This window comes from Halobacillus sp. BAB-2008 (assembly GCF_000328325.1).
GTDB lineage: Bacteria > Bacillota > Bacilli > Bacillales > Halobacillaceae > Halobacillus.
Map to the genome: position 1 here is coordinate 1 of NZ_ANPF01000062.1, position 43,083 is coordinate 43,083.

The 43,083-nt window shown below is 49.0% G+C and carries 53 protein-coding genes; 31 read left to right on the forward strand and 22 right to left on the reverse strand.

Translation table 11 applies throughout. The features are described 5' to 3' along the window. Nucleotides 1-422: 422 nt before the first annotated feature. Both D479_RS13485 and D479_RS13490 read left to right on the forward strand, forming a co-directional pair. Complete coding sequence (locus D479_RS13485; protein WP_008637986.1) at nucleotides 423-1,034, forward strand: DedA family protein; 612 nt, start codon at nucleotides 423-425, stop codon at nucleotides 1,032-1,034. Between the two features lie 13 nt (nucleotides 1,035-1,047). Continuing rightward, nucleotides 1,048-1,872, forward strand: coding sequence for an undecaprenyl-diphosphate phosphatase (locus tag D479_RS13490; RefSeq protein WP_008637988.1), 825 nt, complete (start codon nucleotides 1,048-1,050; stop codon nucleotides 1,870-1,872). A 154-nt stretch (nucleotides 1,873-2,026) separates the two neighbouring features. Here D479_RS13490 and D479_RS13495 read toward each other — a convergent pair whose 3' ends face one another. After that, on the reverse strand, nucleotides 2,027-2,221 hold the full coding sequence (locus tag D479_RS13495; RefSeq protein ID WP_008637989.1) for a DUF4177 domain-containing protein: 195 nt from the start codon (nucleotides 2,219-2,221) through the stop codon (nucleotides 2,027-2,029). A gap of 92 nt (nucleotides 2,222-2,313) precedes the next feature. Between D479_RS13495 and D479_RS20780 the strand changes: the two genes are divergently transcribed. From D479_RS20780 to D479_RS13505, 3 genes are read left to right on the forward strand one after another with little or no spacing between them, the layout of a single operon-like run. Continuing rightward, on the forward strand, nucleotides 2,314-2,469 hold the full coding sequence (locus tag D479_RS20780; protein WP_161484892.1) for a hypothetical protein: 156 nt from the start codon (nucleotides 2,314-2,316) through the stop codon (nucleotides 2,467-2,469). Nucleotides 2,470-2,494: 25 nt separating this feature from the next. Continuing rightward, a complete protein-coding gene (locus tag D479_RS13500) occupies nucleotides 2,495-2,710 on the forward strand; it encodes a hypothetical protein (protein ID WP_008637990.1) in 216 nt (71 codons plus the stop codon). Between the two features lie 21 nt (nucleotides 2,711-2,731). After that, a complete protein-coding gene (locus D479_RS13505) occupies nucleotides 2,732-3,331 on the forward strand; it encodes a hypothetical protein (RefSeq protein WP_008637991.1) in 600 nt (199 codons plus the stop codon). 36 nt (nucleotides 3,332-3,367) lie between these two features. Here D479_RS13505 and D479_RS13510 read toward each other — a convergent pair whose 3' ends face one another. Genes D479_RS13510 through D479_RS13525 form a run of 4 tightly spaced genes read right to left on the reverse strand, consistent with a single transcriptional unit; the run spans nucleotide 3,368 to nucleotide 7,914 of the window. Continuing rightward, nucleotides 3,368-4,837, reverse strand: a complete 1,470-nt coding sequence (locus tag D479_RS13510; RefSeq protein ID WP_008637992.1) for a sodium:solute symporter family protein — start codon at nucleotides 4,835-4,837, stop codon at nucleotides 3,368-3,370. A gap of 1 nt (nucleotide 4,838) precedes the next feature. Further along, nucleotides 4,839-5,060 (reverse strand): DUF3311 domain-containing protein, encoded by a 222-nt coding sequence (locus D479_RS13515; RefSeq protein WP_008637993.1) that lies wholly within the window; start codon nucleotides 5,058-5,060, stop codon nucleotides 4,839-4,841. After that, nucleotides 5,057-6,664, reverse strand: a complete 1,608-nt coding sequence (locus D479_RS13520; protein ID WP_008637994.1) for an amidohydrolase — start codon at nucleotides 6,662-6,664, stop codon at nucleotides 5,057-5,059. The genes D479_RS13515 and D479_RS13520 overlap by 4 nt, the downstream gene beginning before the upstream one ends. Nucleotides 6,665-6,675: 11 nt before the next feature. Further along, nucleotides 6,676-7,914, reverse strand: coding sequence for a M20 family metallo-hydrolase (locus tag D479_RS13525; RefSeq protein WP_008637996.1), 1,239 nt, complete (start codon nucleotides 7,912-7,914; stop codon nucleotides 6,676-6,678). 326 nt (nucleotides 7,915-8,240) lie between these two features. On the opposite strand from D479_RS13525, the gene D479_RS13530 reads away from it, so the two are divergent. The 3 genes from D479_RS13530 to D479_RS13540 are packed head-to-tail and all read left to right on the forward strand — an operon-like array spanning nucleotide 8,241 to nucleotide 10,191. After that, nucleotides 8,241-9,041 (forward strand): class I SAM-dependent methyltransferase, encoded by an 801-nt coding sequence (locus D479_RS13530; RefSeq protein ID WP_008637999.1) that lies wholly within the window; start codon nucleotides 8,241-8,243, stop codon nucleotides 9,039-9,041. Beyond that, entirely contained in the window at nucleotides 9,038-9,694 is a 657-nt protein-coding gene (locus tag D479_RS13535; RefSeq protein ID WP_008638001.1) for a class I SAM-dependent methyltransferase, read from the forward strand. The genes D479_RS13530 and D479_RS13535 overlap by 4 nt, the downstream gene beginning before the upstream one ends. Then, nucleotides 9,694-10,191 (forward strand): GNAT family N-acetyltransferase, encoded by a 498-nt coding sequence (locus D479_RS13540; protein ID WP_008638003.1) that lies wholly within the window; start codon nucleotides 9,694-9,696, stop codon nucleotides 10,189-10,191. Before D479_RS13535 ends, D479_RS13540 begins: the two co-directional genes overlap by 1 nt. 15 nt (nucleotides 10,192-10,206) lie before the next feature. Here the strand turns inward: D479_RS13540 and D479_RS13545 are convergent, their stop codons facing one another. The 3 genes from D479_RS13545 to D479_RS13555 form a co-directional block, all read right to left on the reverse strand. Then, complete coding sequence (locus D479_RS13545; RefSeq protein WP_008638005.1) at nucleotides 10,207-10,668, reverse strand: DMT family transporter; 462 nt, start codon at nucleotides 10,666-10,668, stop codon at nucleotides 10,207-10,209. 12 nt (nucleotides 10,669-10,680) lie between these two features. Continuing rightward, on the reverse strand, nucleotides 10,681-11,109 hold the full coding sequence (locus D479_RS13550) for a DMT family transporter (RefSeq protein ID WP_008638006.1): 429 nt from the start codon (nucleotides 11,107-11,109) through the stop codon (nucleotides 10,681-10,683). A gap of 65 nt (nucleotides 11,110-11,174) precedes the next feature. Continuing rightward, nucleotides 11,175-11,492, reverse strand: coding sequence for a metalloregulator ArsR/SmtB family transcription factor (locus D479_RS13555; protein ID WP_008638008.1), 318 nt, complete (start codon nucleotides 11,490-11,492; stop codon nucleotides 11,175-11,177). 137 nt (nucleotides 11,493-11,629) lie between these two features. Between D479_RS13555 and D479_RS13560 the strand changes: the two genes are divergently transcribed. Both D479_RS13560 and D479_RS13565 read left to right on the forward strand, forming a co-directional pair. Continuing rightward, on the forward strand, nucleotides 11,630-11,968 hold the full coding sequence (locus tag D479_RS13560) for a hypothetical protein (RefSeq protein WP_008638010.1): 339 nt from the start codon (nucleotides 11,630-11,632) through the stop codon (nucleotides 11,966-11,968). A 75-nt stretch (nucleotides 11,969-12,043) separates the two neighbouring features. Continuing rightward, the gene (locus D479_RS13565; RefSeq protein WP_008638012.1) at nucleotides 12,044-12,265 is read left to right on the forward strand and encodes a hypothetical protein; all 222 of its coding nucleotides are present in this window, start codon (nucleotides 12,044-12,046) and stop codon (nucleotides 12,263-12,265) included. A 59-nt stretch (nucleotides 12,266-12,324) separates the two neighbouring features. Here D479_RS13565 and D479_RS13570 read toward each other — a convergent pair whose 3' ends face one another. Beyond that, nucleotides 12,325-12,507 carry a YjzC family protein gene (locus D479_RS13570; RefSeq protein WP_008638014.1) on the reverse strand — a complete coding sequence of 61 codons (183 nt, stop codon included), beginning with the start codon at nucleotides 12,505-12,507 and terminating at the stop codon, nucleotides 12,325-12,327. Between the two features lie 167 nt (nucleotides 12,508-12,674). Continuing rightward, entirely contained in the window at nucleotides 12,675-13,421 is a 747-nt protein-coding gene (locus tag D479_RS13575; protein ID WP_008638016.1) for an IucA/IucC family C-terminal-domain containing protein, read from the reverse strand. Nucleotides 13,422-13,627: 206 nt separating this feature from the next. Between D479_RS13575 and D479_RS13580 the strand changes: the two genes are divergently transcribed. Genes D479_RS13580 through D479_RS13590 form a run of 3 tightly spaced genes read left to right on the forward strand, consistent with a single transcriptional unit; the run spans nucleotide 13,628 to nucleotide 18,523 of the window. Continuing rightward, nucleotides 13,628-15,397, forward strand: coding sequence for an IucA/IucC family protein (locus D479_RS13580; RefSeq protein WP_008638017.1), 1,770 nt, complete (start codon nucleotides 13,628-13,630; stop codon nucleotides 15,395-15,397). Beyond that, nucleotides 15,394-17,298, forward strand: a complete 1,905-nt coding sequence (locus tag D479_RS13585) for an IucA/IucC family protein (RefSeq protein WP_008638018.1) — start codon at nucleotides 15,394-15,396, stop codon at nucleotides 17,296-17,298. The genes D479_RS13580 and D479_RS13585 overlap by 4 nt, the downstream gene beginning before the upstream one ends. A 7-nt stretch (nucleotides 17,299-17,305) precedes the next feature. Beyond that, on the forward strand, nucleotides 17,306-18,523 hold the full coding sequence (locus D479_RS13590) for a type III PLP-dependent enzyme (RefSeq protein WP_008638019.1): 1,218 nt from the start codon (nucleotides 17,306-17,308) through the stop codon (nucleotides 18,521-18,523). Here D479_RS13590 and D479_RS13595 read toward each other — a convergent pair. After that, nucleotides 18,435-19,214: a MerR family transcriptional regulator gene (locus D479_RS13595; RefSeq protein ID WP_008638020.1), complete on the reverse strand. Its 780-nt coding sequence runs from the start codon at nucleotides 19,212-19,214 to the stop codon at nucleotides 18,435-18,437. The two genes, D479_RS13590 and D479_RS13595, sit on opposite strands and share 89 nt — an antisense overlap. Before the next feature lie 92 nt (nucleotides 19,215-19,306). Between D479_RS13595 and D479_RS13600 the strand changes: the two genes are divergently transcribed. The 4 genes from D479_RS13600 to D479_RS13620 all read left to right on the forward strand — a co-directional run bounded on the left by D479_RS13600 (nucleotide 19,307) and on the right by D479_RS13620 (nucleotide 22,453). Then, entirely contained in the window at nucleotides 19,307-19,837 is a 531-nt protein-coding gene (locus D479_RS13600; protein WP_008638021.1) for a hypothetical protein, read from the forward strand. Between the two features lie 330 nt (nucleotides 19,838-20,167). Further along, entirely contained in the window at nucleotides 20,168-20,617 is a 450-nt protein-coding gene (locus tag D479_RS13605) for a GNAT family N-acetyltransferase (RefSeq protein ID WP_008638025.1), read from the forward strand. A 98-nt stretch (nucleotides 20,618-20,715) separates the two neighbouring features. Next, nucleotides 20,716-21,489 carry a class I SAM-dependent methyltransferase gene (locus D479_RS13610; RefSeq protein ID WP_008638027.1) on the forward strand — a complete coding sequence of 258 codons (774 nt, stop codon included), beginning with the start codon at nucleotides 20,716-20,718 and terminating at the stop codon, nucleotides 21,487-21,489. Nucleotides 21,490-21,943: 454 nt separating this feature from the next. After that, nucleotides 21,944-22,453 (forward strand): GNAT family N-acetyltransferase, encoded by a 510-nt coding sequence (locus D479_RS13620; protein ID WP_008638031.1) that lies wholly within the window; start codon nucleotides 21,944-21,946, stop codon nucleotides 22,451-22,453. 38 nt (nucleotides 22,454-22,491) lie between these two features. Here the strand turns inward: D479_RS13620 and D479_RS19970 are convergent, their stop codons facing one another. From D479_RS19970 to D479_RS13645, 5 genes are all read right to left on the reverse strand, one after another. Then, nucleotides 22,492-23,022 carry a DUF2812 domain-containing protein gene (locus D479_RS19970; RefSeq protein ID WP_008638032.1) on the reverse strand — a complete coding sequence of 177 codons (531 nt, stop codon included), beginning with the start codon at nucleotides 23,020-23,022 and terminating at the stop codon, nucleotides 22,492-22,494. After that, nucleotides 23,015-23,575, reverse strand: coding sequence for a DUF2812 domain-containing protein (locus tag D479_RS13630; RefSeq protein WP_008638042.1), 561 nt, complete (start codon nucleotides 23,573-23,575; stop codon nucleotides 23,015-23,017). Before D479_RS13630 ends, D479_RS19970 begins: the two co-directional genes overlap by 8 nt. Then, nucleotides 23,565-23,909, reverse strand: coding sequence for a PadR family transcriptional regulator (locus D479_RS13635; protein WP_008638044.1), 345 nt, complete (start codon nucleotides 23,907-23,909; stop codon nucleotides 23,565-23,567). The genes D479_RS13630 and D479_RS13635 overlap by 11 nt, the downstream gene beginning before the upstream one ends. A 189-nt stretch (nucleotides 23,910-24,098) precedes the next feature. Further along, complete coding sequence (locus tag D479_RS13640) at nucleotides 24,099-24,512, reverse strand: DUF3021 domain-containing protein (RefSeq protein WP_008638046.1); 414 nt, start codon at nucleotides 24,510-24,512, stop codon at nucleotides 24,099-24,101. Beyond that, nucleotides 24,509-24,967: a LytTR family DNA-binding domain-containing protein gene (locus D479_RS13645; RefSeq protein WP_008638047.1), complete on the reverse strand. Its 459-nt coding sequence runs from the start codon at nucleotides 24,965-24,967 to the stop codon at nucleotides 24,509-24,511. The genes D479_RS13640 and D479_RS13645 overlap by 4 nt, the downstream gene beginning before the upstream one ends. A 189-nt stretch (nucleotides 24,968-25,156) precedes the next feature. Between D479_RS13645 and D479_RS13650 the strand changes: the two genes are divergently transcribed. Then, complete coding sequence (locus D479_RS13650; protein WP_008638048.1) at nucleotides 25,157-25,384, forward strand: hypothetical protein; 228 nt, start codon at nucleotides 25,157-25,159, stop codon at nucleotides 25,382-25,384. A 120-nt stretch (nucleotides 25,385-25,504) separates the two neighbouring features. Beyond that, nucleotides 25,505-26,761 carry a hypothetical protein gene (locus tag D479_RS13655; RefSeq protein ID WP_008638055.1) on the forward strand — a complete coding sequence of 419 codons (1,257 nt, stop codon included), beginning with the start codon at nucleotides 25,505-25,507 and terminating at the stop codon, nucleotides 26,759-26,761. A 63-nt stretch (nucleotides 26,762-26,824) separates the two neighbouring features. Here D479_RS13655 and D479_RS13660 read toward each other — a convergent pair whose 3' ends face one another. From D479_RS13660 to D479_RS13670, 3 genes are read right to left on the reverse strand one after another with little or no spacing between them, the layout of a single operon-like run. Then, on the reverse strand, nucleotides 26,825-28,003 hold the full coding sequence (locus tag D479_RS13660) for a transglutaminase-like domain-containing protein (RefSeq protein ID WP_008638057.1): 1,179 nt from the start codon (nucleotides 28,001-28,003) through the stop codon (nucleotides 26,825-26,827). Continuing rightward, a complete protein-coding gene (locus tag D479_RS13665; protein WP_008638058.1) occupies nucleotides 28,000-28,935 on the reverse strand; it encodes a hypothetical protein in 936 nt (311 codons plus the stop codon). The genes D479_RS13660 and D479_RS13665 overlap by 4 nt, the downstream gene beginning before the upstream one ends. Before the next feature lie 14 nt (nucleotides 28,936-28,949). Then, on the reverse strand, nucleotides 28,950-29,600 hold the full coding sequence (locus D479_RS13670; protein WP_008638061.1) for a DUF5819 family protein: 651 nt from the start codon (nucleotides 29,598-29,600) through the stop codon (nucleotides 28,950-28,952). Between the two features lie 50 nt (nucleotides 29,601-29,650). On the opposite strand from D479_RS13670, the gene D479_RS13675 reads away from it, so the two are divergent. Next, nucleotides 29,651-30,004, forward strand: coding sequence for a hypothetical protein (locus tag D479_RS13675; protein WP_008638063.1), 354 nt, complete (start codon nucleotides 29,651-29,653; stop codon nucleotides 30,002-30,004). 128 nt (nucleotides 30,005-30,132) lie between these two features. Further along, a complete protein-coding gene (locus tag D479_RS13680) occupies nucleotides 30,133-30,453 on the forward strand; it encodes a hypothetical protein (protein WP_008638064.1) in 321 nt (106 codons plus the stop codon). A 110-nt stretch (nucleotides 30,454-30,563) separates the two neighbouring features. Here D479_RS13680 and D479_RS13685 read toward each other — a convergent pair whose 3' ends face one another. Further along, nucleotides 30,564-30,746 carry a hypothetical protein gene (locus tag D479_RS13685; protein ID WP_026578449.1) on the reverse strand — a complete coding sequence of 61 codons (183 nt, stop codon included), beginning with the start codon at nucleotides 30,744-30,746 and terminating at the stop codon, nucleotides 30,564-30,566. A gap of 213 nt (nucleotides 30,747-30,959) precedes the next feature. On the opposite strand from D479_RS13685, the gene D479_RS13690 reads away from it, so the two are divergent. The 6 genes from D479_RS13690 (at nucleotide 30,960) to D479_RS13715 (ending at nucleotide 35,613) form a co-directional block, all read left to right on the forward strand. After that, entirely contained in the window at nucleotides 30,960-32,891 is a 1,932-nt protein-coding gene (locus D479_RS13690) for a fructose-bisphosphatase class III (RefSeq protein WP_008638069.1), read from the forward strand. 155 nt (nucleotides 32,892-33,046) lie between these two features. Further along, nucleotides 33,047-33,832 (forward strand): ion transporter, encoded by a 786-nt coding sequence (locus D479_RS13695; RefSeq protein WP_008638070.1) that lies wholly within the window; start codon nucleotides 33,047-33,049, stop codon nucleotides 33,830-33,832. A gap of 167 nt (nucleotides 33,833-33,999) precedes the next feature. Next, nucleotides 34,000-34,182, forward strand: coding sequence for a hypothetical protein (locus tag D479_RS13700; RefSeq protein ID WP_008638071.1), 183 nt, complete (start codon nucleotides 34,000-34,002; stop codon nucleotides 34,180-34,182). Between the two features lie 13 nt (nucleotides 34,183-34,195). Further along, on the forward strand, nucleotides 34,196-34,660 hold the full coding sequence (locus D479_RS13705) for a GNAT family N-acetyltransferase (RefSeq protein ID WP_008638072.1): 465 nt from the start codon (nucleotides 34,196-34,198) through the stop codon (nucleotides 34,658-34,660). Between the two features lie 60 nt (nucleotides 34,661-34,720). Further along, nucleotides 34,721-34,942: a hypothetical protein gene (locus D479_RS13710; RefSeq protein ID WP_008638073.1), complete on the forward strand. Its 222-nt coding sequence runs from the start codon at nucleotides 34,721-34,723 to the stop codon at nucleotides 34,940-34,942. Nucleotides 34,943-34,962: 20 nt separating this feature from the next. Then, complete coding sequence (locus D479_RS13715) at nucleotides 34,963-35,613, forward strand: MOSC domain-containing protein (protein ID WP_008638074.1); 651 nt, start codon at nucleotides 34,963-34,965, stop codon at nucleotides 35,611-35,613. Between the two features lie 189 nt (nucleotides 35,614-35,802). On the opposite strand, the gene D479_RS13720 is transcribed toward D479_RS13715, so the two are convergent. Then, complete coding sequence (locus tag D479_RS13720; protein ID WP_008638075.1) at nucleotides 35,803-36,369, reverse strand: glycerol-3-phosphate responsive antiterminator; 567 nt, start codon at nucleotides 36,367-36,369, stop codon at nucleotides 35,803-35,805. Nucleotides 36,370-36,606: 237 nt separating this feature from the next. On the opposite strand from D479_RS13720, the gene D479_RS13725 reads away from it, so the two are divergent. From D479_RS13725 to D479_RS13740, 4 genes are all read left to right on the forward strand, one after another. After that, complete coding sequence (locus D479_RS13725) at nucleotides 36,607-37,383, forward strand: SDR family oxidoreductase (RefSeq protein WP_008638076.1); 777 nt, start codon at nucleotides 36,607-36,609, stop codon at nucleotides 37,381-37,383. A 26-nt stretch (nucleotides 37,384-37,409) separates the two neighbouring features. Then, nucleotides 37,410-38,852, forward strand: coding sequence for an FGGY-family carbohydrate kinase (locus D479_RS13730; protein ID WP_008638078.1), 1,443 nt, complete (start codon nucleotides 37,410-37,412; stop codon nucleotides 38,850-38,852). A 51-nt stretch (nucleotides 38,853-38,903) separates the two neighbouring features. Then, entirely contained in the window at nucleotides 38,904-40,349 is a 1,446-nt protein-coding gene (locus tag D479_RS13735; RefSeq protein WP_008638080.1) for an FAD-binding oxidoreductase, read from the forward strand. Nucleotides 40,350-40,488: 139 nt separating this feature from the next. Next, the gene (locus D479_RS13740) at nucleotides 40,489-42,033 is read left to right on the forward strand and encodes a BCCT family transporter (RefSeq protein ID WP_008638082.1); all 1,545 of its coding nucleotides are present in this window, start codon (nucleotides 40,489-40,491) and stop codon (nucleotides 42,031-42,033) included. 497 nt (nucleotides 42,034-42,530) lie between these two features. Here the strand turns inward: D479_RS13740 and D479_RS13745 are convergent, their stop codons facing one another. Beyond that, nucleotides 42,531-43,028, reverse strand: coding sequence for a hypothetical protein (locus D479_RS13745; RefSeq protein ID WP_008638084.1), 498 nt, complete (start codon nucleotides 43,026-43,028; stop codon nucleotides 42,531-42,533). Between the last annotated feature and the right edge of the window lie 55 nt (nucleotides 43,029-43,083).

Here is a 43,083-nt window from a genome sequence, read left to right on the forward strand (position 1 = left end):
GCTTTCCACGGGGCGGCCGGTGAGCCTCCTCATCGCGTTGCTCTTCCGGGGTCTCACCTGTTCCGCTAATCCCGCTGGAGTCTGCCCATTTCCCTCCGCCCCTGCTACATTTATCCTCTAATAATCAGTTGAAGAAAGCCGCTAGTGTGTTTGTCAGGGCAGAAAATTCCGTTTTTATATGGAGTGAAGAAATATTTAAGGGTGAGCTCCTGTACTTTTTCTAATACTCGTTCTGTGGAATGTCTTCCTGAGTCGTCGGTCAGACATTTTTACCAGGATTGTAAATTATATGGGAAGTGGTATTGTAAATATTGTGTAAAGACAGTGGACGAATACTTCTGCTTGTCTTCTAATAGCTTTATTATAGAAAGAAATGTTTGTTCATAAGCCTTCACTAAATAGAAAAAAGAGTGGGGAATGACATGGAGAACTGGCTGTTGGATATGATGAACAATTATGGGTACATAGGGATTTTACTGCTGATCGCTTTGGAAAATGTGTTTCCACCGATCCCGTCAGAGGTCATCCTTACGTTCGGTGGATTTCTTACGACTTCGACCTATATGAGCGTGGCCGGTGTCGTTGCGGCATCGACGGCAGGTTCTGTGATCGGGGCGCTCGTGTTGTACGGTATTGGCCTGCAGCTCGATGTGGAGCGGATGGAGAAGCTCATCGACCGCTACGGACGTGTGTTGAGATTGACGAAGGAGGATGTCAGGAAAGCAGACCGCTGGTTCGATAAGTACGGGCCGTGGACGGTATTCTTCTGCCGGTTCGTGCCGCTGATCCGCAGTTTGATTTCGATTCCGGCGGGGATGTCGAACATGCCGCTCGGTATTTTTCTGCTGTTGACGACGCTCGGGACATTGATATGGAATGTCGTACTCGTCAACGTCGGTGCTTCTGTAGGCGAGTCCTGGACGGAAGTCGTCCGCTATATGGACGTGTATTCTACCATTATCTATATCCTTTTGGGGATAGCCTTCCTTCTCTTCGTTCTGCTGTACTTAAAGAAGAAAAGAAGGAAGCATTAGAGGAGAGAAGTCAATGGTATTGTGGGTATTCCTTGTTGCTGTCGTGCTCGGCTTTGTAGAAGGATTGACCGAGTTTGCACCTGTATCATCGACCGGGCATATGATCATCGTCGATGAGCTTTGGCTGCACTCCAGGGAGCTTTTCAGCGAACCGGTCGCCAACACGTTCAAGGTGGTCATCCAATTAGGTTCGATTCTTGCTGTTGTCGTCATTTTCAAAGACAAATTCAAACAGATGCTTCACGTAGGGAAGCCCGTGGATAGGAGCGGACCGAAGCTGAAGCTTTCACAGGTCATCGTCGGCATCATTCCGGCGGGGATTCTCGGATTCCTGTTCGAAGATTATATCGATACGTATCTTTTTTCCGTTCAGACGGTCATTATCGGCCTTGCTGCCGGAGCCGTCCTTATGATCTTTGCCGATTATTATCAGAAAGGACAGAGACACACGACGATGACGGTCGACCGCATCACATACCGGCAGGCGTTCGGAATGGGGCTGTTTCAATGTATCGGCCTGTGGCCGGGGTTCTCAAGATCCGGATCGACGATTTCAGGAGGGGTGCTTCTCGGGATGAGCCACCGGGCGTCCTCGGATTTCACGTTCATCATGGCTGTCCCGATCATGCTCGGTGCGAGTGGGCTGTCTTTGATGAAGAACCTGGAATACTTCACGGTTGATGCGTTTCCGTTCATTGCCGTCGGTTTCATCAGTGCATTCGTGTTTTCGCTTATTTCGATCCGCTTCTTCCTGAAGCTGATCAACCGGATCAAGCTCGTTCCGTTCGCCATCTACCGAATCCTGCTTGCCGGCTTGTTATATGTGCTGTATTTTTGAAGGAAGCTGCCGCCCCTTTGAGGATGGCAGCTTTTTTGTTGTTCATAAGAGGAGGGGTTGCGGAAAAAGCGGTGTTTTCCATGGGCATCCGGTTCGTGTCCTCTTTCTTTACATACATCAACACCGGGCGTGCTTCTGCAACGAACGGCTTTAGTCAGGAGGTTTCTTTTTGGCGTTTGAATATCAGTTCATAGTAGGAAGGAATGCCGTAGCTGCTTGATCCTGGTGCAAAGATCTGGACCAGTTCCCATCCGTCCTTTGCCTGTTCGTGAACGACTTCGTGGTAGTCATTTTCCGGCTTCCTGCGTAACGAAGATAGTTCCAACTTGATGAATTTATGTTCATACATGTGCGACACCTCCAGATTATATTCTTCTATACGTATCAACTACACGTTTGTTTCAAAAATCTGGTAGGATATAATCGGGAGGAGGGAGACGGTTGGTATCTTTCATTTTCATCGTTATCATATTCTTCATATGTATGAGCATCAGCTCTGTAATGAATGTGCTGCTAAAAACGACGGGGAAGCGGGACTGGTTCCTTTCATTCGTGCTGAGTCTTGCCATTGCTCTCTTCGCTTCCGGTGTACTTTGAAGAGATGGAAAGGGAGGAAATGGGGATGGATTTTTTCGGATGGAATGTGGTTCTTGATAAGAGCTTGAAACCATACATAGATAAGGACCATCAACGGATGGCGGTGCTTACCGCAGAAGATGACGACATCCATATAGCACTCGAGATGGATGAGGACGGAAGCCTCGTCATGCATCCGAGGTGGAACGTCAAAATCGTTCTAAGGGAAGAGAAGCTGGTCGAGCTTACAACGAACAGCTGAGAGGAGAGGTTTGAAACCATCATGAAGAAAACACGATGGATGTTGGGCGTTCTGTTTGTACTTGCCGCCTGTCAAAACAGCCAGGCTTCCAGTGGGCTTACCGTGAAGCCGGCGGAGCTTTCGGAAGAAGGAGAAGTATTGGCAAAACAGATCTATGCGGATTTCAAAATGTTCTACACGCTTGATGGAAGCATTGGAGAGGATGAGGTGGTCGTCGCTTCCATGACGACCTATGAGAATGGAAAAGAAACGGCAGAGGCGCTGTCTACTTTTGAATCCTGGGAAGGGGGGGACTTTGAGGATGCACTTCATTCGTTCCAGCTGTTGAGGTCTGAGGAAGGAGTGGACTTCATCATAGGTTCCCCGGAAGGGTATGTGGCTTCCAGTCACAGTGGTCAAGGGGAGAAGGAGGAGATGGGATATATCTTTCAATCTCTTGAACAGGAAGAAACTCTCGAAAAAGGCCGCCCCCTTTATGTGGGCTATGTGAAAGGTTCCACCGGTAATTCCTTAGAAGCACCAGGGATAGGGGACGCTCACACTTTTCCTGAAGATCTGAAACAGGCGGAAGAAGCGATTGTCCTTGAGCTTCAAATCAAAAACAAACACGATATAGAATGAACAATCCCCGGCTGCGAGGCAAGCCGGGGATTGTTATCATGATCCTATCTTTCTGTATTCTTCGGCCATTTCCAGCTCCTTCGTCTGCGTGAAGGCACTGACGATGACGACGAGTGCAATATTTGTAAGCAATCCGAGAATCCCCGGGTTGATATCAAGCGGCTGGCTGTCTGCGACAAGTTGGTAGTAGTAGTTGACGATTGTTCCGACGATCATGCCGGTTACGACAGCGGGTGCAGTGACACGTTTAGAATAAAGGGCGGCATACACGCCCGGGGCAAATTGAACGATGGAGCCATAAGCTCCGAGCAGCAGGGCGATAAGCCCCTGTCCTCCGAAAACGGTGATGAAGTAGGCGAGTCCACCGATTACGAAGACGCCGATCCGCATAATGAGAAGCGTCTGTTTCGATGACAGGTCCTTTTTGACATTTTTGATGAAGCCGTCCGTCAGCTCAAGAGAGGCGCTGTGGGTGATGGCGTCGGCCGTACTCATTGCGGCGGCAAGCGCTCCGGCACCGACAAGGCCGTATACCCATCCAGGGAGGTTCATCACGGTTGTGATCAAGTAAGGAAGGATCTCATCCGGTGACCCGATCTGGGAGGGATCGATGACGTTTACGGAGGCGAAACCGACAAATAAAAGTGGAATCAGAAACAGGGCGAAGACCGGATAGACAAGCACTGTCTTCTTGATCGTCCGTGCTTTCGTCGCGTAGGATTTAGAGAATAAGTGCGGCCACATCAGGAACCCGATGGTCGATACGAGAATCATTGTCGTATAGGCCATGGCTGACATGGTCGATCCTTCTGCTCCGATCTGGAGGAAGCCTGAATTCGATTCCGTAAGATTTCGGAACATGTTCGGGATGCTGTCATGCAGCTGGTTGACGATTGTGATTCCGACGGTCCATGAAATGACGATCATGAGAATTCCCTGAAAGACATCCGACCAGGCTGCTGCCCGGAGCCCGCCGGTCGCGACATAAACGACAACGATGCCGTAGGAAAGAAGGGCGCCCAGCCAAATCGGGATTCTTCCTTCGGTCATGATGTTGAAGATGTAGGCCATTCCTTTCATCTGCGTCGCTAAATATTGAATGGAAGCAAGTAGTGTAATGATACCGATCAGCATCGCGAGTCCGCGGCTGGAATAGCGCTTCTGCAGGAAGCCGGAGACGGTATACAAGTTGTGCTTGCGGCCGATCTTACCGATTTTCGGACCAATTATGTACCACGGAAGAATGGCGAAAGCGGTGTAGGTGATGATGTACAGGGCGGGTGCTCCGCGGGAGAACGCCCATCCTGGAGCGCCGAGGAAGGAGAAAGCGCTGAAGACGGCTCCTCCCATGAGGAACCACATGACGAAGAGTCCCAGATTTCCGCCTGCAACGGTGAATTCCTCCAACGACTCTTTGTCCTGTTTGCGCCCGGCCAGGACACCGATAATTAAGGCGACGACTAAATAACCGATCATCATGATCATTGCGATCTGCCATTGTGTCATATCATTGTACCTCCTCTTCGTCCTTGTCCGGATCGAGACGATACAGGAATAGGACGATAATGAATGTGATGATGATCCAGAAGATCACCCAGAAAACGGAGAAGGGGAGCCCGATGATGAAGGGCGTCTCCCTGTTTCCGATGGCGAATAATGGAAACACCATCAATAAGAAAGGGGCAAGCAGTGATAGACAGTAGAGTTTAACGAATTGTTGTTTGCTCAATAGACATCCTCCTTTAGTTTGTGAAAGACGGTTTTTCCATCCAGGATCGTCTCATCGACGGTCACCTCAGGAAGTTGCTGGATAGGAGTATTCAGGACAGGGCGATCGAGGATGATCAAGTCTGCAAGCATCCCGGGCTTAAGGCTTCCTTTCACATCCTCTTCACCGCTTGCATAGGCCCCTCCCCACGTATAGGCACGAAGCGCTTCTTCCAGTGTGATTCCCTGCTCCGCGCCGATAGACCGTCCGGACTTCGATTGTCTGGTAATGGCTGCATGAATGCCGACGAACGGATCGGCGGTCGTAATCGGACTGTCCGAACCGATTGCAAATGGGATATCGTTTTGAGCGAAGGCGTGCATGGGGAACATCGCTTCTACGCGATTCCCGTAGTCTTTCCGGTAACCGTCACCGAATTCGTGCAGGAAAGCGGGATTCGGGATCGGTATCGCCCGGACTGCTTTCATGCGCTGGACGAGATCAGCCGGTGTGAACCCACTGTGCTCGATGCGGTGACGTGTTCCGGGACGTCCAGACCGGGCTCTTTCAAGCGTGGTCAAAAGCATGTCCACTGCTTGATCACCCATTGCGTGGGCCGTAAGCTGCCAGCCATGTTCATAAGCGGAGAGAAGGCTTCTGTCGAGGGCATGCTGATCCATGTAGAGCATACCGGAACCTGCGGGGTTGCTTGTGTACCCTTCCCGCATTTTGCACGTCGGACCGCTGCTGCTGCCGTCAATGAACACTTTGGCAGGGCCGATCCGGAAAGAGTCATCCCCGATACCTGTAGCCATCCCGCTCCGGATGCCGGCCTCCACCATGGAAACGGAGTCCGAAAGCGAACCGTAAAGAGCGTATATGCGCTGCTTCAGCGTCTTTTCCTGTACCGCTTTTTGGAGATAGCGGATATGCTTCGTTCCATATCCGCCGGCATCGTGGACGCTTGTAATTCCTAATTCAAGAAAATCAGCGGAAGCGATCGCCAGACCCTTTTGGACCTCTTCTTCGGAGTAGTCCGCGTGTTGGAACATGGCCATATGGGCGGATTCCATTAAAAGTCCGGTCAAACGGCCGCTGGTGTCACGGTGGTACTTACCTCCTGGAGGATCGACGACTGAATCGGTGATACCCGTCAGTTCCAGAGCTTTCGTGTTGACGCAGGAGATGTGCCCGCACGTTCGAACGACGATGATCGGGTGCGAGGTGGACACTTTGTCCAAATCATCTCTCGTCAGGTGTCTCTGTTCTGCCAGATGATTCTGGTTATACCCCCAGCCCCGGATCCATTGTCCCTTCGGTATATCCTCTGCTGCCAGTAAGAGCTGGTCCAGCAGTTCCGGAATCGAATGGACCGCTTTGGCGTTTACGCCGAGCTGATTCGTTCCGTAAAGTTCGAGGTGGGCGTGCGCGTCGATGAACCCCGGCATCAACGTCCGTCCTTCCAGGTCTGTCACCTCCGTACCGCTTTCTACGAAAGCTTGTATCTCCTGATTTGTACCGACTCCAAGAATCCGGTTTCCGCCAATGGCGACCGCTTCGTGAACCGAGAAGCGATGATCGGATGTGAACACTTCCCCGTTGATAAATACTCGTGTCGCTTGCATCGTTGTCCCTCCTAGTCGATGTTGGCAATGCGTGATGCTGTTTGGTAGAGCAGTTCGACCCCTTTAGTCAAATCGTCCATTTCTGCGAATTCCAGCGGGTTGTGGCTGATCCCTTTTTCGCAGCGGACGAAAATCATTCCGTAATCACTGATGTACGACATGAACAACGCATCGTGGAACGGACCGCTCATCAAGACGGGAGAGTCATAGCCGAGTTTATCGTCCTCTTCCTTCATGATGTCTTTGATCCAGTCTGCGCAGTACCTCGGTTCACTCTTCGTATCTTCCGTGACGGAGAACTCCAGGTTATATTCCGTGGCAGCTGTTTCGATGATGGCATGCGTCTTTTTCTCTAAATTCGAACGCGCTTCGACATCGATATCGCGGAGGTCGATCGTGAAGGAGACCTTCTCGGAAATGATGTTCCTTGAGTTCGGGAAGTTCTCGATGCTTCCGACGGTCCCGACCGTGTTCGGCGTTCCTTCCTCTTGGATAAGTGCGTTGAAATTCTTAATGATGGATGCCGCCCCGAGAAGAGCGTCCTGGCGCATGTTCATTGGTACGGACCCTGCATGTCCGGCGAATCCTTCCAAGGTAACAGTCAGCCAGATCGGTCCGGAAATAGCAGACACAATACCAATGGGTTTGTCCTTCGATTCCAGCACAGGTCCTTGTTCGATGTGCATTTCCAGGAAAGCTTCAATATCACCTGGTTTATATACCGGGCTTTGGGAAAGGTCCGGTTCGACGCCGAACTCCCGCAGCGCTTCCAAGCGTGTGACGCCCTCTTTGTCCTTCCGTTGAAGTTCGCCTTCCTCCAGCTGACCGATCAATCCTCGAACACCGAATACCCCTTTGTTGAAGCGGGAACCTTCTTCATCCGAAAAGCAGACCACTTCCATCGTTCGCTCCGCCTGCATGCCTTTGTCTTTCATCGTATGTACCACTTCAATAGCAGCCAGTGCGCCGGCCGTTCCGTCATACCTGCCGCCGTAGGGTTGGGAATCGATGTGCGAGCCCATCATCAAAATCGGAAGGTCGGGATTTTTTCCTTCTTTCCGGCCGATCAGATTACCGAATGTATCGATCTTCGTTTCAAGGCCGGCTTCCTCCATCCAGCCTTTGACGATATCCACCGCTTCCCGGTCTTTTTTTGAATGGGCGAGGCGGCAGACGCCGGTTTCTCCGATTCTTCCTATCTCCGCAAGCGTATTGATATGATTCTCGTATCTCGTATCATTGATTTCCATCGCTGCTCTCCTCCTTATTTGTACTCACTATATCAAGTTCGGAATTATCCGACAATTAACAAAATGTCAAAAGATGTTTGATTATTCTGTATAATAGAGGAGAGAGATTGTCTTTACATACTGCTTAAAGCTTGGATTCAAAGGGTTTAGGAGGCTGCTGTCTTTAAATGACAAAATGTCGGTTTTGGATAATATGTAATAATTTCCAAGAAGGTGACCAGACAGTGGAAATGTTTATGCACCCTGACTATGATGCTGATCATGCGCTGGTGTCCACTTTTTCGTTTCAGGTATCTGTACAATGGTGAAAGGACTGGAGAAGAAAATTGAAAGATTACGGGAAAGATTTATTCAGAGGTACAGCTGTTTATTATGCCGCTTATCGTCCGGTATACCCGGAAACGCTCCTTCACTTGCTCCATGACCGTTTCTTCCTTGACGGGTCACAGACGGTGATCGACCTCGGATGTGGACCGGGTGACCTTGCTCTCCGACTCGCTGATCACTGCAGGGAGGTCATCGGTGTCGATCAAGAACAAGAAATGCTCGATGTGGCGCGAATGCTTCAAAGAAAGAAGAGAAAAGAGAATGTTTCGTGGGTTCACGGAACCGTAGAAGAGTACCTGAATCAGTTCCATAGAATGAATGTCGTAACGATAGCGAAGGCTTTTCATTGGATGGATCGTGCCGGGACGCTCGATTCCCTGTATGAGTTCGTCGTGCCGGGCGGAGGAGTAGCCGTCATCGATGATTATGAACCGGATAAAGCAGCCACCGAATGGCAGGAGACATTCAACGAAGTCGTCCGCCGCTGGTATGGACCGACAAGACGGGCGGGAAACACGACGTACAGCCATCCGGAAATAACGCACGAACAAATAATAGAGCAGTCCGCTTTCGATCTTGAAGTATATGAACTTCCCGAAGTTACGATCCGGTGGGATATCCCATCCATCATCGGGAACCATTATTCTACGTCTTTCGGAAAAAAGCAGTACCTTGGAGAAGATGCTCATTTGTTTGAAGAAGAAGTGAAGGCAGCACTCGGATCTTGTGGAATGTATGAAGAAAGAAGGCGGGTATCTGTGAAGATCGGCCGCAAACAAGGAAAGAGGGGAAGCAGATGAATACGGTAAAAAGCTATTGGGATAAACGTTATGAAGCAGGCAAACTATGGGGCGATCAGCCGTGTCCTTCCGTGGCACTCGCTCTGCCTTTTCTCGTCGTGAATGGCGCTGGGTCGATCCTCGTACCGGGCTGCGGGTACGGCCGGAACAGTCGCGCTTTTGCTGAGAGAGGTTTCCATGTGCTCGGAACAGATGTATCGTCCGAGGCACTCAGACAGGCAACGGCAGATAAACCGGAGGTAATGGAACAGCTGCGGTATGAGCGGATGGATATACGGGAAATGGCTGCCGGGGAATCTTTTGATGCCGTCTTCCTGTCGAACGTCCTGCATCTTTTTCTGGAGAAAGATCGGAAGAAGGTGCTCGCAGCGTGCGATAAGCATTTACATAAGGGAGGCCTGCTGTTGTTTACGTGCCTTTCCACAGCAGATAAGAAAAATTATGGAACAGGGGTGGAAGTAGAGCCGCATACGTTCCACCATAACGGGAAGACCCTGCGCTTCTATGATAAACGGGCCGTGATGGACGAGCTTCCGGACGGGTACACACTGCTTGAATGCAGGGAGCATATTCAGACGGAAATGAATCCCTCGGGACAGCGGGAAGATCTTGTCCTATGGTTCGTTGCTGCCAGAAAAAAGGGGGCAGAATGATGGAATGGAATGGAGACGGGACCATGCGCCCCTGCACCTCCTCCGATCATGCCGTCGTCACAAGAAAGATGAAAGCGTGGTGGGGAGGCAGGGAGCTGTCCCTGCCGAAACTTTTCTTTGATCACTTTCAGGACACCAGCTTTATCGTGGAAGTAGATGGGGAAATCGTCGGCTTTCTAATCGGCTTTTTATCCCAATCACGGGAGGAGGAAGCGTATATTCATTTTGTGGGGGTCGACCCGGCTTATCGAAAGCTGGGAATAGCGGCCGCGCTTTACGACAGGTTCTTTGAAAAAGCGGTGGAGCACGGCAGGTTAAGGGTACGGGCGATTACGTCTCCAGTCAATCGTTTATCAATCGCTTATCATACACGGATGGGATTTACCGTCGTTCCTGGAGATAAAGTAGTGGATGGCGTAAAGGTGCATACGGATTATGACGGGAAAGGGGTGGAGCGGGTTTTGTTCGTAAAGGATCTAAAGGGAAGGAGCGGATAACATCCGCTCCTGTTCTTACATTGCTTCTTGGACTGTCTTTTTATCCGCGACATAGATCAGTCGGAGTGCGATCAGCATCAGTACGATCGCTGTGCCCCGCTGCCAGTCGAAAGAAATTTGGAGACCGCCGAACAAACCGAAGTGATCGATGATGATCCCTCCGACAAGCTGTCCGATGACGGTCGCAATATTCGTTGCGATGACACCGATCTTCGGCACGGCGAGAATGGTGAGGAACAAGTATCCGACACCGAACCAGACGGCCGTCAACTGCCACTTCGGCGCATCAAGGACGGCGAGGAAATCCCCCTGTCCGAAGAATAATACGACGATGGCCAGCATCAACGCTCCGGTGAAAAAAGTCATAAAGGTACTCTCATACGTACCTGCGTGTTTACTGAATGCTCCGTTGATCGAGGATTGGGAGCTGAGAAGCACTCCACCGATCACAGAAGCTGCTACTAAAAGAATCCCCATTTTTTCTCCTCCTTAATAAATCAGAATCAGTGCGGCCGCCATCAATAGGACGGCAATGATTTTTTCTTTTTTGACTTTCCGTGCTTTACTGCCGAGCCATCCCTTATGCTCGATGACCATGCTCATCGCCATTTGACCGACGATGACGCTGATCATGGCTGCACCGACGCCGACAAGTGGTACGGCGATGACCAAGATCGTTAAGTAGGTCATTCCCAGCAGTCCTCCGGTCAGCTGCCATTTAGGTGCTTGGAAGGTGTAGGACAAGGAGCCTTTTCCTAAAAATAAGAGAACGATTCCAAGGATAATGGAACCGACCAGAAAGTTATAAAAGCTTGCTTCGAGCTTCCCGATGGATTGACCAAGTTCTCCATAGATCGCCCCTTCGATGCTCAAAGACAAACCTGCAATCAGTGCGACGATATACATCCATAGTTTCATGATTTTTCCCCTCCTGTTATATCTACAATTCGAATAATGTCGATATGAAAAACAAAAAAAAGAGCTCACAGCTCTTCTTTCATGTAGGCAGCCACTTGCTGGATGACCGCTTCATTTCTCCGGTAGTAGGTCCACTTCCCGTGACGTTCGGATTCCAGCAGCCCTGCTTTCTGCATCATCGCCAAATAATGCGAGACCGTCGATTGGGACATGTCGGACTGTTCCTGGATATCTCCAACACAGATGCCGCCTTTGTGATGAATCGTTTCCGAAAGGTGATCGGCCGGCTTGTCGATGTAAGTCATAGGATCCTTCAACCACCGGAGCATTTCCAAACGTTTTTCGTTGGCCAACACTTTGAAAATTTCTACGTAGTTTTCCATGGGGACTATACTAATCGATGATGTTCGATCTGTCAAAAAGACGGCATCGGGAAAAATAAGAAAGAAAGGGGCGAGACAGAGGGGATGCCTCCGGAATGTCGAATGAAATAGAATCGTAACCAAAGGAGGAAGCACACATGATTGATGTACATAACAAAACATTTGTATCCGTCCAAAATACGGAGGACGGGGAAGTATCCGCAGAAACGACGTTCCATTATTATCAGGAAGAAAGCATCATTTACGCGGATTACAGCGGAGGCGACATTGTGAAAGGGAGTCTGGTGGGAATCGTCAAGGAGGACGATACGCTGGAATTCCGCTACAACCATGTTAATAACCAGAAGGAAATCCGCGGCGGATCATGCGTCTCGACACCAGTCTTAACGAAGGAAGGGAAATTGGAACTTTGGGAAAGCTGGCAGTGGAATGATAAGGCACAGACAAGAGGGGAATCATTGATCCGGGAAGTTTAAGTGAAATGGAGGTATGTCCCGGACGCCTGTCACATATCCTATAGTCAATGACTTACTTCAAGGGAGTGGATGGGCATGGGATTCACTTATGGGAAGGACGAGCTGATCGGTGATATACAGGAGCTGTTCGCCAAACACAATGTCCAGGCGATTCATGTGAAAGAGGAAGGGACGCTGTTCTCCATAGACCCGGACGGATCATTTCGGATCGGAGTCGGAGCTACGATCGTCGCTTTCGACCGGCATCCGGATGATAAGACGACCTTCCAGGTGATTGATGGCGGACGGAAGAAATGAAGGCATAGGAAAGGTCCTGAGCTTCGATTTGAGCTCAGACCTTTTATGTGTTCATTCGGTCAGGCTTTTTTCCAATATGCAGCTTCTTTGTTGGAACGAAGCGGAGGGAATGTATCCCCGTTGCTCAGTTCGATATGTTTTTCATCTTCCGTCACATCTCCACTGCCACCATCTACTAATCCGTCAAATTGGTATGTTCCTGCTTCAGGTGCCTGTTCTCCAGTCTTGTAACGGTCTGCCATTTGTAAAAACATCCTTTCCGATTTTGGTTATATTTTGTGTGCGCACATAGGCTATATATCCAGATAAAACCAATCGAAAACATATTTTTACCAAAATGTTACATTTGTAGGAGGGGTGAGCAGAAGGGACTATGGGAAAGAGCCTTTGTATCTTTTCTCTGCTTTATCTACAGTCTGTCCGCCCGCTCCTCATCGGAAATGAGTGGGCAGGTCGGGCAGCAGTTCTTCTTGTTTCCCTGGTGCAGCATGTACTTCATGCAGCAGTGTCTGCGCACGTAGGTCCCTTTACCGTTCTCCTTTTCGAAAAAGCGGAATTCGAAGTGAAGCGGGTTGACCGTGCCGTCCTCAAACAGCTCTTCGGAAGTGAACCAGTGCAGGACTTTTTCCGCGAAGTCTTTCTTCTCCGGGTGCTCTTCAGCGAAAGCGAGACTCCGTTGGTGCAGGTTGTGACTGACGATCGAGCGCATGTGCGTCGATTTGCAGTTCGATGCTTTCGCAATCGTTTGGAACAACGGCTGAAGATTCTCCGTAATGAACCGGCGGATACGATCCTTCACTTCTTCTTCGGTCAAGTCTTCGATGGAAGCCACCGCTTCTTCACGGATGACGTAGTTCATTTTATTTTTTTCCAAGCATTCGATGCCGATATTCTCAGGGGAAGCATCGATGACGAGCCCGTATTTCACGATCGTTTCGTACATGCCCATCGTCATGACCGAATACATCTTCCCGAACAACAGCCCGGTGATCGATAGGTCGGGGGCTGCCAACCCTTCGTTCTGAGCTTCCAATAAAGCGCGGCATGCCGGTTTATGGTCGATGAGGCTTTCCAGCTCATGTGTAATTTTATGTTCATGGTCCGTACCGATATAGAACCGGTGGTCCTGTTTTAATTGCTCCCATGCAGTATTCATGAAAATGACTCCTACATTTTGGATTTTTCCAGGCAGAACGCTGGAAATGAGAACTACTTTCAATTATAAAAGAAGATGGCGTTCCTCTCAACTATCCGAACAGGCATAATGTGCCCGTCTCGTCGTAAGCTAAGCCTATGATGATTAACCCGGCTGGAAACAGGGAATAGGGTAGTCCGTATCAAGATGGAAAGGAAAGAACCCCAATGCATAACGAAACGAATCGTACCACCTACATACAAAATCAAGCCGACCGGATCATTCTTCACCTTTTGGTGCAGGCGATGATCAGGGAAGAGGCCTATCCATACGATCTCCTTCCAAACGGGGCCGCATTTCCAATCGGCAAAGCGGCACTTGAGGTAGAGATCACCCATACATACAGGCTTGGGCAGCTCGATATCGCCCGCGTTCAGTATGTGGAAGGAGAAGATGTGCACGAAATAACGGACCCGCTGCAGGTCCTGGGTCTCTTCCTGCCGACGGATGATCCTTTCTATATAGAAGTGAAGAACAGTGTCCGGAATCTCGCACTTGCACTCACCGCGTCAGAAGAACGGAACCAGAAAGTGGAACAAGAAGCCGAAGCGCTCGGTGTATCGGATGTTTTTTCTTATGTTCTCCAAAAAAAATCAAAAGCGTTCAGTCCTCTGACATTTTTCGAACAGCTGGTCATTCAGGGCCACACGATTCATCCATGTGCCCGGACGAGAATCGGCCTGTCGGAAAAAGAAGCGAGGCAGTATGCTCCGGAGTGGGGTGGGACGCCGGCAGTTATTCCCGTCGCCGTTCATAAGCAGTTATTCCGGGAGACCCTCATGGAGGGGAAAACGGTGAAAGAAATTCTTTTTGCGGAATATCCAGAAGTGGAAAAAGCCTTCCTGTCTGAGATAAACCATCCTGATGATTATGGTTTAATTCCCGTCCATCCATGGCAGTGGAAGCATACGATCGTTAAGGATTACCAAGCGGATATAGAAGCCGGCAGAATCAAGCGTGTAAAAGGCGCGGACATTGCGACAGCTGCGCTCATCTCCTTCCGCTCCCTTGCACCGTTAAATAATCAATGGAAGCACCATATTAAAACAGCCGTCAACATCCAAATGACGAGTGCGGTGCGGACGGTGTCTGCCGCATCCACTTACAACGGGCCGATGCTTTCCCGGTTTTTCAAGGATTTGCTTGAGTCCGATGAAGCATTACGCTCCCATTTGAGCACCATGAAAGAACCGGCAGCGATCCATTATCAACCGTCCACAGGAGTGGAAGATGCCCATTTCTTTCAGAAAAATCTGGCGGCTATTGTAAGGGAAAATCCGGAGTATGCATTAGGTGATGAGGAAGTAGCGATTCCGGGGGCGTCCCTGCTCGCGCCTTCTCCCGTGTCCGGAAAAACGATTGCGGAGGAAGCATCGGAACGGGCAGGATCTCCGCGTGCCTTCATCCGCCGCTATGCCGAAGCGCTTCTGCCTGGAGTGCTGCATCTGTTAGGAGAATACGGGATCGCTATGGAAGCGCACCTCCAGAATGCAGTGGTCGTCTTCAAAGGCGGGCATCCGCTGCGGACGATCCTTCGTGATCACGGCGGCATCCGCGTGCTGGAGAAGCGGCTCGCTGAACATTTCGGTGATGTACCGATCGATGCAAGCACCAATTTGCTGACTGATGATACCGAAGAGCTGCTTGATATCTTTACCCATTCGGTGCTGCATAACCATCTCGGTGAAATTATCGTACAATTGGCAAGAAAGACCGGATGTGCGGAAGACGGTCTGTGGGCGGAAGTGGAGATGGTAGTCAAGGAAACGGCCGTCCGCCTGTCGGAAGAAGCAAGGGAAGATATCCAGCGAATCCTGCACCGGCCGGCTCGGATGAAGGCGCTCGTGCAGATGCGGTTGAAGAATGAAGTGACGGAGAATCGCTATGTAGATATGCCGAATCCGTTTACAAAGGAAAGCGAGGTGCGTGGACGATGACCGTGACAGAACGATCGTTGTTGAAGGAAGAAGCGGATTGTCTGCAGTTTTTACAGAAGCAGCATCCCGAAGAGGTGGATAGATTTCTCGAATACCTTCCGGAAGGCAGAAGAGGAATAATGAAAAAGCTGTCCGATGCCTATTTCCGTGAGAATATCGACGGGGCGTATGAGAAGGCCGCTGCGATTCCGGTAAAAACGGAGGGAGGACAGTTGAACCGTGCCGTCCTTCCCTCTATGTACAACGGACTGCAAGGCTATGACTTCCAACCCGAGCTTACTTATCGAGCGGTAACATTCGGAACTTACGGCGTAATGTTCGCCATCGATGGTGAATCTGCTTTCCAGCGTGTCCACACGACCGGAGAAGTCGTCTATTTCGATGCTGGAAGTTATCGCCCTGTCGAAACGGCGTCGGAGCTTTCCCGACTGCTTTTCAGCAGGGAAAAGTATCCGAATGTGGATACGTTCCTAAGGGAACTTAATAACGGAGCGGCGAATCTGACACTTGCGTTGATGAATCAGGAGCAGTGGGCGACGAGCGTGAGAGAAGAGGCTGCAGGCAGAACTTCGACAATCGAATATGCCCTCTCCCATTTCAGGGAACCGAGTCTTTTCTTTGAACAGCTTGTCACAGACGGTCATCATCTTCATCCTGGGGCGAAGACGAAGCTGGGACTGAGCTATGCGGATTTGCTGCGCTATTCCCCTGAGTTCCGACAGTCTTTCGCTCTCCGGTTTGTTGCCGTCCGGCAGCACCGGGTGATCAAGACGACCCAGGCATCCCTGCTTGCTGATTGCTATCCAGAGTGTTTACAGGAGGCGGGGAAGGAACTGGCGGCGAGAGGGCTTCCGGCTCAGGATTATGAAATTCTGCCTGTCCATCCGTGGCAGTTCGAGCATGCCATCCCTGACATTTATAAGGAAGAATGTGCCTCCGGGGACGTCGTTCTTCTTCCTGGAACGGTTCTGCCGGTCGATGCCACTTCCTCTTTCCGGACGGTCACTTCCAAAAAGAAGGGTGCCCCGGTGTTGAAGCTTGCCGTCAACAGCCAGATGACTTCCACAGTCCGGTCAATCTCTACACAAACCGCGCTCAATACGACCGTCTTTTCGGAAATGCTGGCGGCAATCCTTGAGCGGGAGCCGCAGCTTGACGGTTTTCTTCCCCTGTATGAACTTGGCGGAGCCGCTTTTCATACGGATGACCGGCTGAAAAGCAGGAACTTGACGATGCTGATCCGGGAAAGCATCGATGACAAACTGGAACAGGGAGAGGCGGCCGTTGCCGGGATGGCGCTGTATGCGAAGTCTCCGATGTACAACGGAACGATCATTCAGGAAATCGTGGAGAACTCACCATTATCCCGGCTCGAATTCTTTATCGACTATGTAGAAAAAGTGCTTCCCGGTTATTTGACGCTGATGGTCAAATATGGAGTCGCCCTGGAAGGCCATCTTCAGAACAGCATTCCTGTTTTCAAGGACGGCCGGCTCACCAGGTTTTTCTTCCGGGACTGGGGCGGGGCCAGGATTTATACAGAACGACTCCGGTTTCACGGAATGAAGCCCGCCTTCGCACCGGATTCCGTCTCGATCACCAACGACATCTCTGATATGCACAACAAGCTGTATTACACCGTATTCCAAAACCATTTCGGAGAGATCATCAAGCAGCTCGTCACCTCTTCTGAAGAAGAAGCGCAGTATTGGAAGGCTGTGAGAGAGGTGTGTGATCGTGTCTTGACGTCGCTTATGGAAGATGCACCGGAAGCGGTGGAGACGGACCGTGCGTTTTTATACCAGCCTGCCGTCATGCATAAATCGCTCGCGACGATGCGTCTGACAGCAAGTAAAGGGTACGGCTATAATGCTGTGCCGAATCCATTAGCTAAAGGATGACAGAAAGATGAAAGCCATCGAAAGATATATAGAAGAAAGACAGGATCATTCGAATCCTGTCTGTGCCTATGTGTATGATCTTACCCGGCTCGAAAAGCATGCCGGGATGATCAAGGAGACGCTCCCGGATTTTTGTTCCTTCTTTTACGCGATGAAGGCGAATCCGGACCGACACCTTCTGAAGACGCTCGCACCGATCATCGACGGGTTTGATGTCGCATCAGGGGGAGAGATCGCCAAAGCGGCTGCCTATGGAAAACCGATGGTCTTCGGTGCCCCAGGTAAGAAGCAGAGCGAAATCGAGATTGCGTTGGAGGAAGGTGTCCGTTATATCAACGTCGAAAGCACCCATGATTGGGACCGCATTGCCCATTTAGCTGAGGAAAAAGGTATATCCATTCCCGTCCTGCTCCGTGTCAACTTAAGCAGCGACGTACCGGAAAGCCACCACATGATGTCCGGTGTTCCAAGTCAGTTCGGAATGTCGGAGGAAGATGTGGCGGCCTGCATCAAGCAGTCGGAGAAAGAAAGCAGAGTGTCAATTGCAGGCTTTCATTTCCATGCCATGTCCAACAATCTCGATGCAGAAGCACACGTGCGATTTGTCCAGCTCTGCGTAGAGAAAGCAGACGATTGGCGCCGGCGCTACGGGTTGAAAGCCTCGATCATCGATATCGGCGGAGGGATCGGTATCAACTATTGGAACCCGGAAGAACCGTTTGACTGGAAAGCATTCGCCGCCGGTATGCACCGGCTGGATCCGGAGGGATGGACGCTTATCCTGGAAATCGGACGTTACTTGACGGCAGCGAGTGGTTATTATGTGACGGAAGTGCTGGATGTGAAAGAAAACCACGGCCAATGGTTTGCCGTCGTGAGGGGCGGTACCCATCATTTACGGCTGCCGGCCGCCTGGAAGATGAGCCATCCTTTCCGCATTCATCCGGTCGAATCATGGCCGTATCCCTTCAAGCGTCCTGGTGTAGAGAAGGGAAATGTCACGATCGCCGGGGAACTCTGTACGCCGAACGATGTGCTCGTTCGCGGTGATTACGTGGACAACCTGCGGGCCGGCGATATCGTTATTTTCGAATACGCGGGAGCTTACGCATGGACGATTTCCCATCACGATTTTCTCAGTCATCCCCACCCGGAACACGTGTATGTTCGGGATGGGGAAGTGCTTGCTCAGGAAGATGCTGGAACGCTTCCTCGAGAAAAGTGAGAATATCCAGAGACACGGGATAGAGTCCGAGCTCCGCGGACGTCTCCTCGGATTTACGCGCCTGCCAGAATTTATCGATGAGAACAGGGTCATCTCCCAGCATGCCTGCAGACAAGGCGAGGCAGTCTTCGGCAATCAAGCGGCCGTCGATTGAATCGGGACCGATGCCCCGCTCGATACATATCCGGGTCCGCTCAACAAGGCGGATCCATTTTTTCGTTTCCGCTTCTTCCATTTTCGGAAGGTCCTGCTTCAAGAGCATCTGCTCCTCTTCATTGAAATGATGGTTCCAGCGGTTTTGATCCGTCCGCTGCTTGTTGTCCCGTACGAGCGGAAGCAGCGCGTCCCATCGGATCGTCCCTTCGAGGCGAAGCGAGTTCTTCAATGCTTCGTTCTGCCCCAAAGACTGCTCCAGATCGGCGATCGATGCCCGAAGCTTTGCCTCGTTAAGGGTGAGGATTTCGGCAATCGTCGTCTCCTTGAGAATCTTCTCGATATCGTCAAGCCCCATGGCAAGCGACTTCAGGAGCAGCACCTTCTCGAGCTCCCTGACCTCCTCTTCGGAATAGAGCCTTCTGCCGGAAGGGTCTTTGGCAGCAGGTGATACTAATCCAATCTGGTCATAATACCGGACCGCGCGCACCGTAATATCCAGATGTTTCGCTACTTCTCCTGTCGTATGTAAGCCCATTTTCCAAAACACCTCCAAAAAACTTGCAGGTGACGTAACGTCATCCTTTATGATGAGGATACCATAGTTTGGCAGCAGAGGAGAGATAGCTTTTGAATGGTATCGGCTGGTTGATTGTTTTCAGTGAAATTGGATTTTGGGTCGTCATTTTGCTCGGACTTGTGCTTCGCTACGTCGCAGGAAAGGAGAAGGCAGGGCTGTTCTTCCTCGCCCTTACACCGGTGATTGATCTCCTTCTTCTCATCGCGACAAGCGTCGATCTTTATCGTGGGGCGACGGCGACGACGATCCACGCTGTGGCAGCGGTTTATATCGGAGTATCCATCGCGTTCGGGAAGAGCATGATCCGCTGGGCGGACGAACGCTTTCAATATTATGTTACGAAATCCGGTCCGAAACCAAAGAAACGCAAAGGGATGGAGTATGCGCGTCACTACTTCAAAAGCTTTCTGCAGCACATCCTTGCTTATGCGATCGGGTCCGCTTTCCTGTGGCTGTTGATCTGGTTGATCGGTGATCCGGAGAGAACCGAAGCGCTCTTCGGCGTCTGGCGGATCTGGTCGCTTGTCCTCGGAGCGGATTTCCTGATTGCTTTAAGTCATTTCCTATGGCCGAAGAAGTAAGAGCGGAGCACGGCTTCCACTCTTTTTTTCGTTGATAATTTCAGGACCGAATAGTTTTATGGGAGCAACTCCTGCCAAATTAAAAAACTCTCTCTGGAGGATCATCAATGGATTGGAAGAGGAATGGAAGCAGGTGAGGGACGAATGGTTAACGAATGTATGGATAGATGGAAGTATGATCAGGAAGTTTCCAACCATTTTGCAGGCTGCATGAAGAAGAGAATAGCAGGAGGGAAAGAAGTGGATGGGGGCCGAAGTCAAAGGGATGGGATGTTTTTAGAGCCCTTAGGTGAACCCCTTTTGTAATCAAGTATGGGAGTGATTTTTCTAATGGAAATCCATTTCAAAGTGCAAAGAATTAAAGCAGAACAAACGTACCATCTTCGACACCAAATACTCAGACCACATCAATCGTTTCAGGCATGTCAATATGATACGGATCATGATTCCGGGGCATTTCATATAGGTGCGTTCCATAAAAGAAAATTGGTCAGTGTGGCTTCTTTTTATCCTGAATCTCATCCGGAATTGGCAGACTCTCATCCATATAGATTAAGGGCTATGGCTACTGTCGAAGAATATAGAGGGAAGGGAGCAGGAAGGGAGGTAGTGACCTTTGGAGAGAGCGAATTGAAACATCTTGCAGCAGATCTGCTTTGGTGTAAAGGCAGGACTTCTGTAAAGCAATATTATGAGAGGCTTGGTTTTCAACCTTTCGGAGAAGCTTTTGACTATCCTTCCCTAGGGCCGCATGTAATTATGTATAAAGAGCTTAGGTAGGGTTTCCTGTTATTAGATAAACCAAATATCATTGGAACCATAGTTGCTATGTTACAATGATATTTATTTAATACATAATTTTACAGGGGTGATCTTTCATGGATACAACGCAGCAGAATAGTACGGCCTGGGACCAGAAAGTAGAAGAGGGCTCCAAGTACACAAAGCCTGTAAGCAGGGAAGTGATAGAAAAAGCGAAGAAGGATGAATGGAGTATAAGCGTGACCACGGAAAAACAAGTACCCAGGCACTGGTTTCCTGAATCGTTGAAGGATGTGAAAATCCTTTGTCTGGCTTCCGGAGGGGGACAACAGGCACCCGTTCTCGCTGCGGCAGGAGCAGATGTTACGGTGACGGATATTTCTAAGAAGCAGCTGGAGCAGGATCGGAATGTCGCAGACAGAGACGGATTGTCTTTAAGGGTTGTACAAGGGGACATGACAGATCTGAGTGACTTTGAGGATGAATCGTTTGATCTGATCGTCAACCCGGTTTCAAATTTGTTTGTGAAAGATGTACACCTCGTTTGGAAAGAAGCATACAGGGTTTTGAGCCGTGGTGGTGTTCTGATCACTGGTTTCACCAATCCGCTGTTATGGATTTTTGATGATGAAAAGGAAAGAGAAGGGATACTGGATGTGAAGCACTCGGTACCGTCGTCGACGCTTGATTATATGCCGGAAAGCGATGTCGAAGCATACATAAAATCAAACCAGACCATTGAGTATGCTCATACGTTGGAAGATCAGATACAGGGCCAGATCGATGCTGGGTTTGTCCTTAATGGATTTTACGAAGACGATTTCGGCGGAACCAGAATATTGGATAAACATATCAAAACCTTCCTTGCTACAAGAGCTGTGAAAGCGTAGAATTATTCTTCCTTTAATAACGTCTCTCACAAGATAGGGGGAAATGAGGTTAGGAGTGGAAGTATTAGACACGCGATCATTCATGCGATTAACGCGGTTATTTTTGTTCTTTTGTTAGGTACGGGAGCCATGTTGTTCTTTGGTACTCATTTTGTCCCCCAGCCGGACCCCTACACAGCGGAGAATGTGGCCATCGTTTTCATTTATATCCTTTGGGCGGTGAGTTATTGGCTGCAGTTCAAGGTGCAGACGTATAAAAGTATTGTGTTTATAAATGTCGGTCTTATTGTTTTCCTTGGTTTTTATGTTGTTTTTATGTATTATCCCATAACTTTTTTGGAATTGTTTCTGGAGTAAGCAGGGAGAAAGTTTTTTATGTTCATGACTTACACTCCAATGATGTTGCTGGGAGCGTAAACGGTCATATACTTGATTATCATGCAGGAGGTCGGATATGGACATAAGAAAAGCACAGCAGGGCGATGCTCTGGGAGTGGCCGAGGTTCAAGTAGATACGTGGCATTCTACATACAGTCCTATCGTACCGGAAAGTTATTTGCAGAGGATGACTTATGCGGGGCGGGAAAAGAAATGGCGAAAAATCATTGCTGCGGAACAGGTATACATAGCCTCTGTGCCGGCAGAGGGCATCGTCGGTTTCATTCATGGAGGGCCGGAAAGAAGCGGCCTTTATGCTGGATTTAACCAGGAGGTTTATGCACTTTACATCAGGAAAGAGCACCAGGGGAAAGGGCATGGAACGCGGCTTCTGGATGCGTGGAGGACGGGGCTGCTGCATAGGGATGTGCCTGTCCTCGTACGGGTGCTTGAAGACAATCCTGCTTGTGCTTTTTACGAAAAGAAGGGTGCGGGTAGGATCGACAGTCAGACGGTGACCATCGATGGTGTCGATTTGGAGGAAGCTGTATATGGATGGGGCGATATCCGGCAAATCGACTTCTGAACAAAAAAGAGGAACCTGTCACAGGTTCCTCTCTTTTGTTATAGATGGTTCTGGGTAAGTTTGTTGATCTTAACTTTCAATTGGACGATAGAGATGACGTAAAGGGCGATTAGAAAGCCATACAAAACTTTGAGAGCTGTGTAGATCGGATGTCCGGTGACACCAGGCTGGAAGATGGTTGCAGCAAGAACGAGAGTAACCAGGAACAGCGGGATCAGCAGATTGACGAGGAGCCGGTACTTATGCGCTTCCGTCTCGTGATCGGTATAAATGTCCGGTGCGTCTTCGTTTACTGTGAGCGGTTTACGGAAATAGTGCCAGCCGTGGAAGCGCTCGACCTTCTCCCATCCAGCTTCTTCGAACAAAGCTAAATAGCTGTCGATATCCTCGTCCGTCCCGTTCCTGTAGTCCAGTTTATAGACGTATTCGCCCGGTTCTCCCTGTATGAATGTGTAAAGACCGAAGCGATACCGGGCCAGATGCCAGCCGTCCTTGGCCATCGATTGCAGCCATTCGGCTTCTTTATTGTCCTGCCATGTAAAAAATATCCGTATCGTTCGTTTATACATTCGTTTTCGCTCCTGTTCTTCCTTTTCTCAATTTCCGGCAGCGGTATGCGAAGCCGAGGAAAACCATTCCAGTGATCATGGTAGGGAACAAGGCAATTATTCCTATCCATTCGAATGCCTCACCGATCCAGGCAGGAAGCCCCGCCTCGCTGCTGAGGGCGCTCAGCAGGAAAGAAAGAACGGTCGTAACCAGCGACCATAGGGCCCATTTCCCGTCTTTCTCTTTCTCTGTTTCATACTTTTCCAGGAGGCTCGTCTTATCTGTATAGAGCGGTGTCGTTCCCGGCTCCGCCGTAAAAAGGTGAATATAATCTACCGACGAACATACGTGTCTCCAGCCTGCCTCTTCAAACAAATCGAAGTAGTCTTCATCCGGACTCTCCCGATAATCGATTTCGAACTGCTTCTCCTCCGGTTCTCCCTTTCGAAGCCGGAACCCAAGCAGCAGGAAGCGTTCCACATGCCAGCCTTTCTTCGCATAGCGCGCCAATTTCTCCATTTCTTTCCCTTCTGAAAAGGCGAGTCCATCCATCATGATATATTTACGCTTCATTGATAACATCCTCCTTCTTCTGCCATACCTCTTCGGCATGACGGATCATTCGCCTGCGCCGCTCGACATCGGATTTCAGCAGTTCTCGTCCGGCAGCTGTTGCGATATACGTCTTCTTTTTCCCGGAACCTTCCGCAAGCTCAATCAGCTCTGCTTTCAATAACTTCTTGATCGTCGTATAAAGGGAGGCAGGACCGATGGTGAATTCACCGTCCGTCCACTCTTCGATCGTCTGCATGATCAAGTACCCATGACGGGCTTCCAGCAGGGAAAGGAGGATATAGAAGGACGTATCCGTCAGCTCCCCGGCATCTAAGGCATCGTTTCTGGCCAATCTCTTCACCTCATTTATATCGTTTAATGATATATCGTTAAATGTAATATATCGTTTAATGATATAAAAGTCAATTTATTATTGGGAATTTTTTTCAGAATTCGCTTGAGGAGAGGAAAAAAGAAAAATCCGGTCATGGAACGCTCTTATAATAAAAGCGTTCGATGACCGGAAGTTGTATGTTTTCTGTCATTCTATATGCTCGAGCTGTTGATTGAGCTTTCGTGATTCATGACGGAAATAGAGATAAAACCCGAGCCAGATCACTCCATACAGGACAAGAAAGACGGCGATGAAGAAGAGCAGACTTGTCAAGGTGAACGGCATCCATCCTATCCAGGCGCTGAGCGGAAAGAACAGGCACGTCACAATCAGGAAGTGGACGGCCGTCTGTCTGAAAAGGCTCCATGTTTCGATTTCGAAAAGGAGCGGCGTGACGGAGAAGAACCAGCCGCAGAACATCGATCCGAGTGAATTTTTGATAAAGGGATCGGCTTGGAATACGGTGACGTCTCCGAAGAAAAAGATGGCATAGGTGGTGAGGACCGAGAGGAATGCTCCGAAGAAGATGCCGATGAAACTGCGAAATAGAAATGTTTTCATTTGTTTTCCCTCCTGTTCTTGTTCAATAGTTCTTTGATCTTACTGACGTAGTGTCTCGAGGCGTAGGTTTTCGCTCCGGACTTGAAATGGACGGCGAGCGTCCCGTGGAAGGAAGGCTCGAAGTGGCTGATTTCATACAAATTGGCAAGGACGGACTTCGACAACCGGATGAAGCGTCTTGATGGAAGCAATTGTTCCAGTTCATACAGTTTTTCCTTCATCGTAAACGTCCCTTTTTCGTTCTCTGCGACAACATGCTCCCCGGAAGTCTGGAAATAGTGGACATCCTCCGGTTTCAGGAGATGCTGTTTTCCTCCGCGCTTACCGGTAAGCAGGTCCGTTTTACCGGCTTTCAGGAAATCAAGCAGTTCTTTGATATCGTCATCAAGCTCGCTGCAGTGGATGGTCACCTTCGTCTCTTCGCAACCCGGGTCGACATCCAGTTGGATCTTCACATGCTCCACCTCCTTGGCTTTCTCTCTATGTTCTCAGTATAGGGAAACGAAAGAAAAGTGTCAGCACTCCTCCGGTAAGACGCACCTTATGGCGGATGAGCTGCAGCTATAAGGTGCCCTTCTGCTTCTCTTCCATAGATGTCTGTGATACCCTTTTTCTAGAAAATAAATGTTGTGGAGAGGTGTACCGTGGAATTAAAGAAAAGCAAGTATATAAAGACAGGGATGCTCCGTTTCGGCTTTCCGGCCGGAATTTTGTTTTTCATCGTCAATCAATTCATCATGCGCGGAGGCGTAGGCTTTACGGTCGCTGCCTTGTTGGATTTCCTTATTACCGTCGTCCTATTTACGCTGGTAGGCGGCTTTTTCGGTTACGGGATATGGAAGGGAAAGAGGGATCAGCAGGAGACGGAGTAGAAGAAAAGCATGGGTTCCATGCTTTTTTTGTTTCCAATACCCACTGTTTCTATTATTTTTGAAACGTTTATGAAAACTCTCCCGTAAATGCATAACAGAAAATGATGAAGAGGTGGGGCTATGGAACAGCGGTTGGAAGGATTGGCAGAACAGGTGAAGGAACAATTCGGTTTACGCGATTATACGCTCGCGCGGGAACACATTCATCGGAGGGTAGGTCCGAATCGGGAGACACAGTTTATCTACAGCATGGAATGGTTTCCGAGCGATTCGGATCAGGACGATGAAGATCTCAATCCGGAAGGGACGGCGAGCATCGAAGTCGATGTCCATACAGGGCAGCTGCAGCATGTGATTTTTGTAGGCGGGGTGACCCATGCGGAGTCGATTGTTCTGGATGATGAAGCAAAAGTCCGACGCTGGATCGAAACAGAGACCGGGGTAAACGTGGCCGAGCAGACGGAACAGGCAAGCGGGGAGATAAGAACGTATCAGTACCATAGTATGATCGACGGGATACGTACGACTCCGGCTGGGACGATCGAGATCCGTCTTGATGAAGCAGGGAGGCTCGTGTTCTTCACCATACACGGACGGTTCCCGCAAAAGGAAGAGGCGGACGTGGAGTCCTTCGCCCTCACGACGGAAAAGGTGAAAGAGATTGTCATGGAGCAGCTGCAGCTGTTGGAATTCCCGGTGATGGAAAAGGAATGTTTCGTCTCTGCGTTTGCACTCGAAGAAATCTATATGACCAATGACGGCAGGGAAACGCTTCCTTTTCAGCTCTTTTGGTCGGAGCAGAGGGTGGAACGGGACGAGATTTTGACTTACTCTTCTCCTCTTCGGGGGACGGTGGAAACGCAGGAAATCGATCTATCCGAAGAAGTGAGCCTGGAGCAGTTGAAAAAACAGGAGCCCCACCCGGACCTTGAGCCGCTGGAACCGGGTACGGTTGATCGGGTCGATAAGGCGATTGTGCGCTTCCTGCGGATGAATCATCCGGAAGACAGTGGGAAATGGCGCTGGAAGAACGTCTGTCGGGACCATGGTTATGTCGTCGCAGAGCTGGAGGAAGTGGAAAAGACGAGGGCCGTTTTCCAAAGGAAGCTGAAGCTGTTCTTAAGCAAGGATGGTGGAGAGGTTCTTACCCATATCGACACGGGCGCATTTCTGGAGATGTTCGATGCGTTCGAAGCGGCCGACACGGCGCAGTACACAAAAACAGAGGCGTATGAGCTCCTGAAAGATAAGCTGAAGCTCCGTCCGACGTATGTGCTGGACAGGACGACCGGCAGATACTGCCTTTGCGGACTGCTTGACTGTGATGATGCTGTATTGAGTCACTCGGGGGAAATCGTGCCGCTCGCGGATTTATAAAGCAACCTTCTTACAGAAAGAAAAAAACACCCCTACCGGATTTGGATGGGGTGTTTCTTTTATTCAATACACTAACCCAACGGCAGAGAATACGAATAACAAACAAAGGACGAGAATCGGCAGGTTGTATTCTTTTCTGATGATGGTAAGCAGGGCGAATATACCAAGGGAAATCGTCGACAGGGCACTCGCTGCGTAACTTGCAGGGACTGCGACGGAAAACCAATCCATTAAAATGGTTGCATAGACGAGCAGAACACCAATGACGAAGGAATATTTTTTCATAAGCAGGGTGGTACGGTCGACTGCTTTTGCCGGTTTAATAGTCACATTCCCCAGGAGATCGCGATTACTGATTTTCGTATATTCTTCATTCAGTCTCGGGTAAATCGGCTGCATATAAGGTGCTTTATTCTGAATCGAATCGAATCCCCAGGCGAGGCGTGTATCTCCAATCATATAGGTGGAGCTGTCTGTCGGCGGATCGACGGATGAGTAAGAGGGGGTAAGCTCCCGTTCCGGGTCGATGGAAAATACGACACGGTTTCCTTCTATACCTTTTTCGTATTTCTTTTTATTAGAGAAGACTCCGTACTTGATGGTCGCTCCGATATTGCGAAGTGGATGCCGGAAAAAGGTCCACATGGCGATGCTTACGTCCATGGGTGTCCATCCCTTCCCTTCAAGGAAAACCTCATTCCAGGCGTGCGGTTCATTCTTCCCCATCCAAGCCCCGACGAGCACTCTTGCCGGGATGCCCAGGGAACGGCAGTAGGAAGCGAGAAGCGCAGAAAGCTCTCCGCAGTCTCCTTTTTTTGAAGCTTTACAGTAGGGAACCCCCCGTTTGTTGAATTTCGTTGAGTATTTATAATGGTCACGGATGTGTCGGAAAAGAAGGCGTACTTTCGCATGATCGTCGACGGCATCACGGACGATTTGTTGTGCTTCTTGAAGCGTCTCCTCATCAACCGGTATGAGGGAGGAGCTTCTGAGGAAGAAGGCTTTTTCTTCTGCGCTTTTTCCTACCGGGTCCCAATAACCTGCCTCCGCCTTCATGGAAAGCTGTGCATTTCCATCCAAGTGGAAGAAATAGAGATCCCCTAAGAAAGGATGGCTGGTACGGCGCGTGGGAGAAGCGCCGGGGAACGTGACATTCCGGCAATCGTCCGTCACAGAAAGCCAAACGTCGATTCCTTTGCTGCTTCTATTCTCGTATAAGAATTCGAATGTTTTTCGTTTCATGAAGCATTGCTCCCTTTTACGGATATTTTCTCAGGCAGCTTCTCCCGGAACCGCTTCATCCATGTCCAAGCCCGTTGATATTCCTTGTTGTTCAACAGCAGGAAGTCCAGTCCTATCATGATGGCTGAGAAAGTGATCAGTCCCATGACGATGGCAATTCCGATATGGAACGCTATGATTCCTGCGATGATGGTATACTTCGCATATTTGTTGAACAGGGCGAGTGGAAATGCCAATTTGATCAGGATGGAAGCATAGGTGAAGAATACGATGAAATACGTATTGCTTGTGAGAACGCCTTCCCAAAATTCGGAAGAGTATTGTTCTACCTGCAGAATATAGTAGAGCGCGGTTCCACTGTTCCACCGTTCGCCCATGATCTGATAGATTCCCGAAGTGAAATACATGATAGACAATTGGATGACGACGAAAGCAAGCCCGAAATTATGGATGATGGCAAACGTATCTTTCCATCGATCCAGGAACTTCGGCCGTCTAAGGAACGTAACGGAGAAGTACGCCGTAACATTCATAAACAGCATATAGAAAAGACACAAGTACAGGATGTTATCGCCGCCGTCGCTGATGAACGCATTTCGGTTAATGAGTGAAAAGGTGAACAGGAAGTTCATGATTTGTGTGAATTTGCCACCGGTCCCGATCATGAACAAGAAAGAGAAAATCAAACCTGCATGAAACATGACCTCGAAATAGGCGGCACTGTCAGACAGGCCGTAAACCGAAAAAGGGAGCCGGTAGATCGTATTGTAAATATCGTTCGAAATGACGCCGCTGTCCGCCCAGTAGAAGTGTCTTAATGGATAGTTGATGACATAGTTGTAAACCAGGATCGCACCGAGGACGATCCTTGTCACACTCGCTCCGATTAAATGTTTAGGGGAGGTGAACCAGTCGATTATTCTATTCAGCATGTAGAGGGCTCCCTTCAGACGTCGTATGAATCCACATAGAAATAATCTCTCCATTCAAAATCGATGTACTGTGCTTCCCGTTTATAATCAGGATTGTTTCGCTCGGAATAAGGAACAGGAGAGACCTCCATGATCCGGACATTCACTTCCTTCACTTCCCCGGCATCCGTCAACAGCGGAATGGAGGAGTTGGCAAAACGGTACAGGGCGTCGATCTGTTCGCTGCGCTGTTGTTCAATGACCTCTTCATTTACGACATCGGTCGCTTCTTCTTCCCCGGTTTTCTTCCTGTAGGCCATGACGAGGTCATTAGGTCGGTAAATGCTGAAGAAAATCCCGGAAGGTACCCTCGCTGCGCGGTTAATGGCACTGAACCGGTTCTGTTGATTGGAATCGAGAATCGGGGTGGATATGTCGTTCCAATCCGATTCTTCTCCACTATCCGTCCGGTATTTGACGAGGATCTTATGATTCTTCGATATAGGCTCCGGGGCAAATAAGTTCCAGTTTTGATAGAACAGCGGATCTTTATACTGGTTGATGGCTTCCCTGTGGGTGACGGAAACAGGGTTGTTCGGCCCGACGGAAAGACCGAGCATCGTAAAGTGGAAAACTAGAAAAATCGTTCCGGCTAGGATAAGTACGAGGTGCCCTGGCTTGTTCATGACGGCCTCCTTTATGTTATGGTAATGATTGACAAAGGTAACGAGAGAGGATGACGACATTGAAAAAGTTCTCCTATGCCGCTTTGATTGCTGCGTCCGTTTTAAATATGCTGATTGCAGGCGCTACGTTAGCCGGATTGTTCTTAGTGGACACTCGTAACGGATTGAACGGGACAGAGTATTGGCTGGTCGGTAACCAGGCGTTTTTAGTAGCTACGCTGCTTGTGTTCATCGGGACGCTTGTACTCTTTTATCTTTTAGCGAAAGGACGGCCTGAAAAAAGAATTGCACCCTGGTTCATCGCCGCCGGACTTTTACTGATCCTCACATCATTGGGATCCAGCTGGGTGACAAGTGCGCTTTTCTTTTTCGGCGGGTGGACAATTGGATCATCCGGGGAATGATGCGGGCTTTCTATGTATCTTTATGTTCCGCTTTCTCCGACCTTTTAAACCCAAGAATACTATAATTTGACATATAGACGGATGCATGAGAAGCTGGTAATTGTAAAAATACACCAAGGAGGAATTGCATGAAGTATAAGAAATTCGGAGCTATTGCACTAGCTGGGACTGTTGTATTAGGATCATTGGGAATGTCATCGTCTTTAGCCGCTTCGAATGAAGTAAGTCCGGAAGAGCAGAAGAAAGTCACAGGAGAAAATGCGGAAACCGTAGAGCCTGAAGCAGTACCAGCCATCGTCGGAACGGCGTTTCTGACAGGGGCAGCGGGTGCAGCGGGTGCGAAGGTCGGGGATGCTGTCGCTGACTTCGCTGTAGACAAGCTCAACGGCCACGAAAATGTTGACCCTGCTATTAAGGAAGATGCAAACCTTGATGTCATTTTTGACTGAAATACGAGCGATTAAGTAGAGATGATAATAGATAGAAAGATAGCCTGGCCCTGTTGGGTCAGGCTTTTTTTATGTATCGGGTGTCGTAGACAAGAGGACGGAAGCAGTCCTTATTCGCGTCTGTGCCTGGAGGCATATCTATTCCAAAGGTGGTAGCTGATCCAGAAAGCAAGAACGATGAGGAAGGAGTATTCTCGGTAATCCTCCGGGAGTGTAAGGTAGGTGAGGACGGCGGCAAGGAGGAAGGGCGGCAGTAAAATCCAATATCGTTCTCGGTTTGTCCGTTTCTTCATAAAAGTCCTCCCGACTTTTGTATCTTTCCTTTATGGAAGCGTATCATATCGACGGAAATTTTGGAAGGAGATGCCATCTATAAGCCTTTCCGGCCTCTGCGGCTTCAAAAATATGTTATGATTTAAATGGATTCCAGTTGGTTAAACACTAAGTAATCCTGTAAGTAAGGGATTAGATAGATAGGGATAGATTCAGAAAGGGGATACATAGTCTTGAACGCGAAATATTTGGATTTACTTGCTCAGAAATACGATTGTGAAGAGAAAGTAGTGACAGAGATCATCAACTTGAAAGCGATCCTCAATCTGCCGAAAGGGACCGAGCACTTCGTCAGCGATCTGCACGGGGAATACCAGTCCTTCCAGCACGTGCTTCGGAACGGCTCCGGACGTGTGCGGGAGAAGATCATGGACTTGTTTGCCGACGATCTTACAGAAGAAGAGATCAACGAGTTCGCTGCCCTGGTCTACTATCCGGAAGAAAAAATCAAGATCATCAAGAACGGCTTTGGTAACAAGGAAGAGCTCAATCAATGGTATGCGCTCATCATCGACCGGATGCTGAAACTGATTTCCTATGCCTCTTCCAAATACACACGGAAGAAACTCCGCAAAGCCCTTCCGCAGCAGTTCGACTACATCGTCGAAGAACTGCTGTACAAAACGGAAGACTACTACAATAAAGAAGATTACTATAATAAAATCGTCCAGCAGGTCATTTCGCTCGGTCAGGCGGACAAGTTGATCATCGGGCTTGCCTATACGACTCAGCAGCTCGTCGTGGACCACCTGCACGTCGTTGGGGACATTTACGATCGTGGGCCGGAACCGGATAAAATCATGGAGACGCTCATCAACTACCACTCGGTCGATATCCAGTGGGGAAACCATGACGTCTTATGGATCGGTGCCTTCGCCGGTTCCAAAGTCTGCCTTGCCAACATCATCCGTATCTGTGCTCGCTATAACAACCTCGATATCATCGAAGACGTTTACGGAATCAACCTGCGGCCGCTGCAGAACCTGGCGGATAAATACTATGACGAAAATGCTGCGTTCCGTCCGAAAGTGCAGACCGATTCCAAGCTTTCGGATGATGAGATCGCACAAATCACGAAGATCCACCAGGCGATCGCCATGATCCAGTTCAAGCTGGAGAGTCCGATCATCAAGCGCCGTCCATATTTCAACATGTCGAACAGGCTTCTTCTTGAACAGATGGATCTGGAGAACAAAGAGCTGACCGTCAACGGCCAAGCCTATCCACTGGAGAATACTTGTTTTTCAACGGTCGACCCTGAAGATCCTGCCCGCCTCCTTGAAGAGGAGCAGGAAGTGATCGACAAGCTGTTGTTCTCCGTCCAGCATTCGGAGAAATTGGCCCGACACATGAAATTCCTCATGAAGAAGGGGAACCTGTATTTGAAATATAACGGAAACCTTCTGATTCACGGATGCATTCCGCTGGATGAAGACGGCAACCTGGAGAAAATGACGATAGAAGATCAGACGTACGGCGGCCGCGAGCTTCTCGATAAATTCGAGTATTACCTGCGTCATTCCTTCGCACATCCGGAGGAAACCGACGATCTCGCAACAGACATGGTCTGGTATCTATGGACAGGCGAATATTCGTCGCTCTTCGGGAAGCGGGCGATGACGACGTTTGAGCGGTATTTCATTAAAGATAAAGCGACACATAAAGAAGTGAAGAACCCGTACTATACGCTTCGTGAATACGAAGAGACCTGCCATACGATCCTTGAGGAGTTCGATTTGGATCCGGAGCACGGTCATATTATCAACGGCCATACGCCGATCAAGGAAATCGAAGGCGAGGATCCGATCAAAGCGAACGGCAGAATGGTCGTCATCGACGGCGGCTTCTCGAAAGCCTACCAGTCCACGACCGGAATTGCCGGGTATACGCTGTTGTACAATTCCTACGGCATGCAGCTCGTCGCCCACAAGCACTTCAATTCAAAAGAAGAAGTGCTGAGCAACGGGACGGACGTGCTTTCCGTCAAGCGACTCGTCGACAAGGAGCTCGAACGGAAGAAGGTACTCGAGACCAATGTCGGGGAAGAGCTGCTTCAGGAGCTTCATATTTTGAACCGTCTCATGCAGGAACGTTATATGAATTAAACAGACCCTCCGGCGAATACTTGCCGGAGGCTTTTTTTGTGTTTGGAAAAGTTGCGGAAATATCCATTGACTATCGAGGAGAATTCTTATATAAAGAAGACGATTGTAAAAAAACATGACGCCTGGGTAAGGGTTTTTATACATAACGCAGTCAGGTGGAAAGCGGGGAGTACATTATCCAGTTACAGCGAATCGTAGAAAGCAAAACGTTCACAAACTTCATTCTGGCGGTCATCCTTTTCAATGCCGTCCTGCTCGGTCTTGCGACAGACGAGCGGATTTACGCATCCTATGAGAATATCTTCATTCTTCTCGATATCGTCATCCTGGCGATCTTCACCATCGAAATCCTGATGAAAATAGTGGTCTACCGTCTGCGTTTCTTCCGAGATGGGTGGAATATCTTCGACTTTGTCATCGTATTCGGCACGCTTGTTCTATACAACAGCCACTTCATCGCTGTCCTGCGGATTCTCCGGGTTCTCCGGGTACTGCGGACGATTTCTGTCGTCCCATCGTTACGCAGGCTGACGACCGCACTGTTCATGGCCATTCCGGCGATCGGATCGGTGACGCTCTTAATGGGCATCATCTTTTACGTCTATGCCATCATCGGAACGAGCTTCTTCGGCGAACTTGCACCGGAATATTTCGGAGATGTCGGGTTAAGTACGCTGACGCTTTTCCAAGTGTTCACACTGGAGAGCTGGGCAAGCGGCGTCTTCCGGCCGATCTTTGCAGAAGTAACATGGTCCTGGCTGTATTTTGTTTCGTTCATTATCATTTCCGCTTTCATCATCCTCAACCTTATCGTCGGGGAAATCGTCAATAATGCCCAGCAGCTGTCTGAGCATGCCGAAGAGGAAAGCAGGGATATGGAACGGATCAAGCAGGATCTGCAGGAATTGAAGCAGATGATGAGAGAAAATGGAAAACATTGAAAGGCTGAGGGATTTCCCCCTCGGCTTTTTTGTATGCCGCACGTAACAGGAGTTCTTGTGTAAGGGTGTAGAAGAGATTCAGGAAATTTATTGAAACGAGAGGCTGTTTTTGTCGTATAGTTGAGTAGAAGGTTCAGAGGAGAAAGGGGTGGCTTACGCTGAGGCACTTGAAAGCATTTTTCGGCATCGATTTGATCGTCATTTTGTGGGCGGCTGTGATGGCATACGTCCGTTGGGATATCCCGCTGTATCTGTGTGCGGGGATCGCTCTGCTCGCGCTTTTGCTTACCTATACATGTGCGAAACAGTTGGATAAGAGATCAGCTGACGTGGATGGGATAGAATCATGAAGGAGGATTTCTAATGCTGTTATCTCCAATGAGGAACGAAGAGTTTCACCAATACCGAGAGCTGTCTGTACGGGAATATGCAGAGGAAAAGGTGCGTGCGGGGAATTGGAAGGAAGAAGAAGCGCTGGAGAAGTCGGAGGAGCAATTCCGTCAGCTGCTTCCGGACGGCGTGAATACGGTGGATCATTACCTGTTCACCATGCAGGAGGACGGGGAAGCGGTCGGAGTGATCTGGCTTTACAGGCAGACCCCTGAGAAAGGGTTCATCTACGACATTAAAGTGGACGAGAGTAAACGCGGGTTCGGTCACGGAAAGCGGGCGATGCGTGCGTTGGAAACAGAAGCAGAGAAGCTCGGGCTGTCAACGATCGGGTTGCACGTGTTCGGACACAACAAAATCGCCCGGCGCTTATATGAGAAGTTAGGCTACATAGAAACGAATATTTCCATGGAGAAGAAGCTGCCACGAGACTCCTAGAGAAAGGAGAGGGAGTTCGAATGGAAAACCGGAAAGCCGTTCATCGAATGGTTTTCGATTATGGAAGCGGTCGTACGGATCGTTGGCGTTTGCTACATGTTTTTGATATTCACTCGACCGGAAATGCCGGGAGAAGGTTTTGTGCTGGCAGCCATCCTGCTGCTTTTAACGGGTGTCCGGGTGTTTAGGGCTATGGCAGAAGGGCGGAGGAAGTCGGCTGCGGCTGGATCAGGGTTTGTACTTTTCGTTGCACTGGTCCTTGTCGTCGCTGTTTATTTGTAGGGAAGGAAGTGGAGTACATAATGGGAAGATATGTCCTGCAGGCGTTGAATTACGGGAAGGTGGAAACGTTGACCTATGGCGGAAAAACGTTTGAATCCGCCATCAGGAAAACGGCATCGGAAGCTCCGGTCTACCTGACAAAGGTCGGTTTGGCCGGGGATGAACAGGCGTATAAAGATCATGGTGGAGAAGACAAAGCGCTCTGCCTTTATCCTTATGATTACTATCCTTATTGGAAGGATATCGTCAAGGATCCTCCAGAGACAGCGCTGTTCGGAGAAAACTTGACTTGTGTCGGATTGACCGAAGAGAAGGGACATGTCGGAGACGTCTATGCATTCGGGGAAGCGGTCATCCAAATATCCGAACCGAGAAATCCTTGTTATAAGCTGGCGGCAAAGTATGCGGTGCCTGATATGGTGCTCCGCATGAGGGATACCGGTTTTACAGGCTTTCTCTTCCGTGTGCTGAAAGAGGGGTATGTTTCCAGTCAGGACGTCTTACTTTTGATGGAAAAAGGGGACGTTTCGATTGCGGAAGTGAACGAAGTGAAATTTCACGACCGTTATAATAAAGAGAAGCTGAAGAGAGTCCTCGCATCCGAAGCGTTGGCGGAGAGTACGAAAGCCCCGCTCCGTAAGCAGTTAACGAAGGCGGAAAGCATGGCCTGATGGAGAGAAAGGGTTGTGGAGAGAGATTTTTTATGAAGGTGGAAAATCGGAATTCGGACCTGCACGAACCATTGGCTGCGATAGAAGAAGTGCATTTTAGCGGCTGTAGTATTTCCCGAGAAATGATTGGAATTCTCCCCGCTGAGAATAAAGAAGAGAGCTGTTTGCGAACAGCTCTCTTCTTTGTTCTTACATATACCAGACTTCATTATTTGTCGATGATATGGCGACGGCGCCTGCTTTGATCGCTTCTACGACATCTTCTTTCTCGCATACAAGGCCACTGGCGATAATGGGGATATGTACTTTGTCTTTAACCCAGCCGATTGCTTTAGGCATCATGCCGGGGAGGATTTCTATGAAGTGGGGGGAGGAGTTTGCAATCTGCTTATCGATGCTTTTAAAGGAAATGGAATCGACAAGAAAGAATCGGTGAACCGTATAAAAACCGTAATTTTTGGCGGCGCGGACCATTTGTGCTTTCGTTGATATGATCCCGTCTGCCTGGGTGTTTTCTTTTAGGAACTGCAGGGAAACTTCTTTATTCGATGTACCTTCCAGCAGGTCGATGTGCACGAAAGCAAGCTTCCCGTGGGTTTTCACTTTCTCTACAATCTCACCTACATTGATGATGTCACTATTCAGGATGAATATAATTGTACAATCCGTCTGGATCGCTTCTTCTAATCCTTTGTCATCTTTTACAGCTGCGATGACTGGATTTTCTTCCAGCGCTTCTTCGACATGATCTCTCATAATAGTCTCCTTATCCACATATTTCTCTTTTTATTATATACAAATACTAGTTTAAGTAAAAGGGGAGGGCTCCTTGGGAAAGGAATCATGTCCGAATTTGACAGTCTGTGTAACTATGCCTATACTTATAGACAGTTAGAGTTACTAGAGCCGAGAGAAAAGTAACTTCCTCCTTGGGGGAAGTATGCTTTTCTCTCTTTTTTTTGCTCGAAAACTGCTCAGGAAGGAGTGGAAGATATGGACATGACCGATTTTTCGATGGATTTCTTTTCCTTGAAGGGAAAGACAGCCATCGTAACCGGTGGAAATACAGGCTTGGGTCGTGCATTTTCTCTTGCCCTGGCGAAAGCAGGGGCGGACCTTTTTATTCCGAGTCTTACAGAAGACGATGGAACGACGAGGCAACTTATTGAACAGACCGGAGCCAAGATGGAGTTCATGGAAGTGAACTTGACGGAAGACGGTGCCGCTAAAAGGATCGTCGACCGCTGTCTGGAAACGATGGGCGCGCTTGATATCGTCGTCAACAGTGCCGGGATGAATACCGTAGCAGAATTTAACGAGTTCGGACGGGACAAATGGGATCCGTTGATGCAGGTGAATTTAACGGCAGCGTTCGAAATGAGTCACGAGGCTGCGAAAGTGATGATTCCGAAGCGTCAAGGGAAGATCATCAACATCTGTTCGGTGTTTTCCTACCACGGAGGACAGGGTTCTCCTGCCTACACGGCGAGTAAGCACGGTATTGCCGGACTTACTAAGGCGTATTGCGATGAACTGGCTCAGTACAATATCCAAGTGAACGGGATCGCTCCCGGTTACTATGCCACAGATATAACGGAAAACACACGCAATGACCCGGCAGCCAACCAGAAAGTGTTGGATCACACACCTGCCAGCCGCTGGGGCGAACCGGCTGATTTGATGGGAGCGACCGTCTTTCTGGCAAGCCGGGCTGCCGACTACGTCAATGGACACATCATGGCAGTGGACGGAGGATACCTTGTCCGCTGATTAGGGAGAAAGGAGCTGGGGGCGAAATGACGGAACGCTACATAATTGGAGTCGACGGAGGATCACAGAGTACGAAGGTGGTGATCTACGACTTGAAAGGAAACCCGGTCAGCCGGGGAGTACAGCCGCTTAAGCCGGTGGATACTCCCGAACCCGGGCAGGTGGAGCATCCGGGAGATGATCTTTGGGACTCCCTTGCTGCTGCATCGAAAAAGGCGATGGATCAGTTCTCCGGTGACAGGGAAGCTATCGTCGGAGTCGGATTGTGCACGATCCGCTTCGTCCGCTGTCTGTTGAAAGCAGACGGATGCCTTGCTTCCCCAGCCCAAAGCTGGATGGATGAGAGGGTCTCCAAACCATATGAACAGGAAGATTCGGAAGTTTCCTACGTCACGACATCCTCTGGTTATCTCACGCATCGGCTGACTGGAGAGAAAAAGGATTCTGCAGGGAATTACCAGGGCCAGTGGCCGATAGATACGGATACGTGGGGGTGGAGTGAAGAGGATTCCTTGTATGAGCAATACAACCTGTCGAAAGACATGCTCTTTGACCTCTACCCTCCTGGAACCATCCTCGGCCATATCACGGAGGAGGCGTCTTTGGCTACCGGCATTCCGAAGGGGCTTCCGGTTGTTGCAACCGCCAATGATAAAGCGGTGGAAGCGCTTGGTGCGGGCATCCGCACACAAGAGACGGCACTGATTTCCCTGGGAACGTACATAGCGGGGATGGTGCACGGCGGTAGGCAGAATGTGAAGGAAGCAGAGAATTACTGGACGAACTTTTCTGCTGTACCGCAGGAGTATCTCTACGAAAGCGGAGGAATCCGGCGGGGAATGTGGACCGTCAGCTGGTTCAAAGAGCTGCTTGGTGAAGACCTCGTGAAAAAAGCGGAAGCGTCGGGGGTTTCACCGGAGGATTACTTAAACGCGGAAGCGGATTCCCGTGTCCCGCCGGGAAGTGACGGACTCCTTACCGTTCTCGACTGGCTGGCTCCTGCGGGGCAGCCGTATAAGAAAGGCATGATGATCGGCTTCGACGTCCGTCATACAGGTGCCCATATGTACCGGTCGATTCTTGAAGGGATCGCCCTTACGATGAAAGCCCACATGGATGCTATGTACGCGGAGATGGGAGAACGGCTGGAACGTATCATCCTTACGGGCGGGGGCTCCAACGGGGACTTGATGATGCAGATTTTTGCCGACGTGTTCGGTGTACCGGCAGACAGGAATGTGATCAACGGTTCCGCCAGCCTCGGGTCAGCGATTAATACATCCGTTGCGCTGGGGATCTACGAGAACTACGACCAGGCGATAACGGAGATGGTGAAGGTCAAAGACAGCTTTTCGCCGGACATGGACACGCACGATTTTTATACGCGGTTTAATGAAGAAGTGTACCAGCAAATAACGGCACATACAGACCCGGTTTTGAAGCAGGCGCATGCCTTTTTCAACCGGTAACAAGCTGCCGTTTTCTATAAATCTATCAATTTAAGATGAGGAGTTTTAACTATGGCATTGACAAGAGAACAGATTGTAAAGGACATCCAGGCATTTATTGCAGAAGACAGGGTCATTACGGAAGAAGAAGTGTTGAAAGAAAACAGTGTGGACCGTTTCCGTAAATATGAAACGATTCACGGGATCTACACGCAGCCGCTTCCTGCTGCTGTCGTCAAAGTGAAGGATGAGCAGGAAGTATCCGATCTCCTTCGTTATATGAACGACAACGGTATTAACGCTGTACCTCGTACCGGCGGTTCTGCTACGGAAGGTGGTCTGGAGACGGCTGTGGAGAATTCCATCGTCATCGATGGATCAGGAATGGATGAGATTGTAAGCATCGATCCGTACGATATGCTGGCGACCGTCAAATGCGGCGTTCCATTAGAAGTGTTGGAGGATAAGCTTAGGGAACAAGGGTTGACGACGGGCCACTCTCCGCAGTCGAAGCCGCTCGCTCAAATGGGCGGACTGGTAGCGACGCGTAGTATCGGCCAGCTTTCCACTTTGTACGGCGGCATTGAAGACATGGTGATCGGTCTGGAAGCGGTATTTCCGAATGGCGAAGTGACAAAAATCAGAAACATCCCGCGTCGCGCGGCAGGACCTGATATTCGTCATGTCATCATCGGCAACGAAGGAGCCCTTTGCTACATTACGGAAGTGACCGTGAAGGTCTTCAAGTATCAGCCGGATAACAACCGCTACTTCGGGTACTTATTGGATGATATGAAGAAAGGATTTGAAATTCTACGGGAAGTGATGGTGCAGGGGTACCGTCCGTCTGTGGCCCGGCTGTACGATCCGGAAGATGGAGCGGATCATTTTGATTTCTCGAAAGGTAAATGTGTCCTTATCTTCATGGTGGAAGGTCCGAAGGCTTTGGCGGAAGTGACGGGAGCAGCTATTGAAGAAATCGTCAGCGAGCACGGGCCGGCGGAACAAGTGGAAAGCCGTTTGATTCAGAACTGGTTCGAGAACCTGAACTGGGACCCGGCAAAAGTGCTGGAAGAGAGAAAAGAAATCAAAGAGACGAACAATATCGGATTTACGACAGAAGTATCAGGGACATGGGGCGTCATTCATGATATTTATGAGCGGTGCATCAAACGCGTGCGGGAAGAGATTCCTCACATTACTATGCTCGGCGGTCACTCCTCGCACAGTTACATGAACGGTACGAATATGTATTTCGTTTATTATTACGACCTTGTTGACATTAAGCCGGAAGAAGAAATCACCAAATATCATTATCCGATCAACAAGATCATTGTAGAAGAAACGATCAAGGCGGGCGGTTCCATGGTCCACCACCATGGTGTCGGAAAGCACAGAACCCCATGGATCAAAGAGGAATATGGTTCTTCCTATTATATTTTGGAAACGCTCAAGCAGGCATTTGACCCGAAAGGCATCATGAATAAAGGGACAATCTTCCCGAAAGAAGATAAGTAAATGCTTCTTCTCTAAATGTAGTCGACTGCCGGACCGGAATAAGAACCGGTCCGGCGGTGTCTGCATTTTTGTAATGACGAAACGGCAGAGGGAAGTTTGCTGAAACATAGAAAACCTGTTGAAAACAAGGAGGAAAAATATGAGTAGCAAAAAAAGGGTGCGGATTCGTCCGCTGGTATTTTTGCCGGCCTTTGTATTACTCTTACTTACGATTATTTTAAACTTTGTCAGCTATGATTGGTTTTTACACGTTACGACCGTCGCCAAAAACTTCATGACGCAGGAGCTCGGCTGGGTGTACAGTCTTGCAGGCGTCGCTTGTGTTATCCTGATTATCTTCGCGTACTTCTCTCCACTTGGAAACGTGAAGATCGGGGGAGCAGAGGCGAAGCCTTTACTTAGAAAGAAAACATGGTTTGCCATCACGTTGACAACGACGATCGCTGCCGGAATTTTGTTTTGGGGAACAGCAGAGCCGATTTCTCACTTCACCTCTCCTCCACAATCGCTTGGGATTGAGCCGATGTCTGCGGAGGCGGCCATTTTTGCAATGGAAACGCTCTATCTGCACTGGACATTCATCCCGTATGCGTTCTATTCCATCCCTACCATCGTGTTTGCCTTCGCTTATTACAATATGAAGCGCTCCTTTAGTGTAGGCTCGCAAATTTCGCCGGCTCTCAGGAATTACAATCAAGATAAAATCAACACGGTCGTGGATGCGGTGATCCTTTTTGCAGTAGCCGCGGCCATTGCTTCCTCCTTCGGTACGTCCGTAATGAATATGGGCGGAGGAATCAACTCGCTGTTCGGCATTGATAATGATAAATCGCTCTGGGTCGTCATCACCATCATCGGGACCATTGCCTTCATCGTCTCTTCCAGTACGGGTCTGATGAAGGGAATCCGGGTGCTGGCTGACTTTAATATCTACTTGTACTACATCATCATAGCTGCGCTTATCATTCTCGGTCCGACCGTCTTCATGTTCAGTATGGGAACGGAAAGCTTTGGAGGGTTCCTGTCGAACTTCTTTGATAAAGCACTGTTCACCGGAGAAACAGCGAACGACGATTGGGCAAGCGGCTGGACGACCTTCTATTGGTCGAACTGGATGGCCTGGGCGCCTGTAACAGCGGTTTTCCTGGCCAGGATCGCCTACGGATATACGGTCAAAGAAGTCATAATGATGAACTTCGTCATTCCCGGCTTTTTCAGTGTCCTATGGATGACGGTGCTGGGTGGAACCGCTCTTAATTTCCAAATGACGGGGAAGGTTGATCTGGCGGAAGTGATTGCTGAACAGGGAACAGGAGCAGCCGGTTACGCTGTTTTAAGTGAGTTGCCCTTTGCAAGTGTTCTGATTATCATCTACCTGCTTGCTGTCATGATTTCATTTGTCACGGCAACAGATTCGACGACGAATGCGATGGCAAGCATCAGTTCCACCGGGATAACCGAGGGGTCCCAGGAAGCTCCTGTCTTCATCAAAGTGACGTGGGGTGTGATTGTAGGTGCTGTTGCGCTGATTTTCATTTCCACCCTTGGGTTGGACGGGATTCGGACGCTTTCTTATCTGGGGGGGTTTCCGGCTCTCTTCCTCGGTGTATTGAGCTTGATTTCGTTAATGGTCATTATGAAAAATCCGAAGAAATTTGATCGTCATTCTTCAGATAGACAATAAAGGGAAAAGCCGGCAGATTGCCGGCTTTTTTTTAATGAAAAGGCTTAGTTAAAGTTTGGTGTTGATATTTGAACAATTAGAACAAGTGTCCTTGGTTCAAGCGTCTATATCTAATGGGAAAGTCTTTTTAAATTTTTCAATAAAACCCTGTATAGGCTAGCGAAGAGTTTTGTATTAGTCATTGGTACTTCGTTCGTTATATTGGGTGCTTGGGTGATATAAGCGTTACGGTTACCTCGGATTCATATCGTACGTAAACGGGGGCAATAGCTGAAAATTGTATAGTTAATCTTCAGCTATTTCTTTTATTCAAGAACGCAGTTGTCTAGAAGACAAAATTTCGAAGTGTTTTAAAAAAGGTACTCTTTATCCATTGTGTTGAAAATGAATTGTTAAATATATACATAGACATTTAGATAAGGTGTTGAGGTTGCTAATTCACTTGGTTTAAAACTATAGAACAAAAAGCGCTCACTTTTGGCGGTTTTTTATTTGTTTTAATTTGTGAACTTAATATCTTGATCAATGTCTACTAATGAATAGGTTATAGTAGAACTATTTAATTCAATTTCCTCATCATTTACTTCATCTAGCTTATCTAAACTCAAATCATTAAAATCTTTTTCATTAATATACCCATAAACTAATTTTGTTGAGTCATCGATTTCGATATAGTCGGAAGAATATACTTCTCCTGTAGACGCCAAGTGTGCTGTTCCTTTAGAATACTCCCAATTTCCATCGTTACTTTCCTGGAAAATTGATAAGCCAACTCCCTGGTTGTTTTCGCTATCTTCTAAAATATAAAAAACTAGTTTTCCAAACTCTTCATCTTGTTCTGCAATAATTTCTTCAAAGTGTTCTTGTTTTTCTTCTATCTGTTGTTCAAGGTTATAACTTTCCCCGGAATTTGCTTCTGAACAACCTACGATTAATGTAGTCAATACAAGGAGCGAGAAAACCTTCAAATAAGATGATTTTTGTTTTACAAACAAAATATCCACCCCAAACAAATATGATTATTATACATTTTAACAAATGTTAAAGGTG

Excerpts from the sequence above, each read along its gene's own strand:
- D479_RS13485 (WP_008637986.1), top strand. The coding sequence starts at position 423 with ATGGAGAACTGGCTGTTGGATATGATGAACAATTATGGGTACATAGGG.
- D479_RS13490 (WP_008637988.1), top strand. The coding sequence starts at position 1,048 with ATGGTATTGTGGGTATTCCTTGTTGCTGTCGTGCTCGGCTTTGTAGAA.
- D479_RS13495 (WP_008637989.1), bottom strand. The coding sequence starts at position 2,221 with ATGTATGAACATAAATTCATCAAGTTGGAACTATCTTCGTTACGCAGG.
- D479_RS13500 (WP_008637990.1), top strand. The coding sequence starts at position 2,495 with ATGGATTTTTTCGGATGGAATGTGGTTCTTGATAAGAGCTTGAAACCA.
- D479_RS13505 (WP_008637991.1), top strand. The coding sequence starts at position 2,732 with ATGAAGAAAACACGATGGATGTTGGGCGTTCTGTTTGTACTTGCCGCC.
- D479_RS13510 (WP_008637992.1), bottom strand. The coding sequence starts at position 4,837 with ATGACACAATGGCAGATCGCAATGATCATGATGATCGGTTATTTAGTC.
- D479_RS13520 (WP_008637994.1), bottom strand. The coding sequence starts at position 6,664 with ATGCAAGCGACACGAGTATTTATCAACGGGGAAGTGTTCACATCCGAT.
- D479_RS13525 (WP_008637996.1), bottom strand. The coding sequence starts at position 7,914 with ATGGAAATCAATGATACGAGATACGAGAATCATATCAATACGCTTGCG.
- D479_RS13535 (WP_008638001.1), top strand. The coding sequence starts at position 9,038 with ATGAATACGGTAAAAAGCTATTGGGATAAACGTTATGAAGCAGGCAAA.
- D479_RS13540 (WP_008638003.1), top strand. The coding sequence starts at position 9,694 with ATGGAATGGAATGGAGACGGGACCATGCGCCCCTGCACCTCCTCCGAT.
- D479_RS13545 (WP_008638005.1), bottom strand. The coding sequence starts at position 10,668 with ATGGGGATTCTTTTAGTAGCAGCTTCTGTGATCGGTGGAGTGCTTCTC.
- D479_RS13550 (WP_008638006.1), bottom strand. The coding sequence starts at position 11,109 with ATGAAACTATGGATGTATATCGTCGCACTGATTGCAGGTTTGTCTTTG.
- D479_RS13555 (WP_008638008.1), bottom strand. The coding sequence starts at position 11,492 with ATGGAAAACTACGTAGAAATTTTCAAAGTGTTGGCCAACGAAAAACGT.
- D479_RS13560 (WP_008638010.1), top strand. The coding sequence starts at position 11,630 with ATGATTGATGTACATAACAAAACATTTGTATCCGTCCAAAATACGGAG.
- D479_RS13565 (WP_008638012.1), top strand. The coding sequence starts at position 12,044 with ATGGGATTCACTTATGGGAAGGACGAGCTGATCGGTGATATACAGGAG.
- D479_RS13570 (WP_008638014.1), bottom strand. The coding sequence starts at position 12,507 with ATGGCAGACCGTTACAAGACTGGAGAACAGGCACCTGAAGCAGGAACA.
- D479_RS13575 (WP_008638016.1), bottom strand. The coding sequence starts at position 13,421 with ATGAATACTGCATGGGAGCAATTAAAACAGGACCACCGGTTCTATATC.
- D479_RS13580 (WP_008638017.1), top strand. The coding sequence starts at position 13,628 with ATGCATAACGAAACGAATCGTACCACCTACATACAAAATCAAGCCGAC.
- D479_RS13585 (WP_008638018.1), top strand. The coding sequence starts at position 15,394 with ATGACCGTGACAGAACGATCGTTGTTGAAGGAAGAAGCGGATTGTCTG.
- D479_RS13590 (WP_008638019.1), top strand. The coding sequence starts at position 17,306 with ATGAAAGCCATCGAAAGATATATAGAAGAAAGACAGGATCATTCGAAT.
- D479_RS13595 (WP_008638020.1), bottom strand. The coding sequence starts at position 19,214 with ATGGGCTTACATACGACAGGAGAAGTAGCGAAACATCTGGATATTACG.
- D479_RS13605 (WP_008638025.1), top strand. The coding sequence starts at position 20,168 with ATGGAAATCCATTTCAAAGTGCAAAGAATTAAAGCAGAACAAACGTAC.
- D479_RS13610 (WP_008638027.1), top strand. The coding sequence starts at position 20,716 with ATGGATACAACGCAGCAGAATAGTACGGCCTGGGACCAGAAAGTAGAA.
- D479_RS13620 (WP_008638031.1), top strand. The coding sequence starts at position 21,944 with ATGGACATAAGAAAAGCACAGCAGGGCGATGCTCTGGGAGTGGCCGAG.
- D479_RS19970 (WP_008638032.1), bottom strand. The coding sequence starts at position 23,022 with ATGTATAAACGAACGATACGGATATTTTTTACATGGCAGGACAATAAA.
- D479_RS13630 (WP_008638042.1), bottom strand. The coding sequence starts at position 23,575 with ATGAAGCGTAAATATATCATGATGGATGGACTCGCCTTTTCAGAAGGG.
- D479_RS13640 (WP_008638046.1), bottom strand. The coding sequence starts at position 24,512 with ATGAAAACATTTCTATTTCGCAGTTTCATCGGCATCTTCTTCGGAGCA.
- D479_RS13655 (WP_008638055.1), top strand. The coding sequence starts at position 25,505 with ATGGAACAGCGGTTGGAAGGATTGGCAGAACAGGTGAAGGAACAATTC.
- D479_RS13660 (WP_008638057.1), bottom strand. The coding sequence starts at position 28,003 with ATGAAACGAAAAACATTCGAATTCTTATACGAGAATAGAAGCAGCAAA.
- D479_RS13665 (WP_008638058.1), bottom strand. The coding sequence starts at position 28,935 with ATGCTGAATAGAATAATCGACTGGTTCACCTCCCCTAAACATTTAATC.
- D479_RS13670 (WP_008638061.1), bottom strand. The coding sequence starts at position 29,600 with ATGAACAAGCCAGGGCACCTCGTACTTATCCTAGCCGGAACGATTTTT.
- D479_RS13675 (WP_008638063.1), top strand. The coding sequence starts at position 29,651 with ATGACGACATTGAAAAAGTTCTCCTATGCCGCTTTGATTGCTGCGTCC.
- D479_RS13680 (WP_008638064.1), top strand. The coding sequence starts at position 30,133 with ATGAAGTATAAGAAATTCGGAGCTATTGCACTAGCTGGGACTGTTGTA.
- D479_RS13685 (WP_026578449.1), bottom strand. The coding sequence starts at position 30,746 with ATGAAGAAACGGACAAACCGAGAACGATATTGGATTTTACTGCCGCCC.
- D479_RS13705 (WP_008638072.1), top strand. The coding sequence starts at position 34,196 with ATGCTGTTATCTCCAATGAGGAACGAAGAGTTTCACCAATACCGAGAG.
- D479_RS13710 (WP_008638073.1), top strand. The coding sequence starts at position 34,721 with ATGGAAGCGGTCGTACGGATCGTTGGCGTTTGCTACATGTTTTTGATA.
- D479_RS13715 (WP_008638074.1), top strand. The coding sequence starts at position 34,963 with ATGGGAAGATATGTCCTGCAGGCGTTGAATTACGGGAAGGTGGAAACG.
- D479_RS13720 (WP_008638075.1), bottom strand. The coding sequence starts at position 36,369 with ATGAGAGATCATGTCGAAGAAGCGCTGGAAGAAAATCCAGTCATCGCA.
- D479_RS13725 (WP_008638076.1), top strand. The coding sequence starts at position 36,607 with ATGGACATGACCGATTTTTCGATGGATTTCTTTTCCTTGAAGGGAAAG.
- D479_RS13730 (WP_008638078.1), top strand. The coding sequence starts at position 37,410 with ATGACGGAACGCTACATAATTGGAGTCGACGGAGGATCACAGAGTACG.
- D479_RS13735 (WP_008638080.1), top strand. The coding sequence starts at position 38,904 with ATGGCATTGACAAGAGAACAGATTGTAAAGGACATCCAGGCATTTATT.
- D479_RS13740 (WP_008638082.1), top strand. The coding sequence starts at position 40,489 with ATGAGTAGCAAAAAAAGGGTGCGGATTCGTCCGCTGGTATTTTTGCCG.